We start from the raw sequence: 57671 nt of genomic DNA, 5'->3' as shown, positions 1-57671 counted from the left end.
GGTTACAAATTGTTCGCTGATCCCCAGTGTACGCATTGCACGCCATTTGTAGTGATCTCCATTGATCCAAACCTGAGTAATGTTGTCAAAAATTTTATCTTCGGCAATAAACTGTGGGTTTAGGTGATTGTGGTAATCTATGATAGGCTGATTTTTTGAGTAATTATGATATAACTCTTCAGCGTATTTATTTTCAAGTAAAAAATTGTCGTTTATGAATGTTTTATTTGAACTCATGTCTTTTAAATATAATTGAGAAAATTATTCGTTTGATGGTTTGCCAATAGTTGCTAAAATTCCGCCATCAACATATAAAATATGCCCGTTAACAAAATCACTAGCTTTTGATGATAAAAATATCGCCGCTCCGGCAAGATCACTTGCATCTCCCCATTTTGCAGCTGGAGTCCTGCTAATGATAAAATCATTAAAAGGATGTCCGTCAACTCTGATTGGTTTAGTTTGTTCTGTAGCAAAATAACCAGGCCCAATTCCGTTGATTTGAACATTGTGTTTCGCCCATTCCGTTGCCATGTTTTTCGTCAGCATTTTAAGTCCTCCTTTTGCAGCGGCATAAGCACCAACGGTACTGCGGCCCAGTTCGCTCATCATCGAACAAATGTTGATTATTTTTCCTTGCTTTCTTTCAATCATTCCTTTAGCAACATGCTTAGAAACGATAAAAGGAGAAACTAAATCAATATCAATAACTTCTTTAAAATCGGCAACTTCCATATCGATCAGCGGAATTCTTTTGATGATTCCCGCATTATTAATCAAAATATCAATTGGTCCAACTTCACTTTGTATTTTTGCAACAGCAGCCATAACTTCCTGCTCATCGGTTACATTAAATTTATAACCTACTGCATTAATACCTTCGCTTTTAAGCGCTGCCACCGCATCATCAATTTTTTGCTGAGAAGAGTTACCGTTTACGATAATCGTTGCTCCAGCTTCACCCAATCCTTTTGCCATCGCCATTCCCAGTCCGTGTGTACTTCCTGTGATCAGGGCAACTTTTCCTTTTATATCAAATAAGTTTGTCATTATTCTTATCTTAAATCTGTTATTTTACAAACATCCATATCTCCATAATCTAAATTCTCACCGGCCATTCCCCAGATAAAAGTATAATTTGAAGTTCCAGAACCAGAATGTATAGACCATGGCGGAGAAATAACTGCCTGATGATTGTTCATCCAGATATGTCTTGTTTCCTGAGGTTGTCCCATAAAATGACAAACCGCCTGATTCTCTGGTATATCTAAATAGAAATAAACTTCCATTCTACGATCGTGTACGTGAGCTGGCATTGTATTCCAAACACTTCCTGGTCTGAGCTCGGTCATTCCCATTTGCAATTGGCAAGTTGTAACCACACCTCCGATAATCATTTGATTTACTGTACGGTGATTTGCCGTTTCCATTGTACCTAACTGTAATTTATTGGCCTGTTCCAAACTTACTTTTACAGTTGGATAATGCGTATGAGCTGGCGCGGAGTTTATGTAAAATTTAGCCGGATTTTTACTGTCGGCACTTTTAAAAATTACTTCTTTATTTCCGCTTCCGATATATAAAGCATCTTTAAAATCTAATTCATAAGATGTTCCTTCAACAATAACAGAACCACTTGCTCCAACATTGATGATTCCCATTTCTCTTCTTTCTAAAAAATAACCCGCTTTAAGAGGATCAATAGATTCCAGAGTCAAATCTTTTACAGGAACAGCAGATCCGGCAATATATCGATCATAATGAGAATAGGTCAATACGATTTCATTCTCCTGCATTAAATCATCAATTAAGAATTCATTTCTCAACTGCTGGGTGTCATATTGTTTTACTGCTTCAGGGCTTGACGCGTATCTTGAGCTATATTTTGTCATAATTTTTATTTTAATGTAATCGATTGCACAAAATTATATTTTTATCTTCAAATATCATAATACAAATGAAAATTTATTTGTGTAAATTTTACACTTCCACTTTTTTCATTCGGGGAACTAAAATATGCATAATCAGCCAAGCCAGGAGATAAGAGGCTCCGCAGATACAAAACATAATAAAATAGCCTGTTTCGATTTTTCCTAGCCTAGTATAGTAAACAAACATATTTTTTTGAACCACTAAAGTTAGTAAAATTCCTCCAAGTGCTCCGAACATCCCACCAATTCCTGTTACCGAGGCAGTTGTCTTTTTCGGAAACATATCCGAGACTGTCGTGAAGATATTTGCGCTCCAGGCCTGATGCGCCGAAACAGCCAAGCCAATAACCAGTATTGCCAGCCAGATACTTATTGATCCCAGATATTGAGAAAACAATACAGGCAACACCGCAAAGGCATAGATAAGCATACTTGTTTTTCGCGCTTTATAAGCCGGCCATCCTTTATTCATTAATTTTAATGGCAGCCATCCCCCTCCAATACTTCCAATACTTCCAATAACGTAAACTAAAGCGCAAGGCCAGATAATTCCTGTTGCAGAAAGTTTGTATTGCTTCATTAAGAAATCAGGCAACCAAAACAAATAAAACCACCAAACCGGATCGGTAAGTAATTTTCCGATAGCAAAAGCCCAGGTTTGACGAAAACTTAATAATTTAAACCACGAAACTTTTTGGGTATCTTCAAGCTCGGTTGTGATTACCTTATCTGAATTGATATACTCTAATTCCCCCTGGGACAAGCGTTTTTGTTTTTCGGGAATCTCATAAAAAATAAACCATAATACAAGCCAGACAAATCCAACTATTCCCGTTAGAATGAAGGCCCATTGCCAGCCATAATTCTCTGCTATAAAAGGCACCGATAATGGAACAATGATAGCGCCGATATTACTTCCTGAATTAAAAATTCCAGTGGCTAAAGCTCTTTCTTTTTGTGGAAACCATTCGGCCGTTGCTTTTATGGCTGCAGGAAAATTTCCAGCTTCTGTAATTCCCAAAAACACGCGAGCAATTAAAAAACCGGGAGTTCCAGTTGCCAGCGCATGTCCAATTGCCGCCAGGCTCCATAAACCCGTTGCAATGGCGTAACCAATTTTAGTTCCTAATTTATCTATAATTCCTCCGGCCACCAGCATTCCCAGTGCGTATGCAATTTTGAAAGCCAGTTCTATATTCGAATAATCTATTACTTCTTGTTCGGGTGTCCAATGAAAGGCCTCTGCCAAAAAAGGTCGAAGGTAACTAATTACATTTCTGTCTAAATAATTTACTGTCGTAGCAAAAAAGACTAAGCTACATATTGTCCAGCGATACTTTCCTATTGCTGCATTGGCTTGGTTCATAGTTTTTGTGGTTTGGTTGGTTAGTTAGCTTGGTTGATCAAATCTTAAAGATCTGTAATGGGACTATATTTTGGGACTAAACTTTTCATTACAATCCAGCCTGTTAAATAACAAACGGCGCAAATTGAAAAGATGATAAAATAGCCGGCTTCAATTCCTTTAAAGCCCATAAAAGCCATATTAGTTTCTTTTGTATAATCGAATAACATTCCTGATCCTTTATTAATTAAAGTCGAACCAATACCTCCTGCCAAGCCACCAATACCGGTAATGGTTGCAATTGCTTTTTTAGGAAACATATCTCCAACGGTTGTAAAAATATTTGCTGACCATGACTGGTGCGCAGCACCGGCAATACCAATGATGATAACCGGCAACCAATAACTAATATAACCTAAAGGCTGCGCAATTAGTGCCAATAATGGGAAAAATGCAAAAATCAACATCGCTCTCATTCTTCCTTCATAGGGGTTCATTCCTTTCTTTTCTACAAAATAAGTTGGCAACCAACCTCCAATGATAGAAAGCAAAGTAATCATATAAAGTACAAACAATGGTAAAGCTGCTTGTGTAGAATCCATTCCGTAAACCGAACTTAAATAGGCTGGTGTCCAGAATAAAAAGAACCACCAAACACCATCAGTCATAAATTTTCCGAAAGCAAAAGCCCATGTTTGTTTGTATTTAAAACAATCTATAAAAGAAACTTTTGTTCTGGTATCAAGAACATATCCAACTAGTTTACTGTCAGCAATGTCATCTTGTTGAATATATTCTAATTCGGCAGCGCTAACCTTTGGGTGTCTTTCGGGTTTATCATACATAAAAACCCAAAATCCCATCCACACAAAACCTAAGGCACCAATGATGATAAATGACATTTCCCATCCAAAAGATTTTGCAATAAAGGGAATTGAAATTGGAGCCGCCAATGCCCCGACAGTTGCCCCTGCATTAAAAATGCTGGTAGAAAACGCCCTGTCTTTTTTAGGAAAGTATTCAGCAGTAGTTTTGATCGCTGCTGGAAAGTTCCCTGCCTCACCTATGGCTAAAACAAAACGCGCAAAAATAAACAAGCTTACACTCACATTAATTACCATTCCGGTATCATTAACGGTTCGAATAGCCTCTTTGGCACCTTCAAAACCTACAAACCAGTCGCCAGTAATAATACCTGCTGTTGCAATTCCGCAAAAGGCGTGCAAACAAGCACCAACAGACCAAATTCCAATGGCCCATAAAAAACCTTTTTTGGTATCTAACCAATCCACAAATCTTCCGGCAAAAAGCAAGGATACCGCGTAAAAAATAGAGAATAATGCGGTAATATTTCCGTAATCATTATTTGTCCAATGAAATTCGGGAGCTATAAAATCGTTCCATGTCAAAGAAAGTACCTGCCTGTCTAAGTAGTTGATAGTCGTTGCAAAAAACAACAATGCACATATACTCCAACGATATCTTCCTGTTGATTTATTAGTTGTACTAGAAATTTCATTTGTTTGATTCATGGTAACGGTTTTATTCTAAATTTATATTTTTTGGTCCTCGGGTTACTCCATTTATTTCTGACTCAGATCTTCAAAATCAACAGTTTAATGCAATAAAAACAAATTAATGTAATCGATTGCACAAATATACTTTTAAATCTTAATAATACAAATAAATTGTTTAAAAAATTATTTTAATACGTTAAATTAACATTTCACATAAAAAAACGAACCCGAAATTACACATTAAACAATATATATGTTAAATAACGACATGTGAAATTTGTCCGTTTTGCATGTCAAAATTGTCCTAAAATCACTACTTGCAAATCGATTTATAAAGACTATTCTTATTGAATATTAGAATTACCCAATATGTTATAAATTGGAAAATCAATTAAAAACTCTAAATTTGAGTCTTTCCATAACAATTCAACTAAAAATTAAACTCTACAAAGTGAAAAAACTGACCCATTTAATAACGGCAAAATCCATATTTAACCTGATACTGCTTTTTGGAATTACAAGTCAATTACAGGCTCAAAATCAGGTAGTCCCGCTTTGGAAAACAATTCCACAAGAAATCAAGGCTCCTGACTACCCCGAAAAAGAAATTATAACAGACGGAAAAGTACAAAGTACTAGTCAGGTTTCAATACCTACCCTAAGTATCTTTTTTACAAAAGAAATCAAACAAAATCAAACCGCGGTAATTATTCTGCCTGGTGGTGGCTATTCGCATTTGGCAATTGATAAAGAAGGAACTAAAGTTGCCCAGTGGCTCAATAGTTTAGGAATTGTAGCATTTGTTTTGAAATACAGATTGCCAAACGATTTAATCATGACAAACAAAACGGTAGGCCCTTTGCAGGACGCACAGGAAGCCATGCGTATTGTACGGCTAAATGCCTCAAAATGGAATATTGATCCCAATAAAATTGGTATTATGGGATTCTCAGCAGGTGGACATTTAGCATCGACGCTGTCAACTCATTATGATGAAAGAGTTTATGAAACTTCATCAAAAATAAGTGCTCGACCTGATTTTTCTCTTCTGATTTACCCTGTTGTGTCTATGGAAAACGAAATAACCCACATGGGATCACAAACAAGTTTATTGGGAAATAATCCATCAAAAGATTTAATTGATTTCTTTTCCAATGAGAAAAAAGTAACCCCACAAACGCCAACTAGTTTTATTGTTCACGCTACCGATGATAAAGTGGTTCTACCTGAAAATAGTATCAATTATTACCTGGCGCTCAAAAAAAATGGAGTTACCTCTGAGTTACATTTATATGAAAGTGGTGGCCATGGTTTTGGTTTAGGGGTTAAAGACACCAGTAAATTTTGGACCAGAGATTGTGAAGAATGGCTTAAAAGCCACGGATATTGATATATATATATTGAATTACCGTCGAAAATATCCGATTTGATTGAACCACAAGAAGCGGCTTCAACTCTTTGGATAAATCAAGGCTCAAAGAGTTTAATAACATTGCGATCATGGCATAAATCTTAGCGTTCCTTACGGTTTAAGCTTTAGGTTTTCATAATTTGTGAAATAAAAAAGGGTTTTTAAATTTAGTTAACGTGTAACCAAATCTAAAAACCCTATAAAAATTAGACTCTTTTGTATGTCTTGCAAACTTATACAATAATCACGATCAAATGAATTCGTCAAATTTTCATTAAAAAATGTTTCTCCAAAAACAGTTTTAAGAAGAACATTATGCTGTTAAAAAAGGCAAAGCAGCATAACTTTTTGATCTTCTACGACGCAAAACTACAAGCAACTTTTAAGAAAAACTTACGGTTTTCCTCATTTTTGTGCATTTTTTCTACTTTTAACATTTTGTATTTTTTCAATATGTTGTGTTTCTTCCAGTTAAACTTTTTTCTAAAAAATAAAAAAAAATAGTTATTAAAAACTTTGCAAGTAAAATACTTCAAAGTTTTTAAAGGCGGTAAGATACTAAGGTGCTAAGATTTGTTTCTTGTCCTGGATTAAGTTGCAATTGTGAATTAAGAAATAAATTTGTAAAGTAAATTAGAAGTTGAATAAAAAACTTATAAGCTTAGAAACTCAGAAAGAATCTTTCTTATTCTAGATTAAGTTGAAACAAGAATTTAAGAAATACATTTGTAAAATAAATTACAAGTTCTGTCAGAAGTTGAATAAAAAACTTAGAAACTAAAAAAATGAAAATATTTGAATTTTTAATACTTGGAAAAAACGAACCCATTTTGGAGATTCTTCTCAGGCTGGTAAATGCTTATGAAAACTGGAATGCAGTAGGTTTTAATGATGAAAAAACAGCTCAGGAATATTTTCTTAACAACAAAATCGATATTGTTCTTTTGAGTTCCGGAATCGAAGACCATGTTGAAAAAGAGTTTACTTCTTTTTGTTTAAAACAGCAACCCGATGTCGAAGTAATTGAGCATTTTGGCGGGGGAAGCGGTTTATTAAAATCAGAAATAGAACACAGATTACATCTTAAGGGAAAAATTTAGGTACCAGCACAATTACACTCCCAATACTGAAATTATAAAATCATTTTTATTTAATGGAAAAGAAATATTCAGTTGCCATTTACCCTTCACAGGATGTTATTGATGGTATCAAGACGATGAAAGATTATCTGAAAAACAAAATAGGTTGGTATAACAGTTGTAATTCTGTGGCACATATTACGATCTGTGAGTTTACCATTGCTGAATCTGAAATAGATAAATACAAACAAAAGCTTTTTAAGGCTTGTGATACCTTTACTCCTTTTCCTGTTTACTTAGACCATTTTAGTGCTTATGAAAATAGCGGAGCCTTTTTTATTGCTCCAAACCAAGATTCAAAAGCAAAACTAAAACCAATCCTCAAAAAAACGCAGGAAACGTTGAAACCTTTGAGTCTGAAAAAAAGCGACGATCCACATCTGTCTATCGCCCGAAGATTAACTGCTGAAAATCTTAAAATTGCGGCACAGCTTTTCACCACAATTGATATTGATTTTTTATGTTGTGAAATTGTTTTGCGGGAATTGGACCCTATTAAAAAGCAGTTTTTTGTAATTGATACGATTCCATTTGGCAGCAATCCTCAACCCGAATTAATTCAGGGGAGTTTGTTTTAACCGCACAAAGCAAAGAACCTGAAACTAAAATCATTTTTTTGTATATTTGAATTTTACAATTCAAGCATATGAAATCCCTAGATTCATTTTACCAGGAAATTACAAAAGGCACCTCTATTGAACCAAGTTCCTTATTGCCCAACGATATCAAAAAAGAAATTGGCCATTTTAATGTTTTTGACATTCAAGAACTGCTGGAGAGAATGCAGGGAAAATCGGCTATGCCTTATGACAGAAGGGCTTATTATAAAATAAGTTTGATACGAGGCAAAAACAGATCTGAATATGCCGATAAAATAATCGAAATCGAGAAGCAGGCACTTTTATTTGCAACACCAAAAATCCCATATAATTACATACCGCAAGATACCAATCAGGCGGGGCAATTTTGCGTTTTTACGAGTGAATTTTTATCGAAAAACAAAAGCGGGATTGATTTGGACGATCTTCCTATTTTTGCTTCAGATGGCTATCCTGTTTTTCAGCTTACCGATCAAGAAGTTATTGAAGTGGAATTGATTTTCAACAAAATACAAAAAGAAATCAATTCTGATTATATCTACAAATATGATTTAATTCGGAATTATGTTGCCGAGTTAATTCACTTTGGACAGAAACTACAACCTATTACGGCACTTTATTCCAAACATAATTCGGCTGCGAGGGTTTCTTCTTTATTTGCTGAGTTATTAGAAAGACAATTCCCAATTGAATCTCCCCATCAGCGATTAGAACTGCGAACAGCCAAGGATTTCGCCGAAAGATTATCCGTGCATGTAAACCATCTAAATAAGGTTTTAAAAGAAAACACCGGAAAAACCACAACCGAATTAATCAGCAGCAGATTAACCAACGAAGCCAAAATCCTTTTAAAACAAACGGATTGGAACATTTCTGAAATCGCTTTTTCTTTAGGTTTTGAAGAATTGGCGCATTTTTCTAATTTCTTTAAAAAACAAACCTCCTTTACGCCTTTATCTTTCCGAAGTTAATTTTGGTCCCGAGACTTTGGGATAGATTTAAAATTTTGAAATTGAAATTGTTTTTTGAAATTGATTTTTGGAATTGATTTCCCGATTTGAATTTCGCAAACTTTCATTTGAAATTTACAATTCCCCGGCTCTGCTTTGCTCCTACCTTTGTCTTATCAATTTAAAAAATCAAAAAGATGAACTTAGCAAACAACAAAATTTTAATAACAGGCGGTGCAAGCGGAATTGGACTTGGCCTGACTGAACGATTTATTCAGGAAAATAATACCGTAATTATCTGCGGAAGAAGAGAAGCTGTTTTAAATGAAGTTAAAGCAAAATTCCCAACCGTAATTACAAAGGTATGCGACTTATCATATGAAAAAGAGCGCATCGCACTTTACGAATGGATTGCTGAAAATCACCCGGATTTAAATGTACTGATCAACAATGCCGGAATCCAAAAATGGGTTTCCGTTACCGATGCTGATTTTTACCAAAGCATGAAAACAGAGCTTAACACGAATATTGAAGCGCCTCTTCATTTAACGTCTTTTATTCATTCAGTTAAAATCGCTTACAACAGTAATGAATGTAACCTCCGGATTGGCTTTTTCGCCTTTTGCAAAAGTTCCTGTTTATTCGGCTACAAAAGCTTTTTTCCGTTCGTTTACCCTCTCACTTCGTCATATTTTAAAAGCAAAAAATATTGAAGTGATTGAAATTATTCCACCAGCATTGAATACAGATTTGGGTGGGGTTGGTTTACACGATATACATCCAAGCGTGGCTGACTTTATTGTTTCAATTTTCGAACAATTAAAAAACGGAAAAAACGAACTGACTTTTGGTACCAGCGAAACAAGAGTAAACGCAAGTGTTCCGGAATTAAAAGCTTCATTTGAAGCTTTACATTCATAATTACTAAGATGCAAGATTCAAATCATAAAAAATCTTATCTCTTGCATCTTGCATTTCACTTTCACTTTCATCAATAAACAACAATCTAAAATAAAATGGCAATAAATACAAAAATCGCCTTAGTAACAGGCGGCAGCAGAGGTTTAGGAAAAAATATGGCAATCGCAATTGCAAAAAAAGGAATTGATGTCATCATTAGCTACAACAGTAAAAAAGAAGAAGCTGATTCGGTTGTAAAAGAAATTGAAAACTTAGGCCAGAAGGCAGCTTCGCTTCAATTGAACGTAGCCGATTCAGGTACTTTTGATTCTTTCTTCGGGAGTGTTTCAGCAGCTTTAAAAAGCACTTTTAAGACTGATAAATTCGACTTCTTAGTCAACAACGCCGGAATCGGAATTCATAATTCATTCATCGCAACAACGGAAGCAGAATTTGATCAATTGACCAATATTCAGTTTAAAGGTCCTTTTTTCCTGACTCAAAAAGCATTAAGTGTAATGAATGATGGCGGCGGAATCGTTAACATTTCCACGGGATTGGCAAGGTTCTCTTTCCCGGGTTATGCCGCTTATGCTTCGATGAAAGGGGCAATTGAAACGTTGACCAAATATCAGGCAAAAGAATTAGGGGCAAGAAAAATCAGAGCAAACGTCGTGGCTCCAGGTGCCATCGAAACCGATTTTGGCGGAGGCGTTGTTCGTGACAACGAGCAAATGAATCAACAAATTGCATCAGTAACTGCATTAGGACGGGTAGGTTTACCAGACGATATTGGAGGTGTTGTTGCTTTTTTATGTACTGAAGAGGCACGTTGGGTAAATGCGCAGCGTATTGAGGTTTCTGGTGGAATGATGTTGTAATTTATCTTTGGCATCTTTAAATATGTGCACAGTATGTCATCTCGAAGCAGACTCGAGCAATAGTGACTGGCGAGGCAAATCTCGGCGAGAAGCTCGACAAAGATTGGATTCTCGTTGCGGAATTACTGGCGAAAATTTCTCCTTTGTCGAAATTGACAAACAACAATAAAACAAAAACCCGATAGAATTTTAATCTCTATCGGGCTTGTCGTTTCAAAAATATATTGAATTAGTAAGCAAACGTATTTTAATTTTTCTCTATAATGACATCAAAACCACCATCTTTATCAAAAACAACATCATAAAATCTGGAATTTTTCTCTACTCCCACTTCATAAGTTGTCTTGTTTTTATAATCTACCACAACTGCAATTTCACGAATGGCTTTTGCCGGATAATTTTTCTTTAAATAAGTCTGTGCCTTTGCTGGCAACTGACTTAACGGAATCTGTAATTCATAGGCTTTTAAAACGCCTAAATTGTCATAAACGGCCAGCGCTTCTACATTTGCATCTGTTTTAAATTTCGCTTCATAGCGAACTTCATCATTGTCATCGCCAACATACTCCATTGCCCAAACGGGTACTTTATTTGGATATTCCTTCTGAAAAGTAAATAAAACTTTCTCGGGTGGTGTCACTTTTTCCTTCATATTAACCCCTTCCTGCGCCATCAAAAAACCTCCACACAAAAAGAAAATGGCTACAAGCACGTTTTTCATGATTTCAATTCTTAATAGTTATTACTTAAACAGCGTATTAAAATTACTACTTTTTTCATAACAAAAATAGATTTTAAAGATATTTTTTACACGAAACGTTATTTTTAAAAAAGTATAAATACACTTTTAAAAAAATGTTAAAAAACAAGTAACAAACTGGGACCTAATACGTCTTACTTTAAAACTACCAACCACTATGAAATTTAACCTTAAAAAATTTGAAGATTCGCCTCAGCTTTATATCAGGATCGGAGGAATACTTTATCTCATTATTATAATTGCCGGCATATTCGGGCAACTTTTAGTTCGGAATAAATTATTGGTTTATGGAGATCCAACTGTGACCGCCAACAATATTATCCATTCAGAATTTCTATGGCGAATCGGAATTGCAGGCGATTTAATCATGCACATTCTCGACTTGCCTATTATGATTCTTTTGTATTGCCTCTTGAGACCTATAAATAAAAAATTGGCTTTACTGAATTTATCTTTTAATTTAATTCAAACCGCTGTATTGGCTCTCAATAAACTAAATCTTCTGGCTGCTTTATTTTTCCTGGGAGATGCTGAATATTTAAAATCTTTTAGTCACGATCAACTGAATACATTATCGTATTTATCTATTAAATTGCACGATTTTGGATTTGCCATCGGATTGATCTTTTTTGCATTTGTCTGTCTTATCGAAGGTTATCTGATCTTCAAATCTGGTTATTTGCCAAAAGCATTGGGAGTCATGATGGCAATTGCCGGCTTGTGTTATCTAACAAACAGTTTTGCATTAATTCTTGTACCACAATTTTCTAATATTGCATTGTTATTACCTTGCTTTATTGCAGAATTATCATTGACTCTTTGGTTTATTTTTAAAGGCGTAAAGCTGACGGTCTGGAAACAAAAAATGCTAAAGTATCCGGCATAAAATTATACAATTAAAAAAGCCTGTGAAGAATTAATCTTCTACAGGCTTTTCCTTAAATAATGAATTAGTAAGCAATCTTAATTTAAGTATTATTTTTTAAGCCGATCAGAGAGTTCTCTTTTATAGGTAATCCCAATTGGGAGTTTTTCATTTTTAAGGATCACAAAGTCTTTTTCCGTTGTATCAATTTTATCCAAAGCCACAATATAGGATTTGTGAATACGCATAAAGCTCTTTTCCGGCAGGCATTTTTCTAATTCGCTGGTAGTGATGGAGGCCAAATAGGTTCTTTTGATCGTGTGCAGTTTTACATAATTCCCAAAACTCTGAGCAAATAAAAGCTGGTCCAATTCAATATCCATAAAGTAACCGTCCACTTTTACGCTAACAGAATTTACGATTGCCTCTTCTTCTTTTAGTGCTGTATTTTCTGTTGAAAAAAAACGATCCACCGCTTTTAAAAATCTGGGGAAATAAATGGGTTTCAAAAGATAATCAATCACGCCGTAATCATAGCTTTCCAAAGCAAATTCAGAATAAGCGGTCGTTAAAATGGTTTTGGGATGCGTTGGAATAATCTTCAGCAATTCCATTCCTGAAATTTCCGGCATATTAATATCCAGAAACATCAGATCAACTTTATTTTCACGCAGGTAATTCATCGCCTCGATTCCGTTATAGCCCTGAAAGACAAGTTCCAGCTCCGGATTTTGTTTGATATAATTCGCCAAAACATAATGCGCCGCCGGCTCATCATCTACAATAATGCATTTTTTGGTTTCTTTCATTACACAAACTTTTTCAGTTGTAATTTCAAGTCTACGATGTAGGTATTTTTATCGTCCTGAATGTTTAATTTATAGTCTTTTCCATAAAGTAAATTCAAACGTTCAATAGTGTTTTTCAGGCCAATTTTAGTCGAAACAACATCGGTTTTCTTAGTCGGAATGGAGTTCACCACATGCAAATGCAGCGATCCGTTTTCGACCGTCACTATGATTCTCACAAAACATTTTTCAATCGCGCAGGTTCCGTGTTTAAAAGCATTTTCTATAAAAGCAATCAAGAGCATCGGTGACACTTTATAGGCGTTTTCATTGTCAATTTTGCAATCATAGGTAATATCGCAACGGTACCCTACCCTTTCTTTTTCAAGTTGAATGTAACTGTTTATAAATTCCAGTTCGTCTTCTAAAGATACGCATTGTTTGTTATTACTCTCCAGTTGATAACGCATGAGTTGCGAGACTTTCATGATCAGATCCGGTGTTCTTTCCGGAAATTCCAAACTGATTCCGTAAAGTGTATTGAAGGTATTGAATAAAAAATGCGGGTTTAATTGTCCTTTTAAGGCATTGAGCTGCATTTGGTTAAACAACAACGTTTCGTCTGTTTGTTTTCTGTGGATTCGGTAGAATTTAAAAACAATAATCGGGCTCAAAATACAAACCAATGTCCCTAAAACACTCGCCAATTGGTAGACATAACTTCTTTGATGCGAGTTTTGATACAAACGGCAATTGCTAAACATATCCAGTGTAGTAATCTCATACAGCACAACTGAAAAGACAAATACGCCAAAAAGCGTTAGAAATACATAAGTTAAAGGGCGTCGGGTTTTGAATAATATAGGAAGAAGAAAAAAGCGATTGAACTGGGCGTGCATGTATAAAATGAAGTAGAAAAAAATGCCCATTAAGATGGAAGATACAGAACTAAAGAGCATCCAGTCGTTTTTCAGGGTATATATGGTGAAGGAAAACGCGACGACAGCAATTTCCTGCCACCATTTATTATCCAGTAAGCTATCAAACTTTTTATTCATTTTAATTTTTAAATAGTTTACAAATTAAAGACAAATATTTAATTATTATTGGCAATAAATGACAAATTCAATTGGTCATTTTTAATTGCATTACATCATTTAAGAAAGGGTATATCGGTCTAAGAGAAATAATTTTGGGAGATCATTTCACACTTTGAGTTTATGTATTTCAAAAAAATTACCTTATTATTTTTCTTGATTTTTGCCTCAATTGGTTATTCACAAACCTTGTCTTTAAAAGAAGCCATAAAAACAGGTCTTGAAAACTACGGTTCTATCCGGGCAAAAAGCAATTACACCAGTGCCTCGCGCGAGACTCTTAAACAATCCAAACGCGATTACTTGCCGAATCTGAACTTATCTGCCCAACAAGATTACGGAACCATCAACGGGCAAAATGGTGCACTTTACGGATTTAATGGTCTGGCCGCTGCTTCCTCGGGTCCTGCCTTACCCAATCAAAACTGGAATTCGGCTTTTGGGGCCCTTTATTTAGTCAATATGAACTGGGACTTTTTCACTTTCGGAAAAGCAAAAGAAAAAATCAATTTGGCTAAAGTTGATCTTCAGTCTAAAGAAAAAGATTTGCAACAGGAAATGTTTCAACAGGAAATTAAAATCTCTGCCGCTTATTTGAATTTATTGGCAAGCCAAAGATTACTGATTTCCCAACAAAAGAATTTAAGCCGCGCAGAAGTTTTCAAAAAGACAGCGGTTGCCCGCGTTAAAAACGGATTATTGGCCGGAGTCGATTCCACACTGGCTACCGCCGAGGTTTCAAAAGCTAAGATTGCTTTGAACCTGGCTCGTAATTTCGTTAAGGAACAAAACAACAAACTAGTCGATTTAATGGGTGTTGCGCCCCAGGATTTCAAAACAGACACTTTGTTTGTAAATCAGATTCCCAAAGCCATTTTAACAGCCGAAAAAACAACTGATAGCCTTCATCCGTTGCTTCAATATTATAAAACAAGAATCAATTACAGCGATCAGCAAACCAAACTATACAAGCGTTTTTATTACCCAACGATGAGCGCATTTGGTGTTCTGCAAACCCGCGCTTCTGGTTTTGATACGAATTATGTTCAGGATCAGACCGCTTTTACCAGAAATTATTGGGATGGCGTAAATCCGGATCGTTCCAACTATTTAGTTGGAATCGGGATTAGCTGGAATCTAACCACGCCATTTAGAATGAGCAGACAGGTAAGCGCTCAAAAATTTGTTTCCCAGGCTTTGAAAGAAGAATACAATCAGGCGGAGAGAGAATTAAAATCGCAAATGAGTTTTGCAGAAGATAAAATAAAAATTACGCTTGAGAATTTTGCCGAAGCGCCAATTCAGGTGAACGCAGCCCAGAAAGCCTACCTGCAAAAATCGACTTTATACAAAAACGGCTTAACCGATTTAACCGATTTGACCCAAACCCTCTTTACGTTAAACCGCGCCGAAATTGACCGTGATATCGTCAACAACAATGTGTGGCAATCCTATTTGCTAAAAGTAGCCGCGAGTGGCAATTTCGACTTATTTATAAATGAATTTTAATTATAGATCCTAATGAATTTAATACGTTTTGCACTCCGCAAACCCATCTCCATACTCGTTATGGTGGCTGGTTTATTTTTCTTCGGAATTGGTGCCATCAAGGACATTAAGGTAGATATCCTTCCGAAAATGAATTTGCCGGTAATTTATATCGCGCATCCTTTTGGAGGTTACACGCCAGACCAGATGGAGGCTTATTTTGCCAAAACTTACGTCAACATTTTACCCTTTGCAAACGGGGTAAAATCGGTTGAAACCAAAAATATTCAGGGGTTAATGATTATGAAATTAACCTATTATGAAAACACGAATATGGCGCAGGCTGCAGCCGAATTGAGTTCGCTTTCCAACAGAATCCAGGCGGCCTTTCCTCCGGGGACACAGCCCCCGTTTATCATTCGTTTTGATGCTTCATCATTGCCAATCGGGCAATTGGTTTTGAGCAGTAAAATCAGGTCGAACAATGAATTGCAGGATTTAGCCAACGTTTATGTTCGTGCTTCCTTTACTTCGATTCCCGGTTTATTATCTCCGGCACCTTTCGGCGGAAGCCCAAGAACAATCGAGGTTAACGTAGATCCGGATTTGTTGCGTTCGCACAATATGACACCGGATCAGATTGTGGAGGCGATCCGTATCAACAACCAGACGGCTCCATCGGGAAACGTGAGAATGGGCAATACCAACTATATTACACCAACCAATAATACCATTAAAGAAGTTAAGGATTTTGAAAATATTCCACTATTTAAAGGAAGCGTTCAAAACTTAAAATTAGGGGATGTGGCCACTGTAAAAGACGGTGCTGATATTACGCAGGGTTACGCTTTGGTAAACGGAAAACGTTCGGTTTATATCAGTATTGCAAAAGCCGGAGATGCTTCGACCTGGGATGTGGTTCAGAAATTAAAAGCTGAATTGCCTAAAATTCAGAGTACACTTCCGGAAGACGTAAAATTGTCCTACGAATTTGACCAGTCGGTGTATGTAATCAACTCGGTTAAAAGTTTAATTACAGAGGGAATTATCGGGGCAGTGTTGACAGGACTCATGGTTTTACTTTTCCTTGGAGACAGACGTGCGGCTTTGATCGTAATTTTGACCATCCCGATTTCTATTATTTCCGGGGTTTTATTCCTGAAATTATTCGGGCAAACCATCAACTTAATGTCTTTAAGCGGACTGGCTTTGGCAATTGGAATTTTAGTGGATGAAAGTACCGTAACGATCGAAAATATCCACCAGCATCTCGATATGGGAAAACCCAAGGCGCTTGCCATCTGGGATGCCTGTCAGGAAATTGCGTTGCCTAAATTATTGATTTTGCTTTGTATTTTGGCCGTATTTGCTCCGGCATTTACGATGGTCGGAATTCCGGGAGCCTTGTTCCTGCCGTTGGCATTGGCCATTGGATTCTCAATGGTAATTTCGTTTTTGCTTTCACAAACTTTTGTCCCTGTAATGGCCAACTGGCTGATGAAAGGACACGCCAAACACGAACACGAACCAAATATTACAGATGATGAAGCAGAATTCAACGCCTGCGGATTAACTCCTGAATCGGAAAAACAACTGATTACTCAGAAAAAAGATTACGTTGAAAGAACCGATAGTGATGGAAAGGGGAAAATAGGTGCTTTCGAGCGATTCCGAATCCGTTTTATGCGAACCTTAGACCGATTGTTTCCATTCAAAAAAACAGCTGCTTTGGTGTATCTAATTTCCGCTACAATTTTGGCTCTTACCTTTATTACGTTTATCGGAAAAGATGTTTTCCCGAAAGTAAACTCAAGTCAGTTTCAGCTGAGAATGCGTGCACCCGATGGAACCCGTTTAGAGCGTACCGAAGAAAAAGCGGTGATTGTACTAAAGGAATTGCAAAAAATGGTAGGGAAAGAACATATCGGAATTTCGTCTGTTTATGTGGGACAGCACCCGTCACTGTTCTCAATCAACCCGATTTATCTGTTCATGGCAGGTTCGCACGAAGCGGTATTTCAGGTGAGTCTGAAAGAATATCACGTGGATATGGATGACTTTAAAGACGATTTCAGAGCCCGAATCAAGAAAGTATTGCCAGATGTGAAATTATCATTTGAGCCAATCGAATTAACGGACAAAGTTTTGAGCCAGGGTTCTCCTACTCCAATTGAAGTTCGTATTGCCGGAAAAGACAAAAAACGAAATGAGCTCTACGCCAACAAAATTGTAGAGAAACTACAAAAGATAGCGTATTTCAGAGACGTGCAAATTGGTCAGCCGATTCATTATCCGGCGATGAATATTGATATTGACAGAACCCGTGCTGCCGAATTGGGCGTTGATATGAATGATATTTCAAGATCGCTTGTGGCTTCGACCTCATCATCAAGATATACGGAAAAAAATACATGGATTGACGAAAGAGCCGGATTGTCGTACAACGTACAGGTTCAGGTTCCGTTAAACCAAATGAAAAGCAAAACCGATATTGGAGAAATTCCGGTATTGAAAAACTCGCTTCGTCCTGTTTTAAGTGACGTTGCCAAAATTACACCCGGCTTTGTAAGCGGTGAAAATGACAATTTAGGGGCTATGCCATACATTACCGTTACAGCAAACATCAACCAGACCGATTTAGGGACGGCCAATAAAGATGTAGCTGCAACAATAAGCGCATTGGGAGAACTGCCACGTGGTTTGTTCATTTCTCCAATTGGTTTGAGTAAAGTATTGGAAGAAACATTAAGTAGTTTACAAGTAGGATTATTGGTTGCCATTTTTGTAATCTTCTTAATGTTAGCCGCTAATTTCCAGTCCTTCAAAGTTTCGCTGGTTATTTTAACAACTGTTCCGGCAGTAGTGTTAGGCGCCTTATTAATGCTGACCCTTACCGGTTCAACGTTAAACTTACAATCGTATATGGGAATCATCATGTCGGTTGGGGTTTCGATCGCAAATGCCGTTTTATTGGTTACCAATGCCGAGCAATTGCGTAAAATAAACGGAAACGCCTTAGAGTCGGCTCGTGAAGCTGCAGCACTGCGTCTTCGTCCCATTATCATGACTTCGGTGGCGATGATTGCCGGAATGCTGCCAATGGCAATTGGTCATGGTGAAGGTGGCGATCAGGTTTCGCCTTTAGGTAGAGCAGTTATTGGCGGATTATTATTCTCGACCTTTGCCGTATTGCTAATCCTGCCGCTTATCTTTGCGTGGGCACAAGAAAAAACAACGACACAATCGGTTTCTTTAGATCCTGAAGACGAAGAAAGCATCCATTATATCTCATCATTAAACTCGAAAAATGACAAATAAAATACAATTTAGCGCGCTGTTCTTTGCAGCACTATTTTTCCTGAACAGCTGTAATTCTAAGAAAGAAGAAGCGCCTGTAGCAGAATTGGAACCTAAAACAGAAACCTTTCTGTTAGAGAAAGAAAAACTAACCACCGAATTGCGTTTGCCAGCCGAATTAACCGGTTTTCAACAAGTCGATTTGTATGCTAAGGTAAGCAGTTTTGTAAAAGTTCTTAAAGTTGATATTGGTACAAAAGTAAAAAAAGGGCAACTTTTAATCGTTTTAGAAGCGCCTGAAATCAGTTCACAACTCGCTGCAGCCGAATCAAGATTGAAATCGATGGAAGCGATTTACGCCACCAGCAAGAGTACCTACAACCGTTTGTACGAAACCAGTAAAGTGGAAGGGACAATTTCTAAAAATGATTTAGAAATGGCCAGCGGAAAGAAAAATTCTGATTATGCGCAATATCAGGCAGCAGTTGCAGGACACAAAGAAGTTTCGATTATGAGAGGTTATCTTGAAATCCGCGCTCCCTTTGATGGTGTTGTAGCGGCAAGAAACGTGAATTTAGGGACATTTGTTGGGCCGGCAGGAAAAGGCTCCGATTTGCCTTTATTGACCATTCAGCAGCAGGATAAATTGCGTTTGGCAGTTTCGGTTCCCGAATTGTACACCGGATATTTACACACTGGCGACGAAATGAGTTTTAATGTAAAATCATTGCCGGAAACCTTTAAAGCAACTATTACCAGAATGTCTGGCGCTCTAGATTTAAAACTGCGTTCCGAGCGTGTAGAAATGGATGTTCAAAACACCAAAAAAGATTTATTACCAGGAATGGTAGCCGAAGTTCTGTTACCGCTTAACGCGAAAGACAGCACCTTTGTAATTCCAAAATCGGCTTTGGTGAATGTAGCTGAAGGTACTTTTGTAATTAAAGTTATCGATCACAAAGCCACAAGAATCAATGTGAAAAGAGGAAGAGAAATCGACGATAAAATTGAAATATTTGGCGATTTGAATCGCAAAGATAAACTGGTGAAAATTGCCAGCGAAGAAACTAAGGAAGGTGATATCATAAACGAATAACCTGCGTTTTGCTTTCTGTTTAGTGATTACCAAATACTGTACGCAATTCAATGCGGCATTTTAAAATTAGATTTGGTTTTAAAATGTAAATTAAATTTTTGTTTAGGAGGGCGGTGCTTATTAAGTGCTGCCCTCTTTTTGTTTTTGGGAGAGTTTTGAGGTTTTGGAAGTTTTGGAAGTTTCACAGAGATTCGCTAAGATAGCACGGAGGTTCGCAAAGTTTTTGTTGTCAGGCTTGCGAATTAAGCGTGCAAAGTTTTCCCATTTTTGTCATTTCGACGCACGAGACTTGAGCGATAGCGACTGGCCAAGCAAATCCCCGCAAGTAGCTCGACAAACATTGGTAGTTTTTAGTGAAAATTGGGATTTGGAATTTCTATTTTGAAATTTTAATAAGAAGCTATTTCCCCCTGTTCCTTCCAATCTTTTGTGCCGAACCCCGGCACAAAAGGATTTTCCCTCCCATCGGGGCTATGGGTCTAGTTTTCATAAGGAAGAATCAGGTATAAGTACGTGGTTGTTTAAATTTATAAATGGATATTTTTGATATAATATTTACATCAAGTTGATATTGAATTAATTGATATTAGCTTATGTTCTCGAGCGGGACACACGAGCAAGGAGTATTAGCACTAATCTAAATAAAATACACTTATAATTTTTAATGATATTTTTATCGCATGAAAAAAATCGCACTTTTAATTTTCTTTATATTTATTTCGTGCAATAATCATAGAATAGACACAAAAATGAATATTGAAAAGAAAATTTCAAAAGAAAAAGTTATTGAAAATATAGCTGTTTTAAGAAAATGTGGATTCTATGAGGAATTTCATAATCTAACAGATACGGAAGTATTTAATAAGCTCCATTCAAACAGAATAAAAGAATATTCAAAAATGTTTAAAAAGCCATACGATCCGGGCATGAACATAGACGAATTTGATTTGGCATGTCTTGATAAACACAAAATGATTTACATGGATTTAGAATCTGATGTTTGTGCATAAAATAAAGTTTATAGAGATGTAATTAATACATTTTCTTTACTATCAAAAGGCACATTTAATCCTGAAAATATTGAAGAAAAATGGCAAAGCGAATTTGGATCAATTAAAGTTCAATTTAAATCCAATAATGAAATCGTAAAATTTGAACCTGAGTTTTCTGATGATTGGTTAGATGGTAAAATATTCGATATTTGTATAAATCAGATTAAAACAAAAAATATTAGGATTGTAGAATGCCTTGGAGAAAGTAAATATGGATATGGCCAATGTGTTTCTTTTATGAGATTAACTGAAGCTGAGCAAAAAACACTAGAAAAAGAATATCATTATAAATTCCGAATTTAAAATGGAGTTTAAAATTAAACCAAAATGATCAGAATAGAATTCGAAGAACCCAACAAAGAAATCTGTAATTGTTGCAACAATGAAATTGTCAAACTCACAAGATTTGTTTATAAAGACGAAGACGCATTTGCTATTTATTATTTGAAATTCACAAGAGGGCATGAAGACAGACTTGTTACCGGAATAATTAGTATTGGCGATTGGGGAACGGATGATGAACCCAAAAATAGATTTGCATTTCCATTTAGAATTTGGACTAATGAAGGTAATTTTCAGGTTGGTTTAATGGACAAAGAAGATTCACCCTGGAAACAAGATTTACTTGGAAATATTTTAGATAGAAAAGAGGCATTAGATCATCCTTGGATTCAGGAAGTATTTCATATCACAGATCATATTGTAGAGGAAGATGAAGTTTTGATTGAATACTTTAATTGATAGTTTCCTCACAAGCACAAAGGTCTCGTTATTGAATACAAAGACAACAATTTTATACGTAGATGAATTGGATATTAAGAAAAACCGATAAATTAGAATTTCATACAAATCTAACCGAATTACTTCACCCCATTTTTGAGGACTTAAAAAATTTCAATTGGGTTTTATCAGATTTGGATTTTATTGCCCACGAAGAAATCCCTATTGAATTTGGAGAAGATTATTACATTCTTGATGAAAAGGAATTTGAAAAATTAGCGAAAGCCAGGGTTCAAATTATTTGGGGAGTAATATCTGCAATTCCTAAAAGTGAAGCTATGGAACTTGATAAAAATAATTTACCATATGTTGAAGGAAATGATGATATTTGGAAAGATGGAAATTTACAATTACCAAACTCTTTGATTGAAATAATTGCTTTTGATAGTTCTTACACCATCATAAAATTTAAAAATTTAAACCTCTCAGAAAAATTTAAAAGACACTTTGACGAAGCAATTGAATTAGAAAAATACAAGTAAAACATATTCTGCCCGCTGTAAGAAGTGTCCTTTCCAAAAGCTGCACGAACGCCTCTTACTTCGCGCCCTCAAAGTAATTAAATCTCAACCATATGAATTGGATAGTAGAAAACACCGATAACTGTGTAATTATGAGTAATAAACTGGCAATTACAAAAAATGCAAGACCAAAATTGATCTTGCATTTTTTGCAACATAAAAACATCTTTTTACACTGTCTGACGCTCGTGTTTTCCTTCTTTAATTTCTTCCACCATTTTTTTATTAAAAGCGGGCAAATCATTCGGGTTTCGGCTGGTCACCAACCCATTGTCTACGACTACTTCTGAGTCTTCCCATTGTGCTCCGGCATTTTTCAAATCGTTTTTAATAGAAAAAAACGAAGTTACTTTTCGACCTTCTAAAACATCAGCATCTATCAGAATTTGAGGGCCATGACAAATAGCCGCTACTGGTTTTTTACTATTAAAAAACGAACGTACAAAATTTACTGCAGCCTCTTCTCTTCTCAATAAATCAGGGTTTATAACTCCTCCCGGAATAACCAGAGCATCATAATCTGCTTCATTTGCCTGATCTAATACTACATCAACATTATATTCCTTGCTCCAATTACCGTCTTTCCAGGCTTTAATAGTTCCTGATTTCAGACTGACGATATCTGCATTCCACCCCTGCTCTTCCAGATAGGCTTTAGGCGATGATAATTCTGACTCTTCAAAACCGTTTGTGGCTAATATGGCTATATTCTTTTTCATAATTTTAAATATTTAAAACGTTATTAATTTTGATTTAGTTAAAATTAGTTATTTCAGACAGCCAGCGAAAACAGATCCTGTTAAACCTTTCTTTAATAAAAGTTAATTAATTGAATTCCAGATTTTTATTAAAAATTAAATTGAAATTATATAAGATTGGCATCCATTTAGTTTACTATTTTATAGGATGAGACTAAGAATAATTATATAAAGTAGTGAGTGCGAAAATAGTAAAGACATTCCAGGAAAACGAGAATACAACTTATGAAGTAAAAAGAGAATAATTTTTAATAAATATTTTTTCCCTGCTAGCGCGACGTCCCGCTCGTGAACGCAAAGAATGGCAACCTTTTTTATAAAAACTATTTCTTGAAAAATCAAAACCTTCTTATAAAACCAACTCCCCTAGCCCTGAGGGAACGGCATCCTTTTGTGTCCGTCGCGGTGGACACAAAAGATACAGAGGACAGCAGGAAATAGCTCCTTATTAAAATTGAAATTACAAAAAATCTTGCAAAAGTTTACTTGAAAAGTGTTTTCTTTGACTGTCAACAAAAACTAAAAAAGTTTAGACCAAAAATAAAAACCAAAAAAGTAAATGAAAAAATCATTATTAGTATTAGCATCAATCTTTGTCCTATCCTGTGGAGATAATAAAAAAGAAGCTGCAAAAACGGATCATCAGGAAACAGAAATAAATAACATGAATAAAGAAAACACAGTAAATGAATTAGAGAAATTCAGAGTGATTTTCGAAAATAAGATTGTTGTACTATTAGACAAAAAAGGAACTAATCTCAAAACTAATGCTGTCAGTTTTCAAACCTACATTAACGAAAAAAATATTGAGTTTATACCTGTATTTACCTCAAATGATAAAGTTTTAGAATCGACCGGCGGTGTTGTACTTGGAAACGAAATGGAGTTGGACGGCTTTTTGTTTCTTTCGCAAAGCAGCAGTGCAAAAGAGGTGAATGTTCTTAGAATTAATCCTGCTCTAAGTGATGATACTTATGTGGATTTGAATGAATTAAAAAAATACTTTGCTAAAGAAATTAAACAGAAAACGGAGGAACTAAAAATTAATATTGAATAAAGATTTATTGCAATAGAAATAATAGATGCTTTAAAAATAAAAAACATTTCAATGGGATTATTTGACTTCTTTAAAAAGAAAAACAGCCAACAAACTTTAGATAATACTATTAATTTAGAAACTCTTCTTCAAAAAGCAACAACAGAACCAGCATATAGAGCTGAATTTTATAAACGTATACTTTCTGAAGATTTAATTATTATTACTCAAAATTCTGAAATACCAAACGGCAGGAAAATTTTACAGGAAAATACTAAAGTAAAAATCATGTCTTACGCTGACGGCAAAATCCCTGTATTTACTTCAACAGACAGAATCTTTGATCAAAGTGTAGTGAAAGATGAAATTGAGTATATGCAGATGAAAGGAGAAAATCTTTTTGAATTAGCAAAGGGCGCAACGTTTCTTATTAATCCCTATTCGGATTATGGCAAAGAATTACTGCCCGAAGAAGTTGAAAGAATTTTAAGTGGCGAAATTCTAACCGACAATTCGAAAACGTTAACAATCGAAAAAAAGACAGAAGTCCAAATTGGACAACCAGCAAAATATCCAACTGAAATTATAAACTCTTTAAAAATTTTATTTTCAAATAAACCAGATTTAAAAGCAGCTTATCTTGGTATGATTTTTAATCCTGAAAGTGGAGAACCACCGCATTACATCTTCGGACTCGAAGCAGATGGAGATATTGAAAGTTTAACTCAGGAAGCCGGATTTACAGTAAAACAATTTCTGGAACCAAATGAATTTGTTGACTTCATTAAAGTAGACAGGAAAAATAGCTTAAGTGATTATTTTTATAGCGTTGAGCCATTTTATAAACGCTAATTGAGTATTCATACTCTAAGTCTTTTCACATTTCATTAAAAAAAAAACTCAAAACCTACCTAATAAAAAAGCATGGATACAATTCTAACTCTTTTTGGAATACTAATGTTCGTTCTCGTTTTAATACCTGTTGCCGCGATAGCATTTTTAATTTTTTATGTCATAAAACGATCAACACAAAAGAAAACACCTGAATTTTTACAAAATGAAAAAGTAAAGATGGAGGAAAAAGTACAAGAATTAAAAAAAGATATCGAAAATTGGAAGAATTATACGCCACAGGATATCACTAATTATCTGACTTATTCATTTGCAAAATCAATATCAAATAGGTTAACAGGACATCTTTATTCCAATGATGGTTCGGCTATTATAGCTTTTCAAAGAATAGACAGAGGACTTTACGCTAATACCAGAATCGTTGCAAACTCTACTGACTTTAAAATTTATATTGAATATTATAACAATGAAAAATTATTCTTTTTTGATGATGTTTATTTAGGCAAAATAATAAACAACTCGATAATATTGGATCCGTTACACAAACAAATTGGAACCTGCAATAGACAAAACTCACCTAATCAAGCTTCCTATAAAATAGAAATTCACTCAAAAATAATAGCGGAAATAAATCGAAATTCAGATCGGAAAACTATTGTAAAAACGCAATATTACAAACCAAGCAGGTCTGGCAGTAATTATAAAACAAGGCTAGATTTTAGAGAAGCCGGACCGTCTTATTCCTTAATACATTCAATTGACACCACAGATAGCGAAGAATTAAAATGGATAATTTCGATTGCTGTCTTTGAATCAATTTATTATGGATTTGATTTTGTTTCTTAATAATTTACTTATTTCTTAAAAATCTAATCTTCTTATGAAACCGAGTTCCTTAGCCCTGATAGGAGCGATACTCTTTTTGTTTTTTCTTTAAAAACAAAAAGATATAGCGGGAGCGGTAGCGACTAACGAAGTAAATAACTCATTAAGATTCTAAAAAACTCTATTAATTTTTGAAATTTTCAATTCGTTTGGAATATAAATTATTACCAAAAATAATTGCTCCCATTACAAAGGGAACAAAATGAGAAATTTGCAAAAAAAGAGCTGTTCCGGTTTTTAATCCTTCGTTTAATGTTTCGAATATACCAAGACCAATAAAGAATAAGCAAATAACAAATAGAGCAAATTGAATTTTATAATTTATTTTGATCATAATGTTTTGTGTTTTTGTAAAACTAAGAAAAATATGTCAAATATTTAGGGGCTAGAACAATCTTTGTCGAGCTACTAGTGTGATTCTTCTCCAAAAGCCTCGGGATCAGGATGACAAAAATGAGAAGAAAAACTTTGCGCCTTTGCGTGATTAATTCGCCAGCTTTAAAAAAAAAACTTAGCGACTCTCTGTGCCACCTCCGCGCAACTCTGTGAAATAATTCTTATTTTTGATACACAATTACTCTCACTATGGTTTCGATAAAAACATTTGATCAGGCAACAGATTTAGAAAATCCGAGACGTGTTTTAAAATACGTTTTAGTTTTTTGTACTTCGGGTACAACGACTATTGCTGTAGATGAAAATGAATTTATATTGACCGAGAACTCCGTAATTACGATTACTTCCGGACAAATTCATTATTTCAAGAACATCCAAAATGCAACCGGATTTGTTTTGGAATTTACCTACGCTTTCTTTTGTAAAGATGATAATGACATGGAATTGATTTTCCACAACGGTTTGTTTTGCCATTTTGCAATGAACGAAATGATTACGGTGGATCATCCTGAAATTATTGTTCGGGAATTGAAGGAAATCAGCAAAGAAGTAATCGAAACGCCGTATCAATTTTTAATTTCCATTCACAGCCGAATCGAATTAATTCTGATTGAAATCAACCGCACCAAAATTAATCGTGGCGACGAAATCTACAAACCCGATGCGCTTTTTCTGCATTTCCTGGAAACCACTTTACAGAACTTCGAAAAGAATTTGTCGGTAAACGAAATCGCGACTTTAATGGGTACCACCGAATCCAAACTGAATGAGCTTTCAAAACTCCACACCAACAAAACGGCTCAAAATGTCATCTTCAGCTTGATTATTTCTGAGGCGAAAAGACTTTTTACTTATGAAAAGCTTTCGGTGAAAGAAGTTGCTTATGCTTTGGGTTTTAATGATCCTTTTTATTTTTCTAATTTCTTCAAGAAACACACGGAGATCTCTCCAAAATCATTCAAAGAAAAAATAGTTTAAATTGAAATGCGATTTATATAATTGTTTTTTAAACACATAGAGAACATAGGTTTTAAAACCAATTAAAAGAATATGGAAGAGAAACTAGTTTCTCAACACATAGAACCTTACTATGTTATTTAAATAAGTGAAACCTCTTTTTACACTTTGTAAACTATGTTTCTATGTGTTTAAATTAATTGTTACATGCTTTTTCCGGAATTCTCTATTCTTTAGCAAGCGTACTTGCAACATCTTTGTATCTCACTAATTACTAACAAAATAGTATATGAAAAGATATCAGGATTATGCGGCTTTTCTTTTGCGCATCGCATTAGGGGCAGGATTTATGTCCGCCGTTTCGAGTCGGTTAGGATTTTGGGGAAGTTATTCTTCTGGTTGGGAAAGTTTTCTGGCTTACGCCGAAAAAGTAAATTCTTTCGCTCCAAAAAATTGTATTCCAACAATCGCCATCATCGCCACTATTGCCGAATCGCTTTTGGCTTTGCTCCTACTCATTGGTTATCGAACCCGATTGGCTTCGATTGTCGCGGCAATTTTGACTTTGCTGTTTGCGCTTGCCATGACGTATTCTTTTGGCGTAAAAGATTCGCTTGATTATTCGGTATTTGTGTTTTCTATGGGCGCTTTTCTTTTGGCAACTATGGAAAATTATAAATGGAGTTTAGATGAAATTAGTATGAAAAATAAAAACAATTAAAATTAAATCACAATGGAAAAACAAATCACAAGAAGCAGTGAAATAGACTGGAAACCTCTTATTGAAGAAGGTGTAAACACAGACGGTATTTATGTAAAGACATTATGTTTTGATGAAGCCACAAACAGACCCAATGCCTTTTTATTGAAATTTGAAGCCGGCGCTTCGTACCCGAATCACATTCACCCCGCCGGAGAAGAAATTTACGTGGTAGAAGGCGAAGTTCGCTCCGGAAAAGACGAACTAAAAAAAGGCGATTATATGTACATGCCACCCGGAAGTACACATTCAGTCTTTTCTAAAAACGGTTGTGTATTGTTGTTTAAAGTGCCGGAGGAAGTAGTGATTTTGAAGTAAAAAAAGAATCTCGCATTTTATCATAGAATGCGAGATTAATTCCTAAAACCTTACTTAGCCGGTGTTATGATGATATTGCGGTATTCCACCGGACCGTGATCACCCTGAAGAAACAAAGGTCCTGGTTCGGCTTCGTTGCTGTCGATAGCTCCGCCTGTAATTCCGGGAATATACTGATTGTTAATTACGGTTTTGCCATTAGCCACAACCGTTACCATTTTGCCGATAAGGGTAATATCATAGGTATTCCATTCGCCGGCTTCTTTGGCAACCATTTCATTTGGAACTAGTAATCCATAGATAGCGCCCATTTGATCCAAAGCGGGTTCCATTCCTTTACCGTCTGTTACCTGCACTTCGTAGCGACCACGAAGATAAACTCCGCTATTACTGCCTTTTGGAATACGAAACTCGATATGGAGCTTAAAATCATTAAATTTTTCGTTGGTCACCAGGTTTACACCCGATTTTGGACTGCGTAAAATACCGTTTTCTACCACCCATTGACTAGTGCCTTCTGTGTGCCAGTCTTTGATTGAATTGTCCTTGATAAGGTGAATCGGTTTACCCCACATCGGTGCAGCTGTACGACGTAATATTGGTGCGCGAACACCTGTCCAGGTTTGTGTTTTACCGTCAACAGTCTGGAGAGTTCCGGATATTTTTTCACCTTCAATTTTACCATCCACGCGAAGATCGTTGCTTCCTGCCTCCCATTGTTTTGGTATTGCAAAATTAAATTTTCCATCTTTTAAATGGATTTCAGATATGGGGCGGGCACTGCCTACTACGCACATAAATTGTCCTACAAGCGTTGTTCGACCCGAGCGTCTGACTTCGAGCCAAGCCGGTGCCGGTTTTCCGTCGACATCTATTGTTATGTCCCAGCTGCCTTTGAGAGAATCTTTTTCAACTGCATAAAGATTATTGCTGATAATAGTTATAAAAACAGTAAATAATAAACTCATTGCCTTATTCTTGCTAAAGAAATTGGTGAATGATTGGGTTGTGGTTTTGAGGTTCATAAAGTTTTTTTTTGGAAATTAAAGTTAGTCAATTTACGATAAATATTGATTCGCGTGAAACAAACGATTTACATGATTCAGTTTGTCAGGTTTACTAATCCTTCTCCCCAATTCTCGTAACGATGATTGACTATAAAATAAAAAAACTCAGCGAATCTCTGTGCTACCTTCGCATAACTCTGTGAAATAACCCCACTTAGCAAACTCAAAATCTCTTTCACGTAAAAATAATTGTCAAAAAATTTGCGAAACCGAATAGTTGCGCGTATATTTGCAACCGATTGGCTTCCTAATTAAATTTTGAATACTATGAGACGAGACATTTTTCAGGCAATAGCCGATCCGACAAGAAGGTCTATTCTAACCTTAATTGCGCTACAGGCAATGACACCAAATGCCATTGCGGAGAACTTTAATACTACACGCCAGTCTGTTTCTAAACACCTTCGCATCCTTACGGAATGCGATTTAGTAAAACAAGAGCAGCGAGGCCGGGAAATTTACTATTCACTTGAAATAGAAAAGATGAAAGAGATTGATAAATGGATCAAACAATTCAGAGAAATTTGGGAAACCAAGTTTAACCAGCTAGACGAACTATTAGTAACATTAAAAAACCAGAAAAAATGAAAAACGATTTGCTATTTGATTTTACCGTTGACAAACCAGCCAAAACGGTATACATAAACAGAGAATTTGCAGCAGAATTGCCGCTAGTTTGGGATGCTTTTACGAAAGCCGAACTTTTGGATCAATGGGTGGCTCCAAAACCATGGTCAGCCAGAACAAAACATATGAATTTTGAAGTGGGCGGAAGACGATTTTATGCTATGGTAAGTCCGGAAGGCCAAGAACGCTGGGCAGTTCAGGAATTTACTTCGATTACGCCGAAAACCAATTTTAAAATGTACAATACGTTTTCAGACGAAAATGAAAATCGTGAATTACCTGGCTCCGATTGGGATTATACTTTCAGCGAAAACAACGGTATCACAAAAGTGAGCATTAGCATTTTTAATGAATCGCTTGAGCGTTTAGAGAAAATGATTGAAATGGGCTTTGTACAAGGCTTTAAAATGTCTGTCGAAAACTTAGAGAAACTATTGGAAACGGTATCTCAAAAGTAAAAAATCATGGCAGCTACCCATGCGCACAATAGAAAAAAATCTCGCAATCCCGATAATTATCGGGAGCAGGGTCGCAAAGTTTTATAATTTCACAAAGTTACTCAGAAGAGGCACGGAGATTCACTAAGTTTTAAAAGAAAATTGGAAAAAATAATCACACAAAGGCGCAGTCCCGAGGCTTCGGGAGCAAGGTTTTTTTCTAATTTTAATCATAGCCCACGGTTTCAACCGTGGGAAATGGATCATGAAAATAAAACGCAATTTTTGATTGTGAAATTAATCGTGAAATTCTAGCGAAAATGTGTCCCCATTAAATTGCGTCCCAATGGTTGAAACCATTGGCTATGTTTATAGGATTTTGTTTGGAATCTGTTTATACCTACAAATAATTTCACACTAGTTTCCATAAAAAACAAATAATTTTTCAAAACAAACGCAACCATTAAATTAAAAACTCATCTTTATAGTAAAATAGATAAAAAATGAGAAAAATTTTAACTTTAATTATTGCAATTTTATTTTTTAGCTGTTCGTCAGAAAATGATCCAAACGATAAGAAAAGATTTGAAATAGATGTTCTGCCTATTCATGAAAATTCATCAAAAGTAAATCTTGCTATTGGAATCACGAAAGACGCCAATTTAAGTTTAGTATTTAAAACGTTGAATGAATTGCATTTTGATATTCGACAAATGAATGGTTTCGTTTATTATTCAAATACTCCAGAAAGTGGTGTTAATACCTTAAGGGACGAATTAAACCAAAAACCTTACATAAAAACAGGTGCCTGGAGCGCTACCCCTTATACCGTTTTCTTTAATCAGACAGACAATAAAACTATGATTGTAAATAGTTTTTTTGAGATGAATCTTACCAACCAAACCGATCTTCTCAATTTAATTTCTTCATCAAAATGGGAAGACAAATTAAGTGATACAAAAGATATTTATTTAAGTGTTCCCGAAGGATCAGAAGCTTACTTTAAAGAGCAAATGAAGAAATTTTCATTTGTAAAATGGACCGAAACATTTGATCAGGTTTGCATATCTTACGAACAAGCTCCTGTACTTTCGGCAAATGTTCCTAGTAGCGGAAATGTAAATCAGGTAATTCCAATTCCTGTGGTTTTTGTAGTTCATAATGGCTGTGGTGGATTTGACTCTATTACTGAAACCAATTCAGGAAACACAAAAACGATCATCGTAAAAGCTAAATATGAAGGCTGTTTATGCACTCAAAGTATTGGCAATATTCAAACCACCTATAATTTTACTGCTACAACAACTGGAATCCACACCATAAAATTTTTAAAGGCTGATGGGAATTTTTTAACGTACTCTATTAGTATTCAATAAAAAAATCACTTTGCAAAACGTATATTCTAAAGCCCAAAAGATTTTGATAGCTGCCGAAATTGTTTGGGCTTTTCATAAATCTTTCAATACCGGAAACACTTTTTTAAACTTGACAAAAGCAGCTTCATAAACACTTTTATAAACTGTATTAGGATAAAAAGTCTTTCCGGTTTTGTTTTCATAGGTGATATCCTTCCCTATCGATTTCATGCCAATCATGACAGCGCCCCAGGCAGAGCCTTCGATTGTTTGCGAGGTTTCTACTTGCATCTGAAAAATATCCGCTACCATTTGGAGCCAAAGATCACTTTTACCAAATCCGCCACTTGCCATTATTTTGGTTTGTTTTCTTTTCTCAGGATCCGGGAGTAAAATTTCTGTAATCTGAAAGAGTCCAAATAAAATACCTTCTAAAGTTGCCCTTACCAAATGTGCCTGAGTGTGGGTTATCTGCATTCCTAAAAGAGAACCTTGCGCTGCTGCGTCCCAAATTGGCGCTCTCTCGCCCAGTAAATAAGGCACAAAGAGCAATCCATCAGAACCGGCAGGGATTTTTTCTGCTTCTTGAAAAAGAACTTCAAAAGACTGATCAGTTTTCAATAAAGTTTCCCTGAGCCATTGTAAAATAATCGCTCCGTTATTTACAGCTCCTAAAACAAGGTATTGATCGCCCATCAAATGGTAACACTGGGTTCGCATTTCTTCATCCAGATAAGGTGTGTTGATGGGTAATCGTACGGCTCCACTCGTTCCAATAGTAAGAGCAATACAGCCTTTATTCATGGCGCCTGTTCCCAGATTGGCCAAAGCTCCGTCGCCACCGCCAATTATATACAGAAAGTCATCTGAGATTCCTTTGCATTGATGTGTTACTTCGCAGACTGTGGATAATTGTTCGGATTTCAGGTTTAAAAAATCTAAAATTTCAGAATCCCATTGTAAAGTATAAATATTTAACAATCCGCTTCCTGATGCCATTGAAGTATCTGTATAATATTCATTGGTAAGATGATGCCATACATATTCCTTAATACTAATAAATTTATAGGTTTGAGAAAAAATATCGGAATCAAACTCTTTAAACCATGCAATTTTGGTCATCGGTGAAAAAGGATGAATCGGGATTCCGGTTTTTTGATAAAAATGTTTTCCCTTTTCAGAATTCTTAAGTTTTTCGGCAATGGTATTGGCCCTGTTATCGGCCCATAAAATAGCATCTGTCAAAGGTTTACCGATTTTATCAATGGCAATAATACTTTGCATCGCTGAGCTGAAACTGATAAACTCGGGCTGAATGCCTTTTGTAATTTGTGCAATACAATCTAAAACAGTCTGTAAAATCTCTTGCGGATTCTGCACGCTCCAATCCGGTTTTGGATGATACATCGGATAGGCATTAGAAACCTGCCTGATTACATTTCCGTGTATATCAAAACAAATGGCTTTTGTGGCCGTGGTTCCAATGTCGATTCCTATATAAAATGATTCCATGTTTTTTACTGCTTCAAATCCTTTTTAATCACCAAATATTTTAAATCTGTTTTCCCAACGTTGCTAATTCCATGTTCCATATTGGATGGACAGTAAAAACTGGTATTGGGTCCCGCGGTTACGGTTTTTCCGTCAAGGTAGAATTGAGCTGTACCTTCGAGAATGAAAAAGAATTCTTCTTCGACATGGTGGTGCGGCGCATGTGTTGATTTTCCGGGTTCGACGATACTCATTTTGAGTGTGTTTTCCTGAGTGAAGTTTTTATCGGCAAACCAATATTGATAACCTACTTTCGTTTTAGTGGCTTTGTCTAATTCAAAGTGATTGACACAATTTTCAATCGTATATTTTGGCGCTGTTTGAGTTGTTTCTTTTTTTACTTCCTGTGCTTGTGCAGACTGCTGTATGAACAATGCAATAACTGCAATGATGAAGGTTGAGGCTGGTTTCATTTTCTTTTTTATTGTAATAATACAAAAAATGCTTTTACGCAGCGCTTAAAAACAAAAAACAAGCTTTATTAGCCTGTTTTTTGTTTTATGATTTTCTTTAAAATTTGATCGCAATTTTTCCGATCGTAGTTCCTGATTCCAGTAACTCATGCGCTTTTTTGACATTGGAAACCGTAAGACCATTTAGCGTTGTTTTTAAGGTAGATTGGATCGTCCCTTTATCTAATAAATTAGCTAGTTCGCTTAAAATATGATGTTGACTGATCAGATCTTCTGTTTGAAATGTCGAGCGTGTAAACATGGATTCCCAATGAAAACTGACACTTTTAGTTTTTAATTGAAGAAGATTCACCTTTTCGTTAGGAGTACTAATCGAGCCAATATGTCCCTGAGGCTTTATCAGTTCTGTAAATGCATGCCAATACTGATTGGCGTCAACCAAATCTAAAATAAAATCAACTTGCTGAAAACCGGCATTTCGAACCTCTTCAATCAAATTTTTATGATTTACCACAAAATCGGCGCCTTGTTGTTTGCACCATTCGATAGATTCAGGACGGGATGCTGTAGCAATTACAGTTAATCCGGCCACTTTTTTAGCCAATTGAATAGCAACTGATCCTACTCCGCCCGCTCCTCCAATTATTAAAATGGTTTTGCCTTTATCTTTTTCCGGATTGATGCGAATTCTGTCAAATAATATTTCCCAGGCTGTTAGACTGGTTAATGGCATTACTGCTGCCTGTTCTATCGAAAGTGATTTTGGCTTTTTACCCACAATACGCTCGTCAATAATTTGATATTCGGCATTGCTGCCTTGTTTGGTAATATCGCCTGCATAGAAAACTTCGTCTCCTACTTTAAACAAACTAACCTGATCACCAACGGCTTCTACAATTCCCACAGCATCCCAGCCTATAATTTTTGGTGTTTCTAAGACCGTTTCTTTGGCACTATTCTGGCGAACCTTAAAATCTACCGGATTAACAGAAATGGCTTGTATTTTAACTAATAAATCATGCGCTCCCGGAATTGGTTTTGGAGTTTCAAATTCAATAAAACTATCTTCTTTATCTATGGGTAACGAGGTTTTAAATCCTATTGCTTTCATCTTTTTATCTTTTGATTTAAACTAATAACACAAAGATACTCACAAAGAAGAACCTGGAAATTGTATAAATTCGCTATGAATTTGTACATGTTTATCGTTTTGGATTATTATTTTTATAGACTTATTGATCTTACAAACTCCAGTTTACGACAATTGAAATTTAATAGTTTTAAATCATGCACGCAATTAATATCACAATGTATACACAAGATACTACTCAGATTGAAGCTGTAAAAACTTTTATGAAATCACTGAATATAAAATTTGAGATAACAAATGTGAAATTTTATGAGCTAACTGCTAAGCAGCAACATGTTTTAGATAATCAAATTAATTTAAACAAAATTTTATATAAAGATGCTGAAACAATTTATACTGATTTAAAAAATAGCTATAAGCTATAAATCATATTTAAAGTCTATATTTCTAAAAATAATAAACTTCAAGAGTAACCTTTAAACCTTTTTATTATGAACCAACTCCAACTTAAAATAAAATCACACTTTATATTTGTTATTGCTTTTACTTTTACAAATTTTATATACGCTCAGCTATCAGCAGAAAAAAACCATAACTTAATAGCAAAAGGCGCAGTTCTCACAAAGCTATCAGATCAGTACAGTTTTACAGAAGGGCCTGCCGCAGATAAAAAAGGAAATATTTATTTTACCGATCAGCCCAATAATAGAATCATGAAATGGTCGGTTAATGGCGAACTTTCTGTTTTTATGGAAAATGCAGGAAGAGCTAACGGTTTGTATTTTGATCACGAAGGCAATCTTTTGGCTTGCGCCGATGAAAAAAATGAAATTTGGAAAATAGACAAGAACAAGAATAGTACTGTATTGGTAAACAACTTCGAAGGAAAAAGGCTCAACGGTCCCAATGATCTCTGGGTCGATCCAAAAGGCGGTATCTACTTTACAGATCCTTTTTACAAAAGAGAGTACTGGACGCATACCTCCAAAGAGATAGAGAAAGAATGTGTTTACTATTTATCTGCCGATAAATCCAAAATTAGCAACGTTGACAATGAGCTTGTAAAACCCAATGGCATTATTGGAACTTCGGATGGAAAAACATTATACATAGCTGATATAGGAGCAAACAAAACGTACTCTTATACAATAAACAGTGATGGTTCTTTAGGCAAAAAAACGCTGTTTACTGAATCAGGTTCAGATGGAATGACAATAGACGCCTCCGGAAACATTTACTTAACCGGAAAAGGTGTTAGTGTATTTAATCCGCAGGGAGAAAAAATAGCCCATCTTGATGTTGCTGAACCGTGGACAGCCAATGTTTGTTTTGGAGGAAAAAAGTTTAAAACATTATTTATTACTGCCGGTAAAAGTGTTTATACCTTAGAGATGAACGTTCGCGGAATGAAATAATACCTCCATCTTGAAGACCAAACATTATAAATAAAACTTAAATTTTAATTTTGAATTTGAATATACGTAGTTAACTACGTAAATTTGCATACAAATTATTTGTTATGGTATTAGAAAAATCAAAATCATTGGTACTAGGGAATCTTTTGCAGCGTTTGACCGAGAACTTGCGAAAAGAGGCACAGCTATTTTACAGAAGTCAGAATATTGATTTTGAACCAAAATGGTTTCCGGTAATTTATGTGCTTTCGCAAAGAAAGGCGATCAGTGTGGTGGAACTTTCTCAGGAAATTGGGTACTCTCATCCTACTACAATTTCGCTTTTGAAAGAATTAGAGAAAAAGGAATTGATCGGTTCTACCAAAGATTCTAAAGATGAAAGAAAGCGCCTGATCACGCTTACTGAAAAAGCAAACGAACTCATAGAGCAACTGCAGCCATTGTGGGCTGTTATGACACAGGCTTTAGTGGAACTTACCGATACGGAAAATAATTTGTACAAAGCCATAAACGAAGTAAATCAAAACTTAAAAACAAAAAATCTTTTTGACCGAATGACAGCAATTAAAGAAATGAACCTAAATAATCCTCTTAAAGAAGTGGAAAACGATATTAAAGTAGAGAAAATCGAAGATCAAAAATTGGAATCGATCGCATTTGCAATTAGAAGACAAGTTTTTGTTGAAGAGCAAAATGTATCGCAGGAACGCGAATCTATGGATGATGCCCAGGCGATTCATTATCTGGCAACGGTAAACGGCTTGCCGGCCGGAGCAGCGCGCTACAGAATAATGGAGAAAGGAGCAAAAATTGAACGTATTGCGGTTTTGAATTCGTATCGCGGAAAGAAAGTTGGAGAAGCCATTCTGAAAAAAATTGTAGCGGATTTACACGATAAAGAGAAGATTTATCTTTATGCGCAGGTCAATGCCAGTCCGTTTTATATTAAAAACGGGTTCAGACAAACCAATAATTATTTCCTGGATGCCGGAATTGAGCATGTCGAAATGGATTTGGTTAAATAAAAATCAGATAAAGTATTTCTTGGCAGACGATATTGCTGCTAAGAAATGCTTAATGATTTTTTAAATTCCGATGGGGAGATTCCGGTGCTTTTCATCATGAATTTATTAAAATGACTGCTATCAATAAATCCTAAATCGTTACTAATTTCTGAAAAAGTTAAATTGCTTTTGCTCAATTTTTCGGTTACCACTTTAAGTTTGGTTTGTACAATATAATCTCTTAAAGTAATATTTAAATGGTTTTTAAAATACTCGCCAATGTAATGGATCGAAACATTAAAATGACTGGCCATTTCTTTTTTCTTCAGCAAATGCGGATTTGCGATATTGGATCGGATGTAACTTAAAATCGTATCAATTTTTAATATTTCAGTAGTTTGCAAGTTTAGATTAGTTTCATTTAAACTGGCATTTCGGCGAATGATTTGAATGAGTGCCGTCATTAAACTTTTGATTATAAGTTCGTTTTGTCCTTTTGGTTTAGCCACTTCAGTTAGGATTTTTACAATAAGCATTTCGCAAAACGCTTTATCATCATCCAGAAAAATTAAATTCCCATTGGTCTGATTGTGGTAGTAAAACAATTTTTCGATCTCTTCAATTTCCTTTTTATTCGAAAAAAAATTAGGCAGGAACCGCAGGCAGTGAAACTTTGTTGGTTTTAAGGTTTTAAACGAGTGATAATCTTTTGGCGTAAGCAAATAAATATCGTGCTCTTTATAATGGTGGGGAATTGAATTTAGTATATGATTTCCAGTTCCATATTCGATATAAAGCAATTCGAAAAAATTATGACGGTGCACTTCTTTCTTCCATGTTAATTCTTCTACGGAATAAATTTCGAAATCTTTGTATATAAAAAAGGTGTCTTTCATAATCCTTAATTTTTACAAATATAACCTATCTTTTTACATCAGATAATAAAAGTGAACGCAGTTACTTTGTACCGATAATTAAAACCTAAAAGACAACATGAACTCAGAAACAATAAAAATAGGAATTCTTGGAATTGGTGGAATCGGCGGATTTGTTGGTGCTCCATTGGCAAAGAAATACAAAGACAGTACCACCAAAATCATTTTTATTTGCAGAGGTGAAACCAAAAACGCCATTCAAAAGGAAGGTTTACTGTTTGAATCTAAAGGCGAAACGACAACCATATTTCCGGATTTAGTATCAGATAATCCGACAGCAATAGGGATTTTGGATGTTTTAATTCTTACTTCTAAATCTTATTCTATAAGCGATGTACTATCTAGTTATAAAGATTGTATCAATGCGGCGACTGTTATAATCACGTTACAAAATGTGGTAAATGCTGAAGAAATTATCCGTGAAACTTTACCAGAGGCCGGGCAAATTATGGAAGGCTGTATTTATGTCGCTTCGAATGTAATGCAAGCAGGACATGTACAGCATGTTGGCGGTCCCGGAAAAATTTTCGTGGGGGGAAAAGAAAATCAACCTTTGATCGATTTGTTAGCAGCCGGAGGTTTAGACATTACGTATCTTGAAAATATTAACCAAACGCTCTGGAAGAAATATTTGTTCGTTGCGCCGGTTGCAGCCATAACTTCTGCCTATAAAGTTTCTTTTGGCCAGCTTTTGGAAGATCAAAATCTAATGCATATTCTGGAAAATATGATGATTGAGATTCAATCGCTTGCGCTGAAAAATAATATTATTCTAACAAATGAAGACATTGAAACCGCTAAAGATTTATTGACGAAATTTCCTTTTGAATCTAAGTCATCGTTGCAATTGGATTTTGAAAATAACAATAAAACTGAAAAACATTTTTTGGTTGATTATGTTATTGAAAATGCCAAAAAACACGACATTGAAACTCCATTTTATAATGATGTCAATGAAAAAATAGAGAAAGGAATGACAGATATTGTAGGGCTGGACTTCAGTCCAGTCTAGGTTATGCAATTTTTTAGTATCATCTTATGAAAACTAAACCTCTCGTCTAGCCCCGAGAAGCGGTATCCTTTTTCCGGCTTCTTTAGTCGGGAAAAGATACAAGCGGATAGCGGGACTAAACGTTTGATAAAAACGAAATTTCTGCTCCTTAAAAATCAACTTATTTTAAAAATTGAAAGGATTTTTATTCTTCAGGAAAGAAATGAGACGTTTTTTGGAATTAAAAAGTATCGGAATGATCTTAATCGAACTTGAATTTTAGTTAAACTTTAATTAAAACCAGACTTTCAGAAAATATAAAATCTTTCTGAAGTCCTTATTTTACTGCTATTTCATTATCATCTATAACAGAATAAGAAAAAATTATAATGAATTTATGTTATAATTAGAAAATCGGTATTACATTTGCCTAACAGTGTTAGATTATTTAATACTCATCAAAATGGCAAGTAAAGATCGTATATTAAGACAAAAAGAAGAGACAAGAAATAATATTCTTGAAGCTGCTTATTCTATCGTAAAAGAAGAAGGATGGCAAGGTCTGAGTATGCGAAAGATTGCTGACAAGATTGAATACACTGCCCCTATTATCTACGAATACTTCTCCAATAAAGAAGCTATTTTAAATGAATTAACCGGTAAAGGATTTATTAAATTATCGAAAGAGTTGCAAAACGCCAGAGCTAAATTTGATAAACCGGAAGACCAATTAGAAGCCATGTGGATGGCGTATTGGGATTTTGCCTTTACAGATACCGAAATGTATCAGGTTATGTTTGGTGTGCAAATGAATTGTTGTTCCCAACAATGTTCGGCTGCAGAGGCACCTTACAAATTGTTCACCGCAGTGATTGCTGAAATTATGAAAGACAGTAATCCGGGCCCTGAAGTTATCAAACAAAAATATTTTACATTCTTTTCTGTTATTCACGGTTTAATTGCGATTAACATCATTAACAAAAGCGAAGTAATGGAAACAATCAACAATCAAATCCTCAAAGATGCGATTGGTGGTATCATCAAATCAATACAGTAAAAAAATTTTCAATTCCACTTAACAGTGTTAGAAAATTTAATTAGAGTAATTTAGTAACCTTTTTTTACTATTTACTTAACAGTGATAAATAATTTAATACCGATTTTTAATAGAATCGCAATGGGCTCACTATTCGGAATTTTGCGCCTTTTAACTTAACAACGTTAGATAATTTAATCAAATTAATTATGAATATCGGGAAAACCAGAATACAAAAGATTTTAACTCAAATAAATGTCCAACAAATTAAAACCAATATGAAAATGAAAAATGTAATTATAACCAGTTTTATTCTGGCACTTGTACTAAGCAGTTGTGCAGATAAAGCGCAGGCTCCTGCTCCGGCAGCTCCACTCCTGCCTGTTTTAGCGATTCAAAACTCTGATGCTGTGACTGATGCTGAATATCCAGCTTCGATACAAGGAACTGTAGATGTAGAGATTCGTCCACAAGTAAGCGGAAACCTTGATCGCGTTTTAGTAGACGAAGGCGCCTATGTAAGTAAAGGCCAAACTTTATTCAAAATAAACGAACGCCCTTTCCGTGAGCAATTAAACAATGCTTTGGCTAGCCTTCATGCTTCTGAAGCGGCTTTGATCAACGCTCAGTTAGAGGTAGATAAATTAACTCCTTTAGTTCAAAATAAGGTGGTTTCTGACTATCAATTGAAAACGGCTAAAGCTTCTCAAAAAATTGCTGCTGCTAATATCGAGCAGGCAAGAGCAATGGTAGCATCTGCCAGAATTAATTTAGGATATACCAATGTGACAGCACCTGTTAGTGGTTACATAGGAAGGTTGCCTAAAAAACAAGGAAGTTTAGTTTCGGCTACCGATATTGAACCGCTAACCAAACTTTCAGATGTGCATGAAGTTTTTGTTTACTTCTCTTTAGGTGAGACTGATTTCATCAAATTCAAAACGCAATATGCCGGAAATACCCTAGGTGATAAAATCAAAAAATTACCTCCTGTTACTTTGATTTTGGCTGATGATAATCCTTATGCACAAACAGGAAAAATTGATATGGTGGATGGTCAATTTGATAAAAACACGGGCGCGATTACCTTAAGAGCGACTTTCCCAAATGCAAACGGAACTTTACGTTCTGGAAACACTGGAAAAATTCGTTTAGGAATCAATCATGACGATGCGATTCTGGTACCACAATCGGCTACTATTGAAATGCAGGATAAAGTATTTGTTTATACGCTTAACAAAGGAAATAAAGTAAACAAAATGCCTATCACAATTCTTGGTAAAAGCGGAACCAATTATTTAATTAAAGATGGTGTAAAATCTGGGGACCAAATTGTATTGAGCGGAATCGACAAACTTCAGGAAGGACAAGTGATCCAACCTCAAAAATCGACTGCTGAAGTTGCCCAAATAATTAACAAAAAATAATTTTTACGACAATGTTCAAAATATTTATACAAAGACCTGTACTGGCAACCGTAATCTCCATTTTATTGGTGATCCTGGGTGTACTTGGACTTACAAAATTGCCTTTACAACAGTTTCCTGATATTGCGCCTCCCTCGGTTTTGGTAACGGCGGTTTATCCGGGAGCGAATGCCGAAACGGTTTTACGTTCGGTTGCACCCTCTTTGGAAGAGTCTATAAATGGGGTTGAAAACATGACCTACATGAGTTCAACAGCGAGTAACGATGGTACACTTGCAATTACTGTTTTCTTTAAATTAGGAACAGATGCCGATCAGGCTGCAGTTAATGTTCAGAACAGAGTTGCTCAGGCGACAAGTCAGTTACCTGCCGAAGTTGTTCAGCAAGGTGTAATTACCGCCAAACAACAAAACAGTTTCATCATGGCCATTGGTATGTACACAGAAGACGAATCGAAATACGATCAGACTTTTGTTGCCAATTATGCTCAAATTAATATCATTCCGGAGATTAAACGTATTCCGGGTGTAGGTGCTGCCAGTATTTTTGGTGGGGTTAAAGATTACTCGATGAGGGTTTGGCTCAACCCAACTCAAATGTCGACTTACAATGTGACGCCAAATGAAGTTATGGCAGCGATTCAGGACAAAAGTTTAGAGGCTGCTCCGGGTAAATTTGGGGAAAGAAGTAAAGAAGTTTTTGAATATGTAATTAAATACAAAGGGAAACTTACCAAACCGGAAGATTATCAAAACATTGCGATTCGTTCGAATGCTGACGGTTCTATCCTGCGTTTGAAAGATGTTGCCAGAGTCGAACTTGGGGCTTACTCTTATAACAGTTTAACCCGTTTGAACGGTAAAAAAGGGGTTGTAATTGGGGTTATTCAGCTGGCTGGTTCTAACTCCAATGAAATTCAGATTGCGATCAACAAATTGATGGAGAAGGCCTCTAAGGATTTCCCGGCAGGAATAAAACACAATATTTTCTATAGTACAAAAGTATCATTAGATCAATCCATCGAACAGGTTGAGCATACTTTAATTGAAGCTTTTATACTGGTATTTATAGTGGTATTTATCTTCCTGCAGGATTTCAGATCAACATTAATTCCGGCCATTGCTGTACCTGTAGCAATTTTAGGAACGTTCTTCTTCATGCAGTTATTTGGATTCTCGATCAACCTTTTAACGCTTTTCGCTTTAATCTTAGCCATTGGTATTGTGGTGGATGATGCGATTGTCGTCGTCGAGGCCGTGCACGCGAAAATGGAGCATAAACATTTGTCTCCAAAAGTAGCCACACATGAAGCAATGCACGAAATAACGGGTGCTATTATCTCAATTACGCTGGTAATGGCTGCTGTATTCCTGCCGGTTGGTTTTATGGAAGGTTCAACGGGAGTTTTCTATCGTCAGTTTGCTTTTACGATGGCAATTGCAATTGTAATTTCAGCCGTAAATGCTTTGACATTAAGCCCTGCCCTTGCCGCTTTATTCTTAAAAGATAATCATGCTGCGCACGAAGGAGATCCTTCATACAAAAAACAAGGATTTAAAGAGAAATTCTTTACCGGATTCAACAATAGTTTTGAAGCATTGACCAACCGTTATGTTGGCGGATTAAAATTCTTAATTCGTAATAAATGGGTTAGTTTAGGTGGATTGGCCTTAATTACTTTCGCCACAATTGTAATGGTTAAAACCACTCCTGCAGGATTTATCCCGACAGAAGATCAGGGTTTTATTGCCATTGCTGTTAACACTCCGTCTGGGACATCTCTTGACGGAACTCAGAAAATAATGACTCAGGCAGAAAACACTTTAAAACGTTTAGACGCATCACGATTTGTAACGGCAATCTCTGGTTTCAACTTACTAACGAATTCTACTAGCCCATCATCGGCAGTTGTTTTCGTATTGCTTAAACCAAATGAAGAACGTGGCGAGGTTAAAAATATTGAGGAAATCATGAATCAGGTTCGTGGCCAATTGGGCGCGATTTCAGGAGGTAGTTTCTTCGTGTTTAGTTTCCCAACTGTTCCCGGATTTAGTAACGTTGAGGCATTGGATTTGGTTCTTCAGGATAAAACCGGAGGTAAACTCGATAAGTTTAGCGGAATCTCTCAAACCTTTATTGGGGAATTGATGAAACGCCCTGAAATTGCAGTAGCCTTTACCTCTTTCAAAGCCGATTATCCTCAATTACAATTGGATATCAACGATGAAAAAGCAGATCAGTTAGGCGTTAAGGTAAAAGATATTCTGCAAACCATGCAGGCTTATTTTGGTAGTGCGCAAGCCTCCGACTTTAACCGATTTGGTAAATATTACAGAGTAGTTGTTCAGGCCGATATTGCAGACAGAGCAGATCCGTCAGCCATTGACAGGGTGTTTGTGAAAAACAAAAATGGCGAGATGGTTCCGATAAATACTCTAGTAAAACTAAGCCGTATTTACGGTTCTGAAACCGCTTCGAGATACAACTTGTTTAACTCAATTTCGATTAATGCGATTCCCAAACCTGGATTTAGTTCCGGAGATGCCATTAAAGCGATTGAAGAAGTAGCAGCCCAACAATTACCTGCAGGTTATAGTTATGAATTCTCAGGACAAACCCGCGAAGAAATTTCTTCCGGAGGTCAATCGGCAACGATTTTCTTACTGTGTTTGATATTCGTCTATTTCTTACTTGCCGCACAGTACGAAAGTTACATTTTGCCTTTAGCAGTAATCTTATCCATACCTGCAGGAATTTTTGGAGTATTCGTAGCGATTGGTTTAACAGGAATTGAAAACAACATTTATGTACAAGTTGCATTGGTAATGTTAATTGGATTGCTCGCCAAGAATGCGATTTTGATTGTCGAGTTCGCCGTCCAGAAACGAAAATCCGGACAGGCTTTGGTCAAAGCTGCTATAGATGCTGCCAAATTACGTTTACGTCCAATTATCATGACCTCACTGGCTTTCGTAGTAGGATTGATTCCGATGATGAGTGCCAAAGGACCATCGGCACAAGGTAACCACTCCATTAGTATTGGTGCCGCCGGAGGTATGGTTTCGGGAGTAATTCTAGGGTTGTTGATCATCCCGGTTTTATTTATCGTATTCCAACATTTACAAGAAAAAGTTTCCGGAAAACCGGCAGCTGTAACACATAACGAAGAAAAATAAATATGGAAAATTATATAACGACAATCCTGGTGGCCATCATTTTTGGCATCGGCTATATATCGTACAGAATCTCACGAGATCTTGAAGCTAAAAAAGATACCTGTACAGAAATTTAATGACAAAATATAAAATGAAAAAGTATATAACCAAAATCGTGATGGTCGCCATTTTGATCACCACATTGATATCCTGTTCCGTTTCGAAGGATATTGAAACTCCAAAAGATGCACTTCCTGAGAATTTCAGGAATGCATCGGTTTCAAAAGATACGACGAGTATTGCCGATTTGGAGTGGAAAAACTTCTTTACAGAAAAAGATATTATCAAGCTCATCGACAGTGCGGTAGTTCGAAATAACGATTTGCAAATCGCTACTAAAAACATCGAAATTGCACAATACAGATTTACGCAATCTAAATGGGGAAATGTTCCTCAGGTGAATTTGAGCGTTACTGCCAGCAGCAGCAATCCGTCAGACAATAGTTTTACGGGAAAAAACCTGAATCAGGCTTTGGGTCAAAAACACATTGACGATTTCTCAGCCGGAGCCACACTTTCATGGGAAGCTGATATTTGGGGTAAAATCAAAAATCAGAAAAAAGGGGCATATGCTGAATATCTTCAATCTGAAGAGGTGAAAAAGGCGTTGCAAACCAATATTGTTGCCAATGTTTCTAAAGGATATTACAATCTTTTGATGTTGGATGCACAATTGGAAATTGCCAGACAAACCCTGAAACTGAATGACAGCACCACTACTATCATCAAACTGAAATACGATGCCGGTCAGGTAACTTCATTGGCGATTCAGCAATCCGAAGCGCAGAAATTAAACTCGGCGCAATTGATTCCGTTATTGGAACAAAACATCGCCATTCAGGAAAATGCCTTGAGTGTACTAACAGGATCTTTCCCGGATTCAAAAGAAAGAACGATTCGTTTGAGCTCGATTGCCATTAAAAACAATGCCGCTATCGGAATTCCGTCTTCACTAGTAAGCAGAAGACCCGATGTAAAAAGTGCTGAATTGGCTTTAAAAGTAGCCAACGCCAATGTTGGAATCACAAAAGCAGATTTTTATCCGGCTTTGAGAATTACAGCACAAGGTGGCGTGAATTCATTCGAAGCGAGTAATTGGTTCAATATTCCGGCTTCTTTATTCGGAACTGTTGCCGGAGGTTTAACGCAACCTTTATTAAACAATAAAAGAGTCAGAACGCAATATAATATTGCTGTTGTTGAAAGAGAAAAAGCCGTTATCCGTTTCAGACAATCTGTTTTAGTAGCGGTTGGTGAAGTTGCAGATGCTTTGGTTGCTGTTGAAAAATTACAACAGCAAGAAGCTTTTCTTCAAGAGCGCGTAAAAACGTTGCAACAAGCTATTAAAAATGCCAATCTGTTATTCAAAAACGGAATGGCGGAATACCTTGAAGTACTTTCTGCGCAAGCCAGTTTATTGCAAAGCGAATTAGAATTAGCCGATATAAAAAGAGCACAACTTTCTGCCAATACCGAGTTATATCGCGCATTGGGCGGTGGTTGGAGATAATACCCGTTTTAATTATTTATTTATTTGAGATGACGCTGTGAAACTTCGGTTTTGCAGCGTTTTTTTTATATCCGCCACCAATTACACTAATTTTTACTGATTATATTTTATAGAATTGTGCTTTTAATTTGTCTATAGTTAACCGTTTCAAGCGCGGGCTATGTTTAAAAAGAAATAAAAATTAGCGTAAATTTGCGTAATTCGCGGTAAAAACTTCGTGTCTTAGTCACTTTGCAGCAAAAAAACTTCAACAAATGTCAAGCAATCAAATCAGATACCTTCAGGAACTAAAACTAAAATTCCAAAGCTATGCTTCTATTTCAGATGCCTCCTGGCAATTAATAGAAAATATAGTTGAATTTCAATCTGTCAAAAAAGGAGAAATACTTTTACAAAACCGACATATTGCCAAAAAAATTCATTTTATCTGCAAAGGTGCTTTACGAGCTTTTATAACTGATGCAGCTGGAAATATTTATAACAAAAACATTTTTCTGGAAGGAGATTTTGCAGGCTCAACTGCTTCTTTAATTCAGCAAACTCCTTCTGATTTTTCTATTGAAACTCTTGAAGATTCGATCCTGATAAACATCAATTACAAAAAATACAGAGCATTAATTGACCAAAATACCGATCTTAAAAGCTATTATATCGCTTATCTCGAAAAGAATTGGGTAATCGAAAAAGAACAACGCGAAATTTCCTTAGTGATGGAAAATGCGACCCAAAGATACCTTAATCTGTTAGCCAAACATCCCGATATTTCAGAGAGGATTGCGCTGCTTCATATTGCGTCACATTTAGGAATTACACCAACACAATTGAGCCGAATCAGAAAAGAGCTTCAAAAAGATTTGTAACTCAACATATGTAAAGGTTTCCCATAAAAGGCAAGCTTATCTTTGCCTTAGATTCTCATAATTATAATCGAAATGAAAAATATAACCTTAATCGAAGACAACATAAATAATCTTACCGGTCTATGGAAAACTGTTGGAACTCCTTTCTTATCCTATCATAAAAATGAAGCTTTCGAATATTGTAAAATCGAAAATTCAGGCTGGCCCAATAAATTGTGGTTTCATAAAAATATTTCTAAAAAACATCTACCGGACATTATAAAAACCATGCAAACGAATTCAGGTTTGGTTTTGCCTTATTGGGATATCTACCCAACAAAAACTTATGAAGTATTGGATGCTTATGGTTTTGAAATAAAAACGGAACAAGTAGCAATGGCCTTGAAATTAGATCAGAAATTTACATTGCAAAATAATCTTAGTTTCAAAAGAGTTTCTAATGAACAAGATTCTAAAATTTGGTCAGATTTATACCCACGTGCTTTCGGTTACCTGATTAGTAAAGAAATCCTGATTCACAATCACAATGATGTTCATTTCTATTTGGTCTCTTTAGAAAATAAACCAATCGGAACTTTCATGCTTTTCCAAACTCAAAACAATATCGGAATTCATGGTGTTGGCGTTATTCCCGAAATGCGAAGAAAAGGTTTCGCCGAAGAAATCATCAAATTTGCACTTAATCTTTCCATTGATTTAAATGCTGATTATGCCTTATTGCAAGCTTCAGCAATGGGAAAAGACATTTATACAAGATTGGGTTTTGAGGATTTATTTGTGATTGAGAATTATGTTCTGAAGGGTTAAACAGATTTTCTTTTGTTTTTTTTAATTCTTCGCGCATTTATCTCAGAAATCACAAGTTTGTAGTTACTTTGTTTAAAAACCTCAAGCAGATTCTGCAGATCTAGCAGGTTTCTTTCTTCTTGCTTCTTTCCCTTTTATTCTATTATCTACAATCTAAAATCCACACTTTAAATCTAAAATCTTTCAATCTGTCTCAAATGACCCCAAAATAGTCGTAAATAACTATTCCGTAAGAAAAATAACATTAGTAGATTTGTATTAAATAATTAACTGATAACTATTTAAAAACAAATCACATGAAAAAAGCAAAGATTATTTTCTGGATTACTACAACTATTATTTTTCTGTTTGAAGGTGTTATGCCAGCGTTGACTTCTCAGTCTGAAATGGCTAAAGAAGGGATCAGGCATTTGGGCTATCCTGAATATTTTGGAAACGCTTTAGTTGTATTTAAAATTTTAGGAGTTTTAATTCTGGTAATTCCATCAATTCCTAAGAATGTAAAAGAATGGGCTTATGCCGGATTTGGATTCGATTTTATATTTGCGTCAATTAGCCATTTTGCTGTTGACGGTGTTAATTTCCAATCCTTTTTTCCTTTAATCTTTTTAGTTATTCTGGCTATTTCATACCATTATTATCATAAAATCGAACGCTATAAAAATATTGCGTTATAAACTTTTAAGACGATGATAGAAGTTTTCAAAACAAATGTTCAGGAAGTCGAGCAATCTATTTTGATTGTGGGGAAACTTCTTGAGCATTTTCCAAACAGTGCTATCAATTTTGATTTGGAAGACTGTGATAAGATTCTGCGGATTCATGGCGCTTCGATTTCACATAAGAAAATTATTGAAGTTCTTGATTCGTACGGTTATCATTGCGAAGTACTTTCGTAGAAAAACATAATCATTTGATTTTTAAATATTTAATTTAAAATTGTAAATTTGGTTAATCACTAATCATCAAATCATACCAAATGAATATTCCAAAGAATCATCAAACTGTAATGCCGTATTTAATTTTAAATGGTGCGTTAAACTTTATCGACTTTACCAAAAACGTTTTTAATGCCACTGTTTTGCACGCGCCTAAATTGCGTGACGACGGCACGGCATTACATGCTGAAATTAACATTCATGGTAGCACTATTATGTTTGCTGACACAACCAATGACTGGAAACCACAAACGGCAAACTTATTTGTTTATGTCCCAAATGCCGATGAAAGTTTCAAAAAAGCACTTGAAGAAGGTGCAACAGAATTGATGGCATTAAGCGATCAGGAATATGGCCGAACTTGTGGAGTAACTGATCCTTTTGGAAATGTCTGGTGGATCACATCAGTTGATGAATTCACAATTTAAATCAAAAAAAATGAAAACAGCTCTTCAAGCAGATATTGTCGAAACATTCAAAAAATTAAATGAGATCCATTCTAAGTTTTCTCAAACCGATCTCAATACGATACCTTATCTGGGAAGTTGGACAGCCGGGCAAACAACACAGCATATTATTCTATCCTGTTCAGGCTATTCTGAATTATTTGCCGGAAAAAAGGAAAAAACGATCCGAAAACCTAATCTTTATGTCAAAGATCTTGAAGCTCTTTTTTTGAATTTCAATATCAAAATGGACGCTCCCGAATTTTTAAGGCCGGAAATTATTGACTACAACAAAAACACACAAACTATTGCCCTTCTAAATATAGAATCTGATTTACTTAATTCATCTAAAATTCACGATTTAACATTAACTTGCCTTGATTTTCAAGTTCCCGGATTTGAAAAGTTTACCATTTTAGAATGGATTTCATTTGCCCTTATTCATTCACAAAGACATACTCATCAATTGAATACTATTTATAAGATGTTGACCAAAATATAAAACCATAATTTTAACTCTCCAAAAACCAAACCTCAAAACCATAACATATGAAATCAAAAAGCGGAACAATATTTTTATCGGGTTTAATTGCCGGTACACTTGACATACTTGCAGCTCTTATTATTTATGATCTCATTTTGCAAAAAACGACCTCCATCAAAATTCTTCAATCCATTGCTTCTGGAATATTTAAAAAAGAGGCTTATTCGGGTGGTTCACAAATGGCTTTGTATGGTTTATTGCTCCATTATTTTATAGCACTAACCTTTGCCTGGTTTTATTTTACTATTTATCCGTACTTCAAACTTTTAAAAAAGAATGCCTTACTATCGGGAATTTTGTACGGGATTTTTGTTTGGATCGTAATGAACCTTCTGGTTTTGCCAGCGGTATTTACGGCCCTTCCGGAAAAACACTTCGATTTCCCCCTAATTTTATCCATATTGATTTTAATCTTTTGTATCGGAATTCCTATTGCCTTTATTACAAGAAAACATTATTTGTTTCATCGATAGACAGTTTTCAGTCTCAGTTTTCAGTCTTACGCTTTTAACTAAAACCCGAGATTAGACAGCGATTTAGACTCACGACCCAGACTGAAAGTAAAAACCCAAAACTGAATATAAGACTACAGCGAGACTGAAAACTGAAACTGAAACTGAGACCGCGACTGAGTTTGAAGCTTAAAACTTACACAAATAAAACATTTTATGCCTAAAAAAAGCGAAACTAGTAATCTGGTTTCGCTTTTTTGTGAATAGTATAAAAGCACCACACATTAACGTTAATTTATCACTGCAATACCTTATAAATCAGTTTTTTGGATTAATTTTATAATCCCTCACTTCTTATTACATAATTCCCATATCAATCTTTTTGAGTTAATTTTTTGCTCGATTGGATTAACAGCCCCTCTATTGGTAAAGTAATTTTAGCTAAATAAAATTTAAGAGATGGAATTGGCAGTAGCGCAAAGTTTAATTGCAACAAAACACGGTGTAATTTTAGAAAAAACAGAAAGGGCATTTGAAGAGTTAGGCGTTTTAAATCCTGCGATTTATCAGGACGGAAATACAGTACACATGTTTTACAGAGCTGCTAAAAAAGGTAATTTTTCAACTGTTGGTTATTGTCGCTTTGAAGGCCCGACAACTTTAGTAGAAAGACATACTGAGCCGTTTTTTGTACCAGAATATATTTATGAAATCCACGGCGTTGAGGATCCTCGTATTACCAAAATTGATGATACTTTTTATATGACCTATGTTACCTATGATGGTATAAACGCTTGCGGTGCTTTGGCAACTTCAAAAGATCTGACTAAGTTTAAAAAGAAAGGAATTATTACGCCAAAATTTATTTTGCATGATTTTACTAATCTGATTAGAAATCATTTATTAAATCCAAGTATTGCTAAAATATTGGCTTTTAATACGGCAAGAAATTATCCTTTGACTGAAACAATGAAGGAACATTTGTTTGTTTGGGATAAAAATGTAGTGCTTTTTCCAAAGAAAATAAATGGAAAATTTGTGGCTTTACACCGATTATTCCCTTCCATTCAAATCGTTACTTTCGAAAAAAAGAAAGATTTAACGGTTGATTTTTGGAAAGATTATTTGAAAAACCTGCCCGATTATATTGTGATGGAGCCGAAATACGATCATGAAACAAGTCATATCGGACCGGGTGCTCCTCCTATTGAAACAAAAGATGGCTGGTTATTGATTTATCACTCAGCAGAAAAGCGCGAAAAAGGATTGGTTTATCATGCTTCGGCAGCTTTACTTGATCTTGAAAACCCACAAAAAGTTTTGGGCCGATTGTCAAAACCCATTATTACGCCTGCAGAATATTATGAACGACACGGTTATGTAAATTATGTTGTTTTTCCAACAGGAACAGCCATTTTTGACGACCAATTATATATTTATTACGGTGCCGCCGATGACAAGATTGCGGTGGCTTCTTTGAACCTTAACGACTTATTAACGGAACTAAAACAGAATCCCAATGAAAACGATATCAAATAAATCGAAAATAGTTTTTCTATCTACATTTCCTCCAACACAATGTGGAATAGCCACTTACACGCAGGATAGCATTAAAGGAATTACAGATGTTTTTGGTAAATCAATTACTTGTGAAATTTGCGAACTGGTCAATGAGCCAAAACCAAAACCAACGCAGGCGTTTACCTTAAATACAAAAGATAAAGCCGAATATGCTAAAGTTGCCGAACAAATAAATAATGACAAATCGGTAAAACTAGTCCATATTCAACATGAGTTTGGTTTATTTGGAGGAAACTATGGCGATTATTTGCTAGACTTTTTAAACGTTATTAAAAAACCGCTTACGTATACTTTCCATTCTGTTATTCAAAATCCGAATAATGAATTGAAAACCTTTGTAAAATTATTGTTGAGCTACAGCAACTCGGTTTTTGTTATGACCAATCAGTCAAAAGAAATTTTGATGAGAGATTACGACATTGATGAAAAAATAATTACTTGTGTACCACATGGAACCCACATTGTAATTTATGAAACTCCGGATCAGGCAAAACAAAAATTTGGCATTCAGGACAGAAAAGTGCTTTCAACTTTTGGTCTTTTGGGCGAAGGAAAAAACATTGAAACCGGACTTCAGGCTTTGCCAAAAATCATCGAAAAAGAGCCAAATGTGCTGTATCTAATTATTGGAAAAACGCATCCAAATTTAATTAAAGACGGTGTTGACGCCTATCGGGATAAACTGGAAGGCATTGTTGAAGATTTAAATTTAAAAGACAACGTACGTTTTATCAATCAATATCTGGATACCAATGAACTTTTAGATTATTTAAAAGCAACAGATGTTTATCTATTTACTTCAAAAGATCCAAATCAGGCCGTAAGTGGCACTTTTTCTTATGCAATGAGTTGTGCTTGTCCAATGGTGGCTTCAAAAATTCCGCATACTTTAGAAGTATTAACATCTGACTGCGGTATTTTGGTTGATATTGGAAACGTAGATCAATTTGCAGAGGAAACAATAAAATTACTTGCTGATGATAATTTAAGAGAAGAGATGGGAATCAATGCATTTACAAAAATGCGCGCCTCATCGTGGGAAAACGTTGCGATCAAGCACATGAATACCTATAAAACTTTGATGGAGAATCCTGGTGAAATTAAATTTACTTATCCTTCAATTCAGTTGAGACACATCAAAAAATTAACTACTGATTTAGGAATTATACAATTCAGTAAAATTTCCATTCCTGATCTTTCTTCAGGTTATACTTTAGATGATAATGCACGTGCTTTAATTGCTTTTTGCATGCATTTTAAACTTACGAAAGACAAAGAAGATTTGCCTTATATTTTAATTTATTTGGATTTTATCGAACGTTGTCAAAAACCTAAAGGTAATTTTATCAATTATGTTGATCAGGAAAACAGAGAGCATATAGAGCAAAATGCAGAGGTTAATCTTGAAGATTCAAATGCACGAGCTTTATGGGCGTTGGGAACCGTGGTTTCAATCGGTGATCTTTTACCGGAAGCCATTTCTAAAAAAGCATCAAAAGTTTTGTTGAATTCTTTAAAATGGGCCGAAACAATTCAGTCGCCACGTTCGATTGGTTTTGCTACCAAAGGGCTGTATTTATACAATACTGCTGTTCCAAACTTATATGTTGCAGCAATTATCAATAAACTCAATGCAAAATTGCTTTCTAACTATGAAATTCATGCTTCAAGCGATTGGAAATGGTTTGAAAATTATATGACCTACGGAAATGGTATTTTGCCCGAATCAATGTTGTTTGCCTATTTAGTGACCAACAAGCCTATTTACAAAAAAGTAGCATTGGATTCATTGGATTTCCTAATGTCAAAAATGTTTGTCAATAAAAATTTCAAGGTCATTTCGAATAACGGATGGCTACATAAAGGAGAAGAGCCAAAAGAATACGGGGAGCAACCAATTGATGTTGCCTACACCATTCATACTTTGAATTCCTTTTATGACGCTTTTGGTACGCCAGAATACAAGCATAAAATGAAAACAGCCTTCAACTGGTTCTTAGGGAAAAATCATTTGAATCAGATTATGTATAACCCTGTAAGTGGTGGTGGTTATGACGGATTAGAAAAAGAAAACGTAAACCTAAATCAGGGCGCAGAGTCCACAGTATGTTATTTAACAGCGCGGTTACTGATGGAAAATCTTAAGTCATCTGACACCAAAGTGATTCCATTAATGAAATCAAGAAAAGATGGTATAGCAATTAATTCTTAAAATTATAGCGATAAAAACTGGCCAAAACGTTATAAACCCATGAAATCCTTTTTTTTCGAAGAAGGGATTTTTTGTTTTATAATGTTTTCTGCAACGTTCTTTCTCCATTATTATTGTGTTTTACAATGTTAATTATATAAACTTCATAAAAAGTTGTGTAATGGAATTTCTTTGGTTATAAGATATCTTTAATACTTGATAATCAGGACATAGTCAATTTTATAAAGAGTTGATCTTTAAAGGTTTTCAACAAAAACTAAAACATAATATGATTCTCACTTTAAAAAATACATTCACCGAAATTGGAAATGCGACCTTGTTTGCAAAACAGTTTTTTAAGGAGGTTTTTGTTCCTCCTTATGAAGCAAAAGAGTTTTTGAAACAATGTTATGTCATTGGCTATAAATCATTACCACTTGTTGCGATTACCGGTTTTATAATGGGATTAGTTTTAACGCTGCAATCCAGGCCAACATTGGTCAAATTTGGAGCAGAATCCTGGTTACCCGGAATGGTAGCGCTTTCGCTTATACGAGAAATCGCTCCGGTAATTACTGCTTTGATCTGTGCCGGGAAAATCTCATCAGGAATTGGAGCCGAGTTAGGTTCGATGAAAGTGACCGAACAAATTGATGCCATGGAAGTTGCAGCAATTAACCCCTATAATTATTTGGTTGTAACCCGAATTTTAGCCTGTACCTTAATGGTTCCCTTGTTGGTTTTTTTTGCCGATGCAATTGGAATTTTTGGAGGTTATATTGGGGTTAATATTCATAGTGATGTGAATCTTTACCGCTATATGACGCAAATTTTTCAGTCTCTTGAGTTTTTAGATTTATTTCCAGCCACAATCAAAACATTCTTCTTCGGTTTTTTTATCGGAATGATTGGATGCTATAAAGGATTTAATGCTGCAAATGGAACTGAAAGTGTGGGTAAAGCAGCAAATTCTGCAGTGGTAACAGCATCTTTAGCCATTTTTATTTTGGATATGGTCGCAGTTCAAATAACCGATTTATTTTTTGTACTATGATTAAAGAGAAAGAAAATATAGAATCAAAAACAAAAGAAAAGGCAAAAACTCCGATAATTGAGATCAGGGATTTGCACAAAACTTTTGGCAAAGATAATAAGGTCTTGCAAGGCGTAAATCTGACCGTAAATAAAGGCGAAGATTTAGTGATTTTGGGTCGTTCCGGTTCAGGAAAATCAGTTACTATCAAATGTATTGTCGGTTTAATTGAACCTGATAAAGGCGAAATTAAAGTGTTTGATGAAAATGTCTTGAATCTGACAAAAAACGAATTAAACGAAATCAGATCCCGAATTGGATTTCTATTTCAAAGCGGCGCCTTATACGATTCGATGTCGGTTAGGGAAAATCTGGCCTTTACTTTAAGAAAGCACAAAAGAGAATTGACAGCCGAAGAAGTTGAAAGTGAAATAATAGAAGCATTAGACAATGTTGGTTTAGCCGATGCCATTGACAAAATGCCGTCTGAATTATCAGGAGGAATGCAGAAAAGAATTGGACTGGCCAGAACTTTAATTTTGAAACCGGAAATTATCTTATACGATGAACCCACAACAGGTTTAGATACCATAACATCGAGAGAAATCAGTGAATTAATCTTAGATATCAAACACAAACAAAAAACGACATCGATCATTATAACACATGATATGGCCTGCGCAAAACTTACCGCCGACCGCATTATGGTTTTGAAAGAAGGAAAGATACACGCTGAAGGAACATACGAAGAACTAGAAAAAGACGAAGACGAATGGGTTCGTTCTTTTTTCGAATAAACCAAAAATAAACTATTAGAAATCATGGAGAAGCAATCTGGATATACTTGGAAATTAGGAATGTTTGTAACAATAGGCTCGCTGCTTTTTATACTGGCAGTTTACTTTATTGGAAAACAAAAAAACCTTTTTGGCTCGACATTCAACATTACATCGCAATTTAAAACCGTAAGTGGTTTGGAGGTGGGAAACAATGTCCGTTTTTCAGGAATTAATATCGGAACGGTTGAAGAAATCAGGCTCATTAACGATTCTTCGGTTGTAGTTTCAATGGTCATAAAAGACAAAGTTCGTGAATTTATCAAAACAGATGCCCGTACCAGTATTGGTTCTGATGGGTTAATGGGCGATAAAGTTCTGACTATCTCTCCAGGGGTAAAATCTACAAAAGTGATTGAAAATGGAGGGCAACTGGCTTCTGTTCAGGGAATCGAAATGAATGACATTATGAAAAGTGTTAAAAAAAGTATGGATAACGTGGGAGTTATTTCTGAAGAATTAGCCATTTTCAGTCATAGTATGAATAACGGAAATGGTGCTTTAGCCAGATTGGTCCGTGACGATAAAATGGCCGCCAGTGTTTCAAATACACTTTCTAACTTAGAAAACGGAACAAAAGGTTTTAGTGAAAATATGGAAGCTGCAAAAAGCAATTTCTTATTTAGAGGTTATTTCAAGAAAAAAGAGAAACAAAAAGAAAAACAGGCTGAAGAAGCCAAAGAGAAAAAAGAAGAACAAGCTGAAAAAGCTGCGAAAGAAAAAGCTGCGAAAGAAAAAGAAGCAAAAGAGAAAGAGGAAAAAGCCAAGGAAGAAAAAGCTAAAGAAGAAAAGCAAAAAGAAGAAGACGCCAAAAAAGCACAGGCTGAAAAAGCAAAATCCTAAACTTAGAATCAAATGTAATGAAAGCCTCCTATAAAAATATAAGCCTAAAAATCCTGAAAGTGGCAGGAATAGTAATAGCAAGTATCTTGCTATTATTGTTTTTAATTCCATTGTTGTTTCCAGGAACAGTCGCATCCGAAGTAAAGAAAATAGCCAACGAACGTTTAGATACTAAAATGGATTTTTCTAAATCCAGATTGTCATTTTTTACCCATTTCCCATCCCTTACTGTTTCACTAGACCATTTATCGATGACGGGTTCTGCTCCGTTTAGAAATGATACTTTGATTAAGGCAGAACAAGTCGCTTTTGGGATTAACCTGAAAAGGTTAATTTTTGACAATGAAGTTAAAATCAATAAACTTTACGTTTCTAAAGCTTTGATCAATATAATGGTTAACCAAAAAGGACAAGCAAATTATAATATCTATATTTCTGATCCCAAAAACATAAAAAATGAAGATAAACCAGAAGAAGGAACAGCAATTCGTCTAGAACGCATCGATCTTGAAGATTGTCATGTTAAATACAATGATCGTTCTGCTAAAATTCTGGTCGATGCAAAAGGTTTCAATTACATAGGAAAAGGGAATCTAAGCGAAGATATTTTTGACTTAAATACCAATGCAAAAATCGATAATATTGATTTTTACTATAACAGAACCGCTTACTTAAGAAAAAAAGAACT

At 35.5% G+C, this 57671-nt stretch carries 59 protein-coding genes (2 of these 59 running past the window's edge); 44 read left to right on the top strand and 15 right to left on the bottom strand.

The genetic code is table 11. The annotated features are described in order from the left end of the window. From uxaC to ASC72_RS15665, 5 genes are all read right to left on the bottom strand, one after another. Nucleotides 1-237, bottom strand: the 5' end (the start) of a protein-coding gene (gene uxaC / locus ASC72_RS15685) for a glucuronate isomerase (protein WP_056192613.1). It extends 1170 nt beyond the left edge of the window; the window shows 237 of its 1407 coding nt (coding positions 1-237); it begins with the start codon at nt 235-237; the stop codon falls past the left edge of the window. A gap of 24 nt (nt 238-261) precedes the next feature. Continuing rightward, entirely contained in the window at nt 262-1050 is a 789-nt protein-coding gene (locus ASC72_RS15680) for a gluconate 5-dehydrogenase (RefSeq protein WP_056192610.1), read from the bottom strand. Nucleotides 1051-1055: 5 nt separating this feature from the next. After that, nucleotides 1056-1892, bottom strand: a complete 837-nt coding sequence (gene kduI / locus ASC72_RS15675; protein ID WP_082564323.1) for a 5-dehydro-4-deoxy-D-glucuronate isomerase — start codon at nt 1890-1892, stop codon at nt 1056-1058. 88 nt (nt 1893-1980) lie between these two features. After that, nucleotides 1981-3297, bottom strand: a complete 1317-nt coding sequence (locus ASC72_RS15670; RefSeq protein ID WP_056192604.1) for an MFS transporter — start codon at nt 3295-3297, stop codon at nt 1981-1983. A gap of 44 nt (nt 3298-3341) precedes the next feature. Then, entirely contained in the window at nt 3342-4808 is a 1467-nt protein-coding gene (locus ASC72_RS15665) for an MFS transporter (protein ID WP_056192601.1), read from the bottom strand. Nucleotides 4809-5244: 436 nt separating this feature from the next. Between ASC72_RS15665 and ASC72_RS15660 the strand changes: the two genes are divergently transcribed. The 7 genes from ASC72_RS15660 (at nt 5245) to ASC72_RS15635 (ending at nt 10673) form a co-directional block, all read left to right on the top strand. Continuing rightward, nucleotides 5245-6183, top strand: coding sequence for an alpha/beta hydrolase (locus tag ASC72_RS15660; RefSeq protein ID WP_241775722.1), 939 nt, complete (start codon nt 5245-5247; stop codon nt 6181-6183). A gap of 806 nt (nt 6184-6989) precedes the next feature. Further along, a complete protein-coding gene (locus tag ASC72_RS15655) occupies nt 6990-7304 on the top strand; it encodes a hypothetical protein (RefSeq protein ID WP_056192598.1) in 315 nt (104 codons plus the stop codon). Nucleotides 7305-7357: 53 nt separating this feature from the next. After that, nucleotides 7358-7921: a 2'-5' RNA ligase family protein gene (locus tag ASC72_RS15650; protein ID WP_056192595.1), complete on the top strand. Its 564-nt coding sequence runs from the start codon at nt 7358-7360 to the stop codon at nt 7919-7921. 68 nt (nt 7922-7989) lie between these two features. Beyond that, nucleotides 7990-8913, top strand: a complete 924-nt coding sequence (locus tag ASC72_RS15645; protein WP_056192591.1) for an AraC family transcriptional regulator — start codon at nt 7990-7992, stop codon at nt 8911-8913. 176 nt (nt 8914-9089) lie between these two features. Beyond that, nucleotides 9090-9605, top strand: a complete 516-nt coding sequence (locus ASC72_RS15640; protein WP_256380482.1) for an SDR family NAD(P)-dependent oxidoreductase — start codon at nt 9090-9092, stop codon at nt 9603-9605. Further along, nucleotides 9499-9813 carry an SDR family NAD(P)-dependent oxidoreductase gene (locus ASC72_RS24555; RefSeq protein ID WP_256380487.1) on the top strand — a complete coding sequence of 105 codons (315 nt, stop codon included), beginning with the start codon at nt 9499-9501 and terminating at the stop codon, nt 9811-9813. The genes ASC72_RS15640 and ASC72_RS24555 overlap by 107 nt, the downstream gene beginning before the upstream one ends. Nucleotides 9814-9908: 95 nt before the next feature. Further along, a complete protein-coding gene (locus ASC72_RS15635) occupies nt 9909-10673 on the top strand; it encodes an SDR family NAD(P)-dependent oxidoreductase (protein ID WP_056192588.1) in 765 nt (254 codons plus the stop codon). Between the two features lie 247 nt (nt 10674-10920). Here the strand turns inward: ASC72_RS15635 and ASC72_RS15630 are convergent, their stop codons facing one another. Then, a complete protein-coding gene (locus tag ASC72_RS15630; RefSeq protein ID WP_056192585.1) occupies nt 10921-11394 on the bottom strand; it encodes a PepSY-like domain-containing protein in 474 nt (157 codons plus the stop codon). A 196-nt stretch (nt 11395-11590) separates the two neighbouring features. Between ASC72_RS15630 and ASC72_RS15625 the strand changes: the two genes are divergently transcribed. After that, nucleotides 11591-12319, top strand: coding sequence for a DUF4386 domain-containing protein (locus ASC72_RS15625; RefSeq protein WP_056192582.1), 729 nt, complete (start codon nt 11591-11593; stop codon nt 12317-12319). Nucleotides 12320-12408: 89 nt separating this feature from the next. Here the strand turns inward: ASC72_RS15625 and ASC72_RS15620 are convergent, their stop codons facing one another. Further along, nucleotides 12409-13107: a LytTR family DNA-binding domain-containing protein gene (locus tag ASC72_RS15620; protein WP_056192579.1), complete on the bottom strand. Its 699-nt coding sequence runs from the start codon at nt 13105-13107 to the stop codon at nt 12409-12411. Further along, nucleotides 13107-14144 (bottom strand): sensor histidine kinase, encoded by a 1038-nt coding sequence (locus ASC72_RS15615; protein ID WP_056192574.1) that lies wholly within the window; start codon nt 14142-14144, stop codon nt 13107-13109. Before ASC72_RS15615 ends, ASC72_RS15620 begins: the two co-directional genes overlap by 1 nt. Nucleotides 14145-14306: 162 nt before the next feature. On the opposite strand from ASC72_RS15615, the gene ASC72_RS15610 reads away from it, so the two are divergent. The 6 genes from ASC72_RS15610 to ASC72_RS15585 all read left to right on the top strand — a co-directional run bounded on the left by ASC72_RS15610 (nt 14307) and on the right by ASC72_RS15585 (nt 22378). Then, nucleotides 14307-15692: a TolC family protein gene (locus tag ASC72_RS15610; RefSeq protein ID WP_056192572.1), complete on the top strand. Its 1386-nt coding sequence runs from the start codon at nt 14307-14309 to the stop codon at nt 15690-15692. A gap of 12 nt (nt 15693-15704) precedes the next feature. Then, nucleotides 15705-18989, top strand: a complete 3285-nt coding sequence (locus tag ASC72_RS15605) for an efflux RND transporter permease subunit (protein ID WP_056192568.1) — start codon at nt 15705-15707, stop codon at nt 18987-18989. Then, nucleotides 18979-20064, top strand: coding sequence for an efflux RND transporter periplasmic adaptor subunit (locus ASC72_RS15600; protein WP_056192565.1), 1086 nt, complete (start codon nt 18979-18981; stop codon nt 20062-20064). The genes ASC72_RS15605 and ASC72_RS15600 overlap by 11 nt, the downstream gene beginning before the upstream one ends. 680 nt (nt 20065-20744) lie before the next feature. Next, the gene (locus ASC72_RS15595; RefSeq protein ID WP_056192562.1) at nt 20745-21074 is read left to right on the top strand and encodes a hypothetical protein; all 330 of its coding nucleotides are present in this window, start codon (nt 20745-20747) and stop codon (nt 21072-21074) included. A 369-nt stretch (nt 21075-21443) separates the two neighbouring features. Beyond that, nucleotides 21444-21857: a hypothetical protein gene (locus ASC72_RS15590; RefSeq protein ID WP_056192559.1), complete on the top strand. Its 414-nt coding sequence runs from the start codon at nt 21444-21446 to the stop codon at nt 21855-21857. A 62-nt stretch (nt 21858-21919) separates the two neighbouring features. Further along, entirely contained in the window at nt 21920-22378 is a 459-nt protein-coding gene (locus ASC72_RS15585; RefSeq protein WP_056192557.1) for a hypothetical protein, read from the top strand. Nucleotides 22379-22587: 209 nt separating this feature from the next. Here the strand turns inward: ASC72_RS15585 and ASC72_RS15580 are convergent, their stop codons facing one another. Continuing rightward, a complete protein-coding gene (locus ASC72_RS15580) occupies nt 22588-23136 on the bottom strand; it encodes a type 1 glutamine amidotransferase domain-containing protein (RefSeq protein ID WP_056192554.1) in 549 nt (182 codons plus the stop codon). Nucleotides 23137-23734: 598 nt separating this feature from the next. Between ASC72_RS15580 and ASC72_RS15575 the strand changes: the two genes are divergently transcribed. The 3 genes from ASC72_RS15575 to ASC72_RS15565 all read left to right on the top strand — a co-directional run bounded on the left by ASC72_RS15575 (nt 23735) and on the right by ASC72_RS15565 (nt 25909). After that, on the top strand, nt 23735-24232 hold the full coding sequence (locus tag ASC72_RS15575) for a hypothetical protein (RefSeq protein ID WP_056192552.1): 498 nt from the start codon (nt 23735-23737) through the stop codon (nt 24230-24232). A gap of 51 nt (nt 24233-24283) precedes the next feature. After that, a complete protein-coding gene (locus tag ASC72_RS15570) occupies nt 24284-25063 on the top strand; it encodes an enhanced serine sensitivity protein SseB C-terminal domain-containing protein (protein WP_056192549.1) in 780 nt (259 codons plus the stop codon). A 72-nt stretch (nt 25064-25135) separates the two neighbouring features. Continuing rightward, nucleotides 25136-25909, top strand: a complete 774-nt coding sequence (locus tag ASC72_RS15565) for a hypothetical protein (protein WP_131725831.1) — start codon at nt 25136-25138, stop codon at nt 25907-25909. A gap of 163 nt (nt 25910-26072) precedes the next feature. On the opposite strand, the gene ASC72_RS15560 is transcribed toward ASC72_RS15565, so the two are convergent. Then, the gene (locus tag ASC72_RS15560; RefSeq protein WP_056192543.1) at nt 26073-26282 is read right to left on the bottom strand and encodes a hypothetical protein; all 210 of its coding nucleotides are present in this window, start codon (nt 26280-26282) and stop codon (nt 26073-26075) included. A gap of 251 nt (nt 26283-26533) precedes the next feature. On the opposite strand from ASC72_RS15560, the gene ASC72_RS15555 reads away from it, so the two are divergent. The 3 genes from ASC72_RS15555 (at nt 26534) to ASC72_RS15545 (ending at nt 28379) form a co-directional block, all read left to right on the top strand. Continuing rightward, nucleotides 26534-27322 (top strand): helix-turn-helix transcriptional regulator, encoded by a 789-nt coding sequence (locus tag ASC72_RS15555; protein WP_056192540.1) that lies wholly within the window; start codon nt 26534-26536, stop codon nt 27320-27322. 268 nt (nt 27323-27590) lie between these two features. Next, nucleotides 27591-28022, top strand: a complete 432-nt coding sequence (locus ASC72_RS15550) for a DoxX family membrane protein (protein ID WP_056192538.1) — start codon at nt 27591-27593, stop codon at nt 28020-28022. A gap of 12 nt (nt 28023-28034) precedes the next feature. After that, a complete protein-coding gene (locus tag ASC72_RS15545; protein ID WP_056192537.1) occupies nt 28035-28379 on the top strand; it encodes a cupin domain-containing protein in 345 nt (114 codons plus the stop codon). Nucleotides 28380-28429: 50 nt separating this feature from the next. Here ASC72_RS15545 and ASC72_RS15540 read toward each other — a convergent pair whose 3' ends face one another. Next, the gene (locus ASC72_RS15540) at nt 28430-29404 is read right to left on the bottom strand and encodes a DUF1080 domain-containing protein (protein WP_241775721.1); all 975 of its coding nucleotides are present in this window, start codon (nt 29402-29404) and stop codon (nt 28430-28432) included. 309 nt (nt 29405-29713) lie between these two features. Between ASC72_RS15540 and ASC72_RS15535 the strand changes: the two genes are divergently transcribed. The 3 genes from ASC72_RS15535 to ASC72_RS15525 all read left to right on the top strand — a co-directional run bounded on the left by ASC72_RS15535 (nt 29714) and on the right by ASC72_RS15525 (nt 31886). Beyond that, nucleotides 29714-30034 carry a helix-turn-helix transcriptional regulator gene (locus ASC72_RS15535; protein ID WP_056192532.1) on the top strand — a complete coding sequence of 107 codons (321 nt, stop codon included), beginning with the start codon at nt 29714-29716 and terminating at the stop codon, nt 30032-30034. Then, on the top strand, nt 30031-30531 hold the full coding sequence (locus ASC72_RS15530; RefSeq protein ID WP_056192530.1) for an SRPBCC domain-containing protein: 501 nt from the start codon (nt 30031-30033) through the stop codon (nt 30529-30531). Before ASC72_RS15535 ends, ASC72_RS15530 begins: the two co-directional genes overlap by 4 nt. A 482-nt stretch (nt 30532-31013) precedes the next feature. Continuing rightward, nucleotides 31014-31886, top strand: coding sequence for a hypothetical protein (locus ASC72_RS15525; RefSeq protein ID WP_056192528.1), 873 nt, complete (start codon nt 31014-31016; stop codon nt 31884-31886). 72 nt (nt 31887-31958) lie between these two features. On the opposite strand, the gene ASC72_RS15520 is transcribed toward ASC72_RS15525, so the two are convergent. The 3 genes from ASC72_RS15520 to ASC72_RS15510 form a co-directional block, all read right to left on the bottom strand. Further along, complete coding sequence (locus tag ASC72_RS15520; protein ID WP_056192526.1) at nt 31959-33377, bottom strand: gluconokinase; 1419 nt, start codon at nt 33375-33377, stop codon at nt 31959-31961. Between the two features lie 5 nt (nt 33378-33382). Continuing rightward, nucleotides 33383-33829 carry a cupin domain-containing protein gene (locus tag ASC72_RS15515; RefSeq protein WP_056192524.1) on the bottom strand — a complete coding sequence of 149 codons (447 nt, stop codon included), beginning with the start codon at nt 33827-33829 and terminating at the stop codon, nt 33383-33385. A gap of 97 nt (nt 33830-33926) precedes the next feature. After that, a complete protein-coding gene (locus ASC72_RS15510) occupies nt 33927-34940 on the bottom strand; it encodes a zinc-binding alcohol dehydrogenase family protein (protein ID WP_056192523.1) in 1014 nt (337 codons plus the stop codon). A gap of 176 nt (nt 34941-35116) precedes the next feature. Between ASC72_RS15510 and ASC72_RS15505 the strand changes: the two genes are divergently transcribed. The 3 genes from ASC72_RS15505 (at nt 35117) to ASC72_RS23690 (ending at nt 37359) form a co-directional block, all read left to right on the top strand. Then, nucleotides 35117-35344: a hypothetical protein gene (locus ASC72_RS15505; RefSeq protein WP_056192520.1), complete on the top strand. Its 228-nt coding sequence runs from the start codon at nt 35117-35119 to the stop codon at nt 35342-35344. 66 nt (nt 35345-35410) lie between these two features. Further along, entirely contained in the window at nt 35411-36334 is a 924-nt protein-coding gene (locus ASC72_RS15500) for an SMP-30/gluconolactonase/LRE family protein (RefSeq protein ID WP_056192517.1), read from the top strand. Nucleotides 36335-36438: 104 nt separating this feature from the next. Then, nucleotides 36439-37359 (top strand): bifunctional helix-turn-helix transcriptional regulator/GNAT family N-acetyltransferase, encoded by a 921-nt coding sequence (locus ASC72_RS23690; RefSeq protein ID WP_082564322.1) that lies wholly within the window; start codon nt 36439-36441, stop codon nt 37357-37359. A gap of 38 nt (nt 37360-37397) precedes the next feature. On the opposite strand, the gene ASC72_RS15490 is transcribed toward ASC72_RS23690, so the two are convergent. Further along, on the bottom strand, nt 37398-38234 hold the full coding sequence (locus tag ASC72_RS15490) for an AraC family transcriptional regulator (protein ID WP_056192514.1): 837 nt from the start codon (nt 38232-38234) through the stop codon (nt 37398-37400). A 97-nt stretch (nt 38235-38331) separates the two neighbouring features. Here ASC72_RS15490 and ASC72_RS15485 point away from each other — a divergent pair, with 97 nt between their 5' ends. The 18 genes from ASC72_RS15485 to ASC72_RS15400 all read left to right on the top strand — a co-directional run. Beyond that, the gene (locus ASC72_RS15485) at nt 38332-39285 is read left to right on the top strand and encodes a ketopantoate reductase family protein (RefSeq protein ID WP_056192511.1); all 954 of its coding nucleotides are present in this window, start codon (nt 38332-38334) and stop codon (nt 39283-39285) included. A 442-nt stretch (nt 39286-39727) separates the two neighbouring features. Then, nucleotides 39728-40321 carry a TetR/AcrR family transcriptional regulator gene (locus ASC72_RS15480; RefSeq protein ID WP_056192507.1) on the top strand — a complete coding sequence of 198 codons (594 nt, stop codon included), beginning with the start codon at nt 39728-39730 and terminating at the stop codon, nt 40319-40321. Nucleotides 40322-40584: 263 nt separating this feature from the next. Then, a complete protein-coding gene (locus ASC72_RS15475; RefSeq protein WP_241775720.1) occupies nt 40585-41727 on the top strand; it encodes an efflux RND transporter periplasmic adaptor subunit in 1143 nt (380 codons plus the stop codon). Nucleotides 41728-41738: 11 nt separating this feature from the next. After that, nucleotides 41739-44903 (top strand): efflux RND transporter permease subunit, encoded by a 3165-nt coding sequence (locus tag ASC72_RS15470; RefSeq protein WP_056192501.1) that lies wholly within the window; start codon nt 41739-41741, stop codon nt 44901-44903. Nucleotides 44904-45033: 130 nt separating this feature from the next. After that, nucleotides 45034-46452, top strand: a complete 1419-nt coding sequence (locus ASC72_RS15465) for a TolC family protein (protein WP_056193553.1) — start codon at nt 45034-45036, stop codon at nt 46450-46452. Nucleotides 46453-46706: 254 nt separating this feature from the next. After that, on the top strand, nt 46707-47312 hold the full coding sequence (locus ASC72_RS15460) for a Crp/Fnr family transcriptional regulator (RefSeq protein ID WP_056192497.1): 606 nt from the start codon (nt 46707-46709) through the stop codon (nt 47310-47312). Nucleotides 47313-47384: 72 nt separating this feature from the next. Then, complete coding sequence (locus ASC72_RS15455) at nt 47385-48119, top strand: GNAT family N-acetyltransferase (protein ID WP_056192494.1); 735 nt, start codon at nt 47385-47387, stop codon at nt 48117-48119. Between the two features lie 296 nt (nt 48120-48415). Continuing rightward, the gene (locus ASC72_RS15450) at nt 48416-48796 is read left to right on the top strand and encodes a DoxX family protein (RefSeq protein ID WP_056192491.1); all 381 of its coding nucleotides are present in this window, start codon (nt 48416-48418) and stop codon (nt 48794-48796) included. Nucleotides 48797-48808: 12 nt separating this feature from the next. Continuing rightward, nucleotides 48809-49018, top strand: a complete 210-nt coding sequence (locus ASC72_RS15445; protein WP_056192488.1) for a hypothetical protein — start codon at nt 48809-48811, stop codon at nt 49016-49018. Nucleotides 49019-49098: 80 nt separating this feature from the next. Further along, the gene (locus ASC72_RS15440) at nt 49099-49485 is read left to right on the top strand and encodes a VOC family protein (RefSeq protein WP_056192486.1); all 387 of its coding nucleotides are present in this window, start codon (nt 49099-49101) and stop codon (nt 49483-49485) included. A 10-nt stretch (nt 49486-49495) separates the two neighbouring features. Further along, a complete protein-coding gene (locus tag ASC72_RS15435; protein ID WP_056193550.1) occupies nt 49496-50005 on the top strand; it encodes a DinB family protein in 510 nt (169 codons plus the stop codon). 47 nt (nt 50006-50052) lie between these two features. Then, nucleotides 50053-50520 (top strand): hypothetical protein, encoded by a 468-nt coding sequence (locus tag ASC72_RS15430; protein ID WP_056192481.1) that lies wholly within the window; start codon nt 50053-50055, stop codon nt 50518-50520. Between the two features lie 438 nt (nt 50521-50958). Beyond that, entirely contained in the window at nt 50959-52038 is a 1080-nt protein-coding gene (locus ASC72_RS15425) for a pesticidal protein Cry7Aa (protein ID WP_056192478.1), read from the top strand. Beyond that, on the top strand, nt 52019-54292 hold the full coding sequence (locus ASC72_RS15420; protein WP_056192474.1) for a glycosyltransferase: 2274 nt from the start codon (nt 52019-52021) through the stop codon (nt 54290-54292). Before ASC72_RS15425 ends, ASC72_RS15420 begins: the two co-directional genes overlap by 20 nt. Before the next feature lie 268 nt (nt 54293-54560). Further along, complete coding sequence (locus ASC72_RS15415; RefSeq protein ID WP_056192471.1) at nt 54561-55325, top strand: ABC transporter permease; 765 nt, start codon at nt 54561-54563, stop codon at nt 55323-55325. Continuing rightward, nucleotides 55322-56101, top strand: a complete 780-nt coding sequence (locus ASC72_RS15410) for an ABC transporter ATP-binding protein (protein WP_056192468.1) — start codon at nt 55322-55324, stop codon at nt 56099-56101. Before ASC72_RS15415 ends, ASC72_RS15410 begins: the two co-directional genes overlap by 4 nt. 24 nt (nt 56102-56125) lie before the next feature. After that, nucleotides 56126-56983, top strand: coding sequence for an MlaD family protein (locus ASC72_RS15405; RefSeq protein ID WP_056192465.1), 858 nt, complete (start codon nt 56126-56128; stop codon nt 56981-56983). 59 nt (nt 56984-57042) lie between these two features. Continuing rightward, nucleotides 57043-57671, top strand: the 5' end (the start) of a protein-coding gene (locus ASC72_RS15400; protein WP_241775719.1) for an AsmA-like C-terminal region-containing protein. 2140 nt of this gene lie beyond the right edge of the window; only the first 629 of its 2769 coding nucleotides appear in the window; it begins with the start codon at nt 57043-57045; its stop codon lies beyond the right edge, outside the window.

Source organism: Flavobacterium sp. Root420 (assembly GCF_001427905.1).
Lineage (GTDB): Bacteria > Bacteroidota > Bacteroidia > Flavobacteriales > Flavobacteriaceae > Flavobacterium.
The sequence above is the reverse complement of the archived record's forward strand: the minus strand, read 5'-3'. Positions and strand labels throughout refer to the sequence as shown.

Coding starts and splice junctions, on each gene's coding strand:
- ASC72_RS15680 (WP_056192610.1), bottom strand. CDS start 1,050: ATGACAAACTTATTTGATATAAAAGGAAAAGTTGCCCTGATCACAGGA.
- kduI (WP_082564323.1), bottom strand. CDS start 1,892: ATGACAAAATATAGCTCAAGATACGCGTCAAGCCCTGAAGCAGTAAAA.
- ASC72_RS15670 (WP_056192604.1), bottom strand. CDS start 3,297: ATGAACCAAGCCAATGCAGCAATAGGAAAGTATCGCTGGACAATATGT.
- ASC72_RS15665 (WP_056192601.1), bottom strand. CDS start 4,808: ATGAATCAAACAAATGAAATTTCTAGTACAACTAATAAATCAACAGGA.
- ASC72_RS15655 (WP_056192598.1), top strand. CDS start 6,990: ATGAAAATATTTGAATTTTTAATACTTGGAAAAAACGAACCCATTTTG.
- ASC72_RS15650 (WP_056192595.1), top strand. CDS start 7,358: ATGGAAAAGAAATATTCAGTTGCCATTTACCCTTCACAGGATGTTATT.
- ASC72_RS15645 (WP_056192591.1), top strand. CDS start 7,990: ATGAAATCCCTAGATTCATTTTACCAGGAAATTACAAAAGGCACCTCT.
- ASC72_RS15640 (WP_256380482.1), top strand. CDS start 9,090: ATGAACTTAGCAAACAACAAAATTTTAATAACAGGCGGTGCAAGCGGA.
- ASC72_RS15635 (WP_056192588.1), top strand. CDS start 9,909: ATGGCAATAAATACAAAAATCGCCTTAGTAACAGGCGGCAGCAGAGGT.
- ASC72_RS15630 (WP_056192585.1), bottom strand. CDS start 11,394: ATGAAAAACGTGCTTGTAGCCATTTTCTTTTTGTGTGGAGGTTTTTTG.
- ASC72_RS15625 (WP_056192582.1), top strand. CDS start 11,591: ATGAAATTTAACCTTAAAAAATTTGAAGATTCGCCTCAGCTTTATATC.
- ASC72_RS15620 (WP_056192579.1), bottom strand. CDS start 13,107: ATGAAAGAAACCAAAAAATGCATTATTGTAGATGATGAGCCGGCGGCG.
- ASC72_RS15615 (WP_056192574.1), bottom strand. CDS start 14,144: ATGAATAAAAAGTTTGATAGCTTACTGGATAATAAATGGTGGCAGGAA.
- ASC72_RS15610 (WP_056192572.1), top strand. CDS start 14,307: ATGTATTTCAAAAAAATTACCTTATTATTTTTCTTGATTTTTGCCTCA.
- ASC72_RS15605 (WP_056192568.1), top strand. CDS start 15,705: ATGAATTTAATACGTTTTGCACTCCGCAAACCCATCTCCATACTCGTT.
- ASC72_RS15600 (WP_056192565.1), top strand. CDS start 18,979: ATGACAAATAAAATACAATTTAGCGCGCTGTTCTTTGCAGCACTATTT.
- ASC72_RS15595 (WP_056192562.1), top strand. CDS start 20,745: ATGAAAAAAATCGCACTTTTAATTTTCTTTATATTTATTTCGTGCAAT.
- ASC72_RS15590 (WP_056192559.1), top strand. CDS start 21,444: ATGATCAGAATAGAATTCGAAGAACCCAACAAAGAAATCTGTAATTGT.
- ASC72_RS15585 (WP_056192557.1), top strand. CDS start 21,920: ATGAATTGGATATTAAGAAAAACCGATAAATTAGAATTTCATACAAAT.
- ASC72_RS15580 (WP_056192554.1), bottom strand. CDS start 23,136: ATGAAAAAGAATATAGCCATATTAGCCACAAACGGTTTTGAAGAGTCA.
- ASC72_RS15575 (WP_056192552.1), top strand. CDS start 23,735: ATGAAAAAATCATTATTAGTATTAGCATCAATCTTTGTCCTATCCTGT.
- ASC72_RS15570 (WP_056192549.1), top strand. CDS start 24,284: ATGGGATTATTTGACTTCTTTAAAAAGAAAAACAGCCAACAAACTTTA.
- ASC72_RS15565 (WP_131725831.1), top strand. CDS start 25,136: ATGGATACAATTCTAACTCTTTTTGGAATACTAATGTTCGTTCTCGTT.
- ASC72_RS15560 (WP_056192543.1), bottom strand. CDS start 26,282: ATGATCAAAATAAATTATAAAATTCAATTTGCTCTATTTGTTATTTGC.
- ASC72_RS15555 (WP_056192540.1), top strand. CDS start 26,534: ATGGTTTCGATAAAAACATTTGATCAGGCAACAGATTTAGAAAATCCG.
- ASC72_RS15550 (WP_056192538.1), top strand. CDS start 27,591: ATGAAAAGATATCAGGATTATGCGGCTTTTCTTTTGCGCATCGCATTA.
- ASC72_RS15545 (WP_056192537.1), top strand. CDS start 28,035: ATGGAAAAACAAATCACAAGAAGCAGTGAAATAGACTGGAAACCTCTT.
- ASC72_RS15540 (WP_241775721.1), bottom strand. CDS start 29,404: ATGAACCTCAAAACCACAACCCAATCATTCACCAATTTCTTTAGCAAG.
- ASC72_RS15535 (WP_056192532.1), top strand. CDS start 29,714: ATGAGACGAGACATTTTTCAGGCAATAGCCGATCCGACAAGAAGGTCT.
- ASC72_RS15530 (WP_056192530.1), top strand. CDS start 30,031: ATGAAAAACGATTTGCTATTTGATTTTACCGTTGACAAACCAGCCAAA.
- ASC72_RS15525 (WP_056192528.1), top strand. CDS start 31,014: ATGAGAAAAATTTTAACTTTAATTATTGCAATTTTATTTTTTAGCTGT.
- ASC72_RS15520 (WP_056192526.1), bottom strand. CDS start 33,377: ATGGAATCATTTTATATAGGAATCGACATTGGAACCACGGCCACAAAA.
- ASC72_RS15515 (WP_056192524.1), bottom strand. CDS start 33,829: ATGAAACCAGCCTCAACCTTCATCATTGCAGTTATTGCATTGTTCATA.
- ASC72_RS15510 (WP_056192523.1), bottom strand. CDS start 34,940: ATGAAAGCAATAGGATTTAAAACCTCGTTACCCATAGATAAAGAAGAT.
- ASC72_RS15505 (WP_056192520.1), top strand. CDS start 35,117: ATGCACGCAATTAATATCACAATGTATACACAAGATACTACTCAGATT.
- ASC72_RS15500 (WP_056192517.1), top strand. CDS start 35,411: ATGAACCAACTCCAACTTAAAATAAAATCACACTTTATATTTGTTATT.
- ASC72_RS23690 (WP_082564322.1), top strand. CDS start 36,439: ATGGTATTAGAAAAATCAAAATCATTGGTACTAGGGAATCTTTTGCAG.
- ASC72_RS15490 (WP_056192514.1), bottom strand. CDS start 38,234: ATGAAAGACACCTTTTTTATATACAAAGATTTCGAAATTTATTCCGTA.
- ASC72_RS15485 (WP_056192511.1), top strand. CDS start 38,332: ATGAACTCAGAAACAATAAAAATAGGAATTCTTGGAATTGGTGGAATC.
- ASC72_RS15480 (WP_056192507.1), top strand. CDS start 39,728: ATGGCAAGTAAAGATCGTATATTAAGACAAAAAGAAGAGACAAGAAAT.
- ASC72_RS15475 (WP_241775720.1), top strand. CDS start 40,585: ATGAAAAATGTAATTATAACCAGTTTTATTCTGGCACTTGTACTAAGC.
- ASC72_RS15470 (WP_056192501.1), top strand. CDS start 41,739: ATGTTCAAAATATTTATACAAAGACCTGTACTGGCAACCGTAATCTCC.
- ASC72_RS15465 (WP_056193553.1), top strand. CDS start 45,034: ATGAAAAAGTATATAACCAAAATCGTGATGGTCGCCATTTTGATCACC.
- ASC72_RS15460 (WP_056192497.1), top strand. CDS start 46,707: ATGTCAAGCAATCAAATCAGATACCTTCAGGAACTAAAACTAAAATTC.
- ASC72_RS15455 (WP_056192494.1), top strand. CDS start 47,385: ATGAAAAATATAACCTTAATCGAAGACAACATAAATAATCTTACCGGT.
- ASC72_RS15450 (WP_056192491.1), top strand. CDS start 48,416: ATGAAAAAAGCAAAGATTATTTTCTGGATTACTACAACTATTATTTTT.
- ASC72_RS15445 (WP_056192488.1), top strand. CDS start 48,809: ATGATAGAAGTTTTCAAAACAAATGTTCAGGAAGTCGAGCAATCTATT.
- ASC72_RS15440 (WP_056192486.1), top strand. CDS start 49,099: ATGAATATTCCAAAGAATCATCAAACTGTAATGCCGTATTTAATTTTA.
- ASC72_RS15435 (WP_056193550.1), top strand. CDS start 49,496: ATGAAAACAGCTCTTCAAGCAGATATTGTCGAAACATTCAAAAAATTA.
- ASC72_RS15430 (WP_056192481.1), top strand. CDS start 50,053: ATGAAATCAAAAAGCGGAACAATATTTTTATCGGGTTTAATTGCCGGT.
- ASC72_RS15425 (WP_056192478.1), top strand. CDS start 50,959: ATGGAATTGGCAGTAGCGCAAAGTTTAATTGCAACAAAACACGGTGTA.
- ASC72_RS15420 (WP_056192474.1), top strand. CDS start 52,019: ATGAAAACGATATCAAATAAATCGAAAATAGTTTTTCTATCTACATTT.
- ASC72_RS15415 (WP_056192471.1), top strand. CDS start 54,561: ATGATTCTCACTTTAAAAAATACATTCACCGAAATTGGAAATGCGACC.
- ASC72_RS15410 (WP_056192468.1), top strand. CDS start 55,322: ATGATTAAAGAGAAAGAAAATATAGAATCAAAAACAAAAGAAAAGGCA.
- ASC72_RS15405 (WP_056192465.1), top strand. CDS start 56,126: ATGGAGAAGCAATCTGGATATACTTGGAAATTAGGAATGTTTGTAACA.